The organism is Bacteroides sp. HF-4919, assembly GCF_018860125.1.
In genome coordinates, this window is the sequence record NZ_JAHKNF010000001.1 from 288,358 (window position 1) to 346,028 (window position 57,671).

The 57,671-nt window shown below is 43.8% G+C and carries 42 protein-coding genes and 1 pseudogene (1 of these 43 running past the window's edge); 22 read left to right on the top strand and 21 right to left on the bottom strand.

Going from position 1 to position 57,671, the window contains the following annotated elements; all coding sequences use genetic code 11:
• Window positions 1–108 precede the first annotated feature (108 nt).
• From KO473_RS01270 to KO473_RS01280, 3 genes are all read right to left on the bottom strand, one after another.
• On the bottom strand, window positions 109–978 hold the full coding sequence (locus tag KO473_RS01270) for an AraC family transcriptional regulator (RefSeq protein WP_005819801.1): 870 nt from the start codon (window positions 976–978) through the stop codon (window positions 109–111).
• Between the two features lie 299 nt (window positions 979–1,277).
• Entirely contained in the window at window positions 1,278–2,477 is a 1,200-nt protein-coding gene (locus tag KO473_RS01275) for an OmpA family protein (RefSeq protein WP_005819799.1), read from the bottom strand.
• Between the two features lie 12 nt (window positions 2,478–2,489).
• Window positions 2,490–4,772 (bottom strand): collagen-like protein, encoded by a 2,283-nt coding sequence (locus KO473_RS01280; protein WP_122130525.1) that lies wholly within the window; start codon window positions 4,770–4,772, stop codon window positions 2,490–2,492.
• A 630-nt stretch (window positions 4,773–5,402) separates the two neighbouring features.
• Between KO473_RS01280 and KO473_RS01285 the strand changes: the two genes are divergently transcribed.
• Genes KO473_RS01285 through hemG form a run of 4 tightly spaced genes read left to right on the top strand, consistent with a single transcriptional unit; the run spans window position 5,403 to window position 11,480 of the window.
• Window positions 5,403–7,472, top strand: a complete 2,070-nt coding sequence (locus tag KO473_RS01285; protein ID WP_122130526.1) for a TonB-dependent receptor — start codon at window positions 5,403–5,405, stop codon at window positions 7,470–7,472.
• Between the two features lie 17 nt (window positions 7,473–7,489).
• Window positions 7,490–8,719 (top strand): MFS transporter, encoded by a 1,230-nt coding sequence (locus KO473_RS01290; protein ID WP_122130527.1) that lies wholly within the window; start codon window positions 7,490–7,492, stop codon window positions 8,717–8,719.
• A gap of 5 nt (window positions 8,720–8,724) precedes the next feature.
• On the top strand, window positions 8,725–10,089 hold the full coding sequence (gene hemN, locus KO473_RS01295; RefSeq protein ID WP_032530252.1) for an oxygen-independent coproporphyrinogen III oxidase: 1,365 nt from the start codon (window positions 8,725–8,727) through the stop codon (window positions 10,087–10,089).
• 2 nt (window positions 10,090–10,091) lie between these two features.
• Window positions 10,092–11,480, top strand: a complete 1,389-nt coding sequence (gene hemG, locus KO473_RS01300) for a protoporphyrinogen oxidase (RefSeq protein ID WP_122130528.1) — start codon at window positions 10,092–10,094, stop codon at window positions 11,478–11,480.
• A 180-nt stretch (window positions 11,481–11,660) separates the two neighbouring features.
• Here hemG and KO473_RS01305 read toward each other — a convergent pair whose 3' ends face one another.
• Window positions 11,661–12,434, bottom strand: coding sequence for a class I SAM-dependent methyltransferase (locus KO473_RS01305; protein ID WP_005776720.1), 774 nt, complete (start codon window positions 12,432–12,434; stop codon window positions 11,661–11,663).
• 403 nt (window positions 12,435–12,837) lie between these two features.
• On the opposite strand from KO473_RS01305, the gene KO473_RS01310 reads away from it, so the two are divergent.
• A complete protein-coding gene (locus tag KO473_RS01310) occupies window positions 12,838–13,680 on the top strand; it encodes an aldo/keto reductase (protein ID WP_005776719.1) in 843 nt (280 codons plus the stop codon).
• 600 nt (window positions 13,681–14,280) lie between these two features.
• On the opposite strand, the gene KO473_RS01315 is transcribed toward KO473_RS01310, so the two are convergent.
• On the bottom strand, window positions 14,281–15,558 hold the full coding sequence (locus KO473_RS01315) for a S41 family peptidase (RefSeq protein ID WP_122130529.1): 1,278 nt from the start codon (window positions 15,556–15,558) through the stop codon (window positions 14,281–14,283).
• A 129-nt stretch (window positions 15,559–15,687) separates the two neighbouring features.
• Between KO473_RS01315 and KO473_RS01320 the strand changes: the two genes are divergently transcribed.
• The 5 genes from KO473_RS01320 to KO473_RS01340 all read left to right on the top strand — a co-directional run bounded on the left by KO473_RS01320 (window position 15,688) and on the right by KO473_RS01340 (window position 20,661).
• Complete coding sequence (locus KO473_RS01320; protein ID WP_122130530.1) at window positions 15,688–16,230, top strand: hypothetical protein; 543 nt, start codon at window positions 15,688–15,690, stop codon at window positions 16,228–16,230.
• Between the two features lie 139 nt (window positions 16,231–16,369).
• A complete protein-coding gene (locus tag KO473_RS01325; RefSeq protein ID WP_005776715.1) occupies window positions 16,370–17,632 on the top strand; it encodes a carboxypeptidase-like regulatory domain-containing protein in 1,263 nt (420 codons plus the stop codon).
• 49 nt (window positions 17,633–17,681) lie between these two features.
• Window positions 17,682–18,233: an RNA polymerase sigma-70 factor gene (locus KO473_RS01330; protein WP_005808756.1), complete on the top strand. Its 552-nt coding sequence runs from the start codon at window positions 17,682–17,684 to the stop codon at window positions 18,231–18,233.
• Window positions 18,230–19,075, top strand: a complete 846-nt coding sequence (locus KO473_RS01335) for a FecR family protein (protein ID WP_005819777.1) — start codon at window positions 18,230–18,232, stop codon at window positions 19,073–19,075. The genes KO473_RS01330 and KO473_RS01335 overlap by 4 nt, the downstream gene beginning before the upstream one ends.
• A gap of 26 nt (window positions 19,076–19,101) precedes the next feature.
• Window positions 19,102–20,661, top strand: a complete 1,560-nt coding sequence (locus tag KO473_RS01340) for a carboxypeptidase-like regulatory domain-containing protein (RefSeq protein WP_122130531.1) — start codon at window positions 19,102–19,104, stop codon at window positions 20,659–20,661.
• Window positions 20,662–20,674: 13 nt separating this feature from the next.
• On the opposite strand, the gene KO473_RS01345 is transcribed toward KO473_RS01340, so the two are convergent.
• Window positions 20,675–21,574 carry a DMT family transporter gene (locus KO473_RS01345; protein ID WP_005776710.1) on the bottom strand — a complete coding sequence of 300 codons (900 nt, stop codon included), beginning with the start codon at window positions 21,572–21,574 and terminating at the stop codon, window positions 20,675–20,677.
• A 98-nt stretch (window positions 21,575–21,672) separates the two neighbouring features.
• Here KO473_RS01345 and KO473_RS01350 point away from each other — a divergent pair, with 98 nt between their 5' ends.
• The 3 genes from KO473_RS01350 (at window position 21,673) to mtgA (ending at window position 24,720) form a co-directional block, all read left to right on the top strand.
• A complete protein-coding gene (locus KO473_RS01350) occupies window positions 21,673–23,016 on the top strand; it encodes an MATE family efflux transporter (RefSeq protein WP_005776709.1) in 1,344 nt (447 codons plus the stop codon).
• Between the two features lie 154 nt (window positions 23,017–23,170).
• Window positions 23,171–23,845, top strand: coding sequence for an OmpA family protein (locus KO473_RS01355; RefSeq protein ID WP_005776708.1), 675 nt, complete (start codon window positions 23,171–23,173; stop codon window positions 23,843–23,845).
• A gap of 128 nt (window positions 23,846–23,973) precedes the next feature.
• Window positions 23,974–24,720, top strand: a complete 747-nt coding sequence (gene mtgA, locus KO473_RS01360) for a monofunctional biosynthetic peptidoglycan transglycosylase (RefSeq protein ID WP_005776707.1) — start codon at window positions 23,974–23,976, stop codon at window positions 24,718–24,720.
• 176 nt (window positions 24,721–24,896) lie between these two features.
• Here the strand turns inward: mtgA and KO473_RS01365 are convergent, their stop codons facing one another.
• The 4 genes from KO473_RS01365 to KO473_RS01380 form a co-directional block, all read right to left on the bottom strand.
• The gene (locus KO473_RS01365) at window positions 24,897–26,786 is read right to left on the bottom strand and encodes a SusD/RagB family nutrient-binding outer membrane lipoprotein (protein ID WP_005776705.1); all 1,890 of its coding nucleotides are present in this window, start codon (window positions 26,784–26,786) and stop codon (window positions 24,897–24,899) included.
• Window positions 26,787–26,807: 21 nt separating this feature from the next.
• Complete coding sequence (locus KO473_RS01370; protein WP_005819770.1) at window positions 26,808–30,185, bottom strand: SusC/RagA family TonB-linked outer membrane protein; 3,378 nt, start codon at window positions 30,183–30,185, stop codon at window positions 26,808–26,810.
• 880 nt (window positions 30,186–31,065) lie between these two features.
• Entirely contained in the window at window positions 31,066–32,841 is a 1,776-nt protein-coding gene (locus KO473_RS01375; protein WP_122130532.1) for an oxaloacetate decarboxylase, read from the bottom strand.
• Window positions 32,842–33,091: 250 nt separating this feature from the next.
• Window positions 33,092–33,595, bottom strand: coding sequence for an RNA polymerase sigma factor (locus tag KO473_RS01380; protein WP_005776700.1), 504 nt, complete (start codon window positions 33,593–33,595; stop codon window positions 33,092–33,094).
• Window positions 33,596–33,885: 290 nt separating this feature from the next.
• Between KO473_RS01380 and KO473_RS01385 the strand changes: the two genes are divergently transcribed.
• The 3 genes from KO473_RS01385 (at window position 33,886) to KO473_RS01395 (ending at window position 36,192) form a co-directional block, all read left to right on the top strand.
• Complete coding sequence (locus KO473_RS01385; protein WP_005808774.1) at window positions 33,886–34,446, top strand: LemA family protein; 561 nt, start codon at window positions 33,886–33,888, stop codon at window positions 34,444–34,446.
• Between the two features lie 21 nt (window positions 34,447–34,467).
• A complete protein-coding gene (locus tag KO473_RS01390; protein WP_032531373.1) occupies window positions 34,468–35,436 on the top strand; it encodes a M48 family metallopeptidase in 969 nt (322 codons plus the stop codon).
• A 261-nt stretch (window positions 35,437–35,697) separates the two neighbouring features.
• Window positions 35,698–36,192, top strand: a complete 495-nt coding sequence (locus KO473_RS01395) for a DUF4251 domain-containing protein (RefSeq protein WP_122130533.1) — start codon at window positions 35,698–35,700, stop codon at window positions 36,190–36,192.
• A 13-nt stretch (window positions 36,193–36,205) separates the two neighbouring features.
• On the opposite strand, the gene KO473_RS01400 is transcribed toward KO473_RS01395, so the two are convergent.
• Window positions 36,206–36,832, bottom strand: a complete 627-nt coding sequence (locus KO473_RS01400; protein ID WP_005776695.1) for a trimeric intracellular cation channel family protein — start codon at window positions 36,830–36,832, stop codon at window positions 36,206–36,208.
• 84 nt (window positions 36,833–36,916) lie between these two features.
• Between KO473_RS01400 and wecB the strand changes: the two genes are divergently transcribed.
• The 5 genes from wecB to KO473_RS01425 all read left to right on the top strand — a co-directional run bounded on the left by wecB (window position 36,917) and on the right by KO473_RS01425 (window position 45,647).
• Window positions 36,917–38,002, top strand: coding sequence for a non-hydrolyzing UDP-N-acetylglucosamine 2-epimerase (wecB, locus tag KO473_RS01405; RefSeq protein ID WP_181996045.1), 1,086 nt, complete (start codon window positions 36,917–36,919; stop codon window positions 38,000–38,002).
• Between the two features lie 113 nt (window positions 38,003–38,115).
• Window positions 38,116–40,677 carry a DUF5686 and carboxypeptidase-like regulatory domain-containing protein gene (locus KO473_RS01410; protein WP_032541386.1) on the top strand — a complete coding sequence of 854 codons (2,562 nt, stop codon included), beginning with the start codon at window positions 38,116–38,118 and terminating at the stop codon, window positions 40,675–40,677.
• A gap of 39 nt (window positions 40,678–40,716) precedes the next feature.
• Window positions 40,717–43,311, top strand: a complete 2,595-nt coding sequence (locus KO473_RS01415; RefSeq protein WP_005819759.1) for a glycoside hydrolase family 2 TIM barrel-domain containing protein — start codon at window positions 40,717–40,719, stop codon at window positions 43,309–43,311.
• A 24-nt stretch (window positions 43,312–43,335) separates the two neighbouring features.
• Window positions 43,336–44,607 carry a replication-associated recombination protein A gene (locus tag KO473_RS01420; RefSeq protein ID WP_005808784.1) on the top strand — a complete coding sequence of 424 codons (1,272 nt, stop codon included), beginning with the start codon at window positions 43,336–43,338 and terminating at the stop codon, window positions 44,605–44,607.
• A gap of 83 nt (window positions 44,608–44,690) precedes the next feature.
• Complete coding sequence (locus KO473_RS01425) at window positions 44,691–45,647, top strand: D-2-hydroxyacid dehydrogenase (protein ID WP_005776688.1); 957 nt, start codon at window positions 44,691–44,693, stop codon at window positions 45,645–45,647.
• Between the two features lie 2 nt (window positions 45,648–45,649).
• On the opposite strand, the gene KO473_RS01430 is transcribed toward KO473_RS01425, so the two are convergent.
• The 10 genes and pseudogenes from KO473_RS01430 to KO473_RS01475 form a co-directional block, all read right to left on the bottom strand.
• A complete protein-coding gene (locus KO473_RS01430; RefSeq protein WP_032540568.1) occupies window positions 45,650–47,161 on the bottom strand; it encodes an STM4011 family radical SAM protein in 1,512 nt (503 codons plus the stop codon).
• 13 nt (window positions 47,162–47,174) lie between these two features.
• Window positions 47,175–48,455, bottom strand: a complete 1,281-nt coding sequence (locus tag KO473_RS01435; protein WP_065739682.1) for an STM4012 family radical SAM protein — start codon at window positions 48,453–48,455, stop codon at window positions 47,175–47,177.
• Window positions 48,452–49,303 carry an STM4013/SEN3800 family hydrolase gene (locus KO473_RS01440; RefSeq protein ID WP_122130535.1) on the bottom strand — a complete coding sequence of 284 codons (852 nt, stop codon included), beginning with the start codon at window positions 49,301–49,303 and terminating at the stop codon, window positions 48,452–48,454. Before KO473_RS01440 ends, KO473_RS01435 begins: the two co-directional genes overlap by 4 nt.
• Window positions 49,290–50,300 carry an STM4014 family protein gene (locus KO473_RS01445; protein ID WP_101603049.1) on the bottom strand — a complete coding sequence of 337 codons (1,011 nt, stop codon included), beginning with the start codon at window positions 50,298–50,300 and terminating at the stop codon, window positions 49,290–49,292. The genes KO473_RS01440 and KO473_RS01445 overlap by 14 nt, the downstream gene beginning before the upstream one ends.
• 4 nt (window positions 50,301–50,304) lie before the next feature.
• A complete protein-coding gene (locus tag KO473_RS01450; RefSeq protein WP_122130536.1) occupies window positions 50,305–51,369 on the bottom strand; it encodes an STM4015 family protein in 1,065 nt (354 codons plus the stop codon).
• A gap of 122 nt (window positions 51,370–51,491) precedes the next feature.
• Window positions 51,492–52,640 carry a cytochrome d ubiquinol oxidase subunit II gene (gene cydB, locus KO473_RS01455; RefSeq protein WP_005776682.1) on the bottom strand — a complete coding sequence of 383 codons (1,149 nt, stop codon included), beginning with the start codon at window positions 52,638–52,640 and terminating at the stop codon, window positions 51,492–51,494.
• Window positions 52,641–52,665: 25 nt separating this feature from the next.
• Entirely contained in the window at window positions 52,666–54,219 is a 1,554-nt protein-coding gene (locus tag KO473_RS01460) for a cytochrome ubiquinol oxidase subunit I (protein ID WP_065739678.1), read from the bottom strand.
• A 32-nt stretch (window positions 54,220–54,251) separates the two neighbouring features.
• Entirely contained in the window at window positions 54,252–54,467 is a 216-nt protein-coding gene (locus KO473_RS01465; RefSeq protein WP_005776680.1) for a DUF4492 domain-containing protein, read from the bottom strand.
• A gap of 162 nt (window positions 54,468–54,629) precedes the next feature.
• Window positions 54,630–54,809: pseudogene (locus KO473_RS23305) on the bottom strand (AAA family ATPase); the annotation flags it as partial.
• 257 nt (window positions 54,810–55,066) lie between these two features.
• Window positions 55,067–55,894, bottom strand: coding sequence for a DUF4373 domain-containing protein (locus tag KO473_RS01475; RefSeq protein WP_032543899.1), 828 nt, complete (start codon window positions 55,892–55,894; stop codon window positions 55,067–55,069).
• A 459-nt stretch (window positions 55,895–56,353) separates the two neighbouring features.
• Here KO473_RS01475 and KO473_RS01480 point away from each other — a divergent pair, with 459 nt between their 5' ends.
• On the top strand, window positions 56,354–57,671 hold the 5' portion of the coding sequence (locus KO473_RS01480) for a TolC family protein (protein ID WP_005808797.1). Its footprint extends 110 nt past the window's final position; only the first 1,318 of its 1,428 coding nucleotides appear in the window; it begins with the start codon at window positions 56,354–56,356; the stop codon falls past the right edge of the window.

The window sequence follows — 57,671 nt, forward strand, 5'->3', positions numbered from 1 at the left end:
TTAAATTTTCCAACCGACTGCATTATAGCGTATCATTAAAAACAAAAGGCCGGAATAGGAAAAACTCCAATCCAGCCCTTATATAATTTGCGGGTGCAGATATTTATATCAGCAACCTAAATCAGAAGTATTGAGCCGCTTACTTTCTATTCTCAATTTACTCGGAGTTATTCCAAATAACCTCTTACAGTAAGAAGTAAAATGAGCTTGTGAATTGAAATCAAAATCCATTGCAATCTCTTGAAAAGGAGTATCAGACTCAGTGATTTTTTCCCTAATCAACTCCGCTTTCTTTTTTTGCATCCATTGGTAAGGACTCTCTTTAAAACAATCCCGGAACTTACGATTAAAAGAGCGCTCAGAAGTACAGTACAAACCGGCAAATTCCTTCACACTCTTTACTTTCCTATAATTACCCATTACAAAATCTTCAAAATGTCCTGCGTGACCTAAAATAGAAGAAAAAAAAGTAAATAATTCTTTCTTCGTATAATACCCTCTCAAAACCAACAAAACCTCTTGCTGTTTGATAAGATGCATATGTTTACATTGCATTTTGGCATATAAGTATGCAACGATAGAATCCAAAACAGCCAGCAAAGGAGATCTTATAGGAAGTACACACATCTCTTCTTTCCTTTTCTCATAAGAAGAGAGAGAGTTTATATACACTTTATCACACACTCTAATATCTTTATTCCAAAACAACAAGAGACATTTTGCATCATATATGACTTCGATTTTATTATCCACATGCTGTGGGATAAGAAGCATTTCATCTTTCTCAACATGTACATTCTGATATTCACCACTATCGATAGACACCTCTCCATCAAGGAGGAAAAAAAGACAAGGAGAAGCACTATTATCTATTTGACTTACATTATTTTTCTCTAAATTATAATAAACGAAACCTGTATTAACATTTACTTGATAGTTCATGCATGACAGATGTTCTTTAAAATAAAGCAATTTCATAATATTATTTTATTAAACATATAAAATTAAACTATTAGCGGTTATTTATCACACAATAACCTTTTACATAAATCCGCCAATTATGTCTACATTTATTTACAAGATAATCTTCTTAAGCACTTCTTTTTCATAAAGTCAAAAGAGTTACCTACACTTAAGCCAGATGATGATTAATTCTTTATTATTCTATTATTTCTTCGAATCTTTTCATTCTACATTAAAACAACGAAACAAAAAAGGCAACAAAAACAATATTGTTCCTGCCGCCTTTATGTTTTATGAAAAATTAATACAGTTCATTATTCTTCATTTGTTAACCAACCCCAGTAATCCGAATTCGTCACTCTCTCAATAGACACTTTTCTATCACCCATTCTGACTTTATCCGGACTTGAAGCCGGCACCGAACTGGCATGATACCCAACTCCACGCCATTTCAGCATATGCTGAGGCACTTGTCGTTTCAACAATGCGCGATATACAGCTTTTGCACGGCGTTTTGACAAATCCATATTATAATTATCACTTCCTCTTGCGTCTGTATATCCGGTTATCAAGAAATTGTTATCCGGATAGCTTTTCAGCAGATTTGCAATTTTATCCAAAGTGACTTCAGATTCGGAAGTAACCACATCCTTATCAAACTCAAAATGAATGTTATCGAACAGATCGCAGATATGACTTTCTACCACAGTCGGTACTTCAACTCTCTTTTCAACAATCCGTTCTACAATCCTATCAACCGGACGATCTATGTACTGTACAACCGGTATGGGACGTTTTGTACTTCCACCCCAACGGAACATAACACGCATCGAAGCCTGAACAAAACGCGTTTGATTTTTATCGACAGGCATTATGTATTCTCCCTGTAATCCTATTCCCCAATGATCGTTAAACCAAGCTTGTACCCCGGCTCCAAAGGATAAGGGGAAATAGGATTGTTTAGATCCTATTGTCTCTTTATTCCAAGGATTTGATGACGTCCATTCTGCTTCTCCTATAGGATCATTCCCAAACTTACCCGCATTAATTGCATGAAAATCATGATGAAGGTAGTTAACACCTATACGTAAATAAGGTTCTACATATTTTGATTTAAACAATGGAGTAAATCGAAATTGAAGTCCCGGACCGGCCATATACATGAAATCGTATTTACGCCCGCCTGTTTCAACTTGATTTCTTGCTAAACCCAATGTTCCCTGCAAATCAATGTAAAACCAGGGGTTCAGTTCACGAGCAGCATACAGTTGGATACCACCAAAAAGATGATCGATATTCATCCGATACAAATAATCACCATCTATTTGGCGGAAATCGGAGAAGGTCACTCTATCCCAGTTGATAAGAGCCCCACCAGCCCCCACCTCCCAAGCTTTGGTTCTATATTCTGTTTGTCTCTCCACTTTATCGTTTTGAGCATAAGTATAGAAGGGAAAGACAGTAAAAGCCAATGCTCCTATAAAAAGTCTATTTATTATTACACTGAAATTCATCTTGTTTATATTTTATTTGTCTTTATAAGTTACATTAATTTCAGGCATATTTTTATATGTATTTTCAACATAATATGTACCATCATCTACTTTCTTCTTGAGAACTCCTAAAGATACACCACTGCTAGAGTTAGAGTAGATGAAAGCACTGTTCGCTCCCACTGAATAGATTGTAGCTCCCAAATATGGACTAAGGGCAGCATACTCAGGTTTCTTATAACTCGACTTATTATGTTCGCTTGTAGCTGTTTGCACTCCCAATGGAGAGGTATATGTAAACTTAACATAACAAAGTAAAAGTCCCTTCGCCTCTTCCGGAGTATAAAATACTGGTTCAATGTAATCTATTCCGTTCGGTTTCACTGTTTTTACCAATTCACGCTTAGATATGATATTGAAATCAATAGTCGAAAAGTCAAACTCCCCCTGAGCTCGATTTAAGAATACATTATCTCCACTTTCAGCAGATGCCTTAGTCAAAACTAATGTTTTAAGTGTAGGAGGTATCTGGTAAGGTGCCATTTTACAGACTCCATTCCAATAAAGCGTTTCTCCATAATAAGGGGTATCTTTTACTATTGAGAAATAGTTATCTTTTCCATCCCAAAAGTCAGTTATTCCATTTTTTATACCAGCAAGGTTCTCTTTAACATATCTATTAGGATTAATAGACATTGATGTACTGCTCATATTAGGTGTAGAACTTTCTATTTTTTTCGTTTTATCAAGAGATGTCGGATCTTCCGGATTTGTAACCTGGTATGCCGTAAACCCGGCATTTACATTAGGTAAATAGCTGGGAAGAGTTTTCCATTCCGCACCAGGATCTGTCTTTCTTTCTACTCTAAACTGCAGGTTATGTTCAAAATCAAGATATGGAGAGGTGGCAATATAAATCATTCTAATCTGCATTCTGTTAGGGACATAAGTGTTTTCTGCAGATTCCTTTGTCACATTATTAATAGTTACCTCCTTAACTTTTCCCCATCGAGCATCCACATCATCAATCTGAGGAAGATCTTCTTTCGGAATAATAAACTCCCCCTCCTCATTGGCTGTGTAGGTTTTAGTCGGATCCAAGCCGGGGATTCCCTTAACTACAGCCTTTGGGGCCTTATTACCAGATTCATCATACACACGATAAGCTACTCCTCCATCGGTTGTACGGACATACTCGCCAAATTCTTGCTGCGAATAAAGCGCAATTACGTTAGGTACTCCTTTAATAATAGTAACTTCAGCACCCGGTTTGCCTGGAATACCGGGTTTTCCATCCTTACCGTCCGCACCATCTTTGCCATCCGCACCTCTCAAAAACTCCCAAAAATCACTCAAAGAGGTTTTACCACAATCCCAATCCAAAGACGGATTATGAGGATCTTTCACTTTAGGCCCAGTATTATTACAACCGGCCTCAACACTCTCTACCCACAATTCATAAGCGCTCTTTCCGTTAGCACCATCCTTTCCATTGCTACCATCCTTTCCATCAGCACCATCTTTTCCATTAGTACCGTCCTTTCCATTAGTACCGTCTTTGCCGTCAACACCATCTTTACCATATGCACGAATACCGGTATCTTTCCCATTAATATACCAGTTTCCATTAGTACCGATCATTACCTCTGGAGATCTTCCATCTTTACCTATCGCAGCCTTTCCGGTATCTTTCCCATTGATTACCCAGTTTCCATTTTCTCCAATTGTAATAGTAGGTGTTGTTCCCGCAACTCCCTCTTCACCTCTGGAGGGTCTTCCTGTATCTACCCCATCAATCAGCCAGTTACCATTATCCCCAATGGTAACAATCGGTGGAACAGCATCTTCACCATTTCGTCCGTCCCTGCCCTGTGCGCGTATTCCAGTGTCCTTATTACCAATCCACCAATTCATATTATCTCCGATATGAGGTGTCTGGCCATTCTCACCACTCGCTCCTGTCAGATAATACCAAAAATCTCTAAGATTATTTTGAGATACGGGCCATTTACTTCCCGGACGGTGAGGATTATCTAAAGTACCTGTAGCTACATCCTCTCTCCAAAGTTCAAAAGCATTTTTTCCATCCAGACCGTCTTTACCTTTTAAGTACTTAAAAAAATCAGTTATCTCAGTCTCTTGTTTAGGCCAGGATATCACTCCATTCTCTACATTCTCTTTCCAGAATTCGTAAGCCGACATTCCTCTATCACCTTTAGGACCTTTGGGCATCGTAATATCCACTTCTGTGCAAGCCCACCCTAAAATAATGGTTAAGATATAAACCATTAAATGTAATAATTTAGCATTGTTCATTTTGTTTATCAATAAAATATATAAAATAATTACATAAACGACAGTTGACAATACAGATATGGGGATAAAAAGTCATATTATCAGAACCGCGTTTAATAAGTACGTACTTTCTGATGCAAAAGTAATATCTTATAAACTCTTATATTTATATAAAAAAGAACACTATTTATATGTATCAGACAATTTCAGAATACCGGCACTATAATTGGCTAACTATTAAATAGCCGCAATGCACCCCGAGGAAAACAGAAGTAACATAAATCTCTATACAACAAACAAATACAATCTACAAGCAAACTATTACTTCCTATAAACCGACGAAAACAACATATGATTTCCATCCCCGGAAGTTATATCATAAAGCCCTTTTAGGGAAAATATAAAGGAGCTGTCGTCGCTAACAGAAATCAGTCAAATGAAGCAATACCCCCTATTTATACTATTCTGATAGAATTGGGTGGTTTGTTATATACCAGAAGAAAACATGAAAAAGGCACACGACCAATAATGTCAGAATAAAAGATAAAAACGATTAATGCAAGGCAAACTGAAACTGGTAGATAAAATCCTAAGAAATGAGGATTGCCCGCTCTGGAAACATGGTCTACCTTTGCCGCAAATTCTAAAAATATGATAAGAAAACTATTTTTCCTCCTACCCTTTTCCACAATGGTTTCAGCTAATGAACCCGATACGGTATTGGTTAAGCCTATCAATCTGGATGAAGTAACGATAGTAGGTTTTAAACAGAACAGTCCCAATCGTGAACCACTTTCTATTTCTACCTTAGATAATCGCTTCCTTAAAGAAAATGAAATATCGGGAGCTAAAGACTTAAGCTCCTTACTGCCTAATTTCTATATGCCCGATTATGGATCTAAACAAAACTCTCCGGTTTATATCCGAGGCATAGGAGCAAAAAAAGATGCTCCATCGGTGGGGTTTTATGTCGATGGAATTCCCCATTTTGAAACCTCAGCTTTCGATGTTGACTTGTCGGACATAAGTAGTATAGAGGTGTTTCGCGGGCCACAAGGCACCCTCTACGGACGTAACTCCATCGGTGGAATTATCAATATATACACCCATTCACCCCTTGATTATCAAGGTACACGTTTTCGGTTGGGATATGGCAGTTACAATGATATTCGATTGATGGCTTCAAACCATACAAAGGTAAACGAACAACTGGGCTTATCCATTAGCGGCAATTACCACCACAATGATGGCTTTTTTACAAACCTGTATACCCATAAGAAAGCGGACAAGCTTGATAATGGAGCAGGACGAATCGGACTGATATGGAAACCTGCAGCCCATTGGACCACCCGTTTCATAACTTCCTACGAGTATTCGAATCAGGGAGGATATCCATACGGATTGTACAATGCCGATAACGGAACAACAGAAGCCGTAAACTACAATGATGAAGGACTGTATCGACGAAATCTGTTGACTTCCGGGGTTAATGTACGCTACGATGGTTCCCGCATTAGTTTCAACAGCCAAACCTCCTATCAGTATATACAAGATAAAATGGGGATTGATCAAGATTTCTCGCCCCGCAATATATTCTACGGGCAAAACCGGATACGACAGCATATGTATTGCCAGGAATTTACAGCAAAATCTGTCAATAACAGTCGTTATCACTGGATAACGGGGCTTTTTGCTTTCCGGCAAACGGTAGATAGGAAAGTTGACCTCAGTCGTTTTACAGATACCACCCGGCATCTTACTAATAGTGAGATCCCCACTCAAGGGATTGCTTTTTATCATCAATCCACACTCGATCTGTTCCAAGGTTTGTCCTGCTCTGTGGGTTTACGTTACGATTATGAACAGGCCCGATGCGATTTTTCCAAAGTGCAACAGCCGTTGGATGGTAAAGGAGAAACAAAATCTCTCGGACAATTCGACAGATCCCTTCACTTCAGCCAGTTTACTCCCAAGTTCAGCTTGCAATATCTCTCATCCCACAATCAATTGCTTTACGCTTCCGTATCCAGAGGATATAAAACCGGAGGATTTAATGTTTCTTTCCTCAACGATGACGAGTATATCTATTCACCCGAATATAACTGGAACTACGAAATAGGCGCCAAGCTATCTTTCCTGAATGGTCGACTGACAACCGACTTAGGATTGTTCTATATAGATTGGCGCAACCAGCAGATAACCAATACTATTCCGGCTGTAGGTAATATAATCCGAAACGCCGGTCGCTCTCGCAATAAAGGCGTCGAAATAAGTTTGCAGGCTCGTCCGGTAAATTCATTGGTCGTACATATGAATTATGGATATACAGATGCCCGATTTGTTCACTATAAGAAAGAAGAACGTGGCACCCTAAAAGATTATGGGGGTAATTACCTGCCTATGGTCCCCTGTCACACCTTCTCTTTAACAGCCGGATATACATTCTACAACATCTGCTCCTGGATCGACCGCCTTACACTCAATGGTGGCGTATCGGCAACAGGCCCAATCTATTGGTACGAAGACAACCAAGCCAAACAAAACCTGTATGCACTGGTCAATCTGAAAATTGGTGCGAGTAAAGGAAACTTTACGTGGGAAGTCTGGAGCAAAAACCTCACCAATACCGACTATCTGAGCTACTACTTCGTGACAAGCAAAGCCTATGCGCAAAAAGGAAAACCCATCACCCTGGGGACATCTGTCAGCGTCCGTCTTTAATCAAGCAACATCAAAAAATGGAAATAAACAGATTTTTCCCACTATCCCGGAAGACACTGAACCTTGGTACGTTTTTCTGTCTATATATCGCACAGGCCATCCCGATGAGTTTCTTCTCTACTGCCATACAAGTATTGATGAGACAGGCTGATTACTCTCTTTCGTCCATCGCCTTATTACAGCTTATCAAACTTCCATGGATATTGAAGTTTCTTTGGGCACCACTCATCGACCGGCATTGCATCACCATGAAAGACTATAAACGCTGTATCATTTCATCCGAAATAGTATATGCTTTACTGATCCTTTTAGTAGGGCTACTCGACATCCAGACAGACCTTTACCTCATTATCGGATTGGTGTTTCTATCACTTGTAGCTTCAGCTACACAAGATATAGCCACAGACACACTTGCTGTACTTTCTTTTGACAAGCGGGATAAAAGTTTGGTCAACAGTATGCAATCAATGGGTAGCTTCGGAGGTACATTAATAGGAACGGGCGTGCTGCTTCTTGTTCTCCAACACTATGGCTGGCATGCAGTGATACCGTGCTTATGCATTTTCGTACTATTGGCAGTGATACCGTTACTGAAGAATAAGCGCATGAAAATGACTGTCAAGGAATCTGCAAAGCGAGCACGACTTACCGATTTTATATGGTTCTTTGCCCGCCGCAGTATCTGGAAACAAATAGGATTCCTACTACTTTACTACGCCAGCATTATCGGCATTTTATCGGTACTGCGTTCTTACTTGGTTGATCTGGACTATTCGATGAAAGAGATAGGCATTATGATAGGCATCGTAGGTACCGGAGCCGCTTTCGCATCATCTTTTCTGGCCGGATTACTGGTTCGCAAAATCGGACGATATTATTCCAGAATACTATTCGCGATATTCATTCTGTTTACCACACTCTATTTTATGTGTATTTCGTGGACGCCTCCCTCACTCCCAATGCTCTGTTTGGGCATCGTACTATTGTGGAGTGCCTACGGTATGGCAACCATTGTGGTATATACCACTGCCATGGATTGTGTACGCAAAGGATGCGAAGGAACTGATTTTACCATTCAAACTGTACTCACACACCTAAGTGGTCTGCTTATGGCCTTTCTTAGCGGAGTGGTGGCCGACAGGGTTGGTTATCACGGTCTATTTATCTTCGAAGTCGTATTGGCTTCCATATCGCTGATCTATATCTTTTGTTTCTTCAGAAAAGAATCTCAAACTATTCATTCTTAACACATATGTATACTGAAATAATCAATAAATACAATGTACCGGTACCCCGATACACCAGTTATCCACCGGCCAATTATTTTGAACCGTTTACCAACAGCCGCTACCTGGAGGCTGTGCAGCAATCGAACAAGGTTTCAGAACGTGCGTTATCGTTTTATCTGCATATCCCGTTCTGTCGACACTTGTGTCACTATTGCGGATGCAACTCATATCCTATGGCACGTCCCGAAGTCATTGAATCCTATGTAAAGGCCTTGCACCAGGAGATGGATCAAATTCTTCCTTTGTTGGACAAAAGCCGCCCGATCGCACAAATACATTATGGAGGCGGAAGCCCCACAGCCATTCCTATAGCCTTGATCAAAGAGCTGAATGCTCACCTATTATCATCATTCCGGATGATCGATCGTCCGGAAATAGCCATTGAATGCCATCCCGGATATCTTTCTGAGAAAGATTGGCTACAGTTAACCGAATGTGGTTTCAACCGTGTCAGTATTGGCGTGCAAGACTTTAACATCGAAGTCCTGAAAACAGTGAATCGCCGCCCTTCCTTAGTAGCGATGGAAGATATCTTTGCTCTGCTACGTGAAAGGGGGGTAAGCATCAACCTTGACTTTCTTTATGGCTTACCCAAGCAAACAGTAGAGAGCTTTGCCCGTAGTATAGAGCAAGCCATTTCCTTATCACCCGACAGACTGGTCACATTCAGTTACGCCCACGTGCCTTGGATCAATAAACGACAGTTGATTCTGGAGAAATCAGGTCTACCCGATAATCGTGAAAAACGGAATATGTTTGACACTGCTGCCAAGCTATTGCTTGAATCCGGTTATCAATCTATCGGAATGGATCACTTTGTACGCCCAAACGATGAACTGAGTATCGCCATGCAAACCAAAAAATTACACCGCAACTTTCAGGGTTATTGTACCCGACGCACTACTGCACAGGTATATGGCTTGGGCGTAACTGCTATCAGCCAACTCGAATCGGCCTATGCTCAAAACACGAAAGATATTCTCCACTACATCGAGACTATCGGCAAAGGCGAACTATGTATTACCAAAGGCTACGCCCTTTCTCCAACCGAGCAATTAACCAGAGAAGTGATTGAAACCTTAATGTGCAATGGATGCATCGATTGGAAAGCTCTGTCAAACCGTTTGCACGTATCAGTACCGACTCTAAAAGCCGCTACAGCCTATGATGAACAGAAACTGTCGGTCTTTGCCAATGACGGGCTGATTTACTATACTGATGACTATCTTGAGATGACAACCGAAGGTTCGGCATTTGTACGCAACGTAGCCGCTTCACTTGACAAGCTTATGCTCCATACCCCACATTCATATTCAAAACCTTTGTAAAAATGAACCAAGCAGAAACAAAAAATTATCGTTTGCGAGACACGATTATCATTGGTGCAGGTCTCACCGGACTGACTATCGCCTATTACCTCACTCGCAAGGGATGTGATGTCGAAGTAATCGAACAACAATCCCGCACGGGCGGTCAGATATGTACCTACCACGAAAGTGGCTTCACCTTCGAAAGCGGACCGAATACCGGTATAATCGCTCACCCTGAAGTAGCCGAGCTTCTCGAGGCACTCTCTCCAATCTGCCGTTTAGAAACAGCCCGCGAAGCTTCCAAACAACGTCTTATATGGAAAGGTAATCGTTTTCACCCTCTCCCCTCGGGACTGTTCAATGCAATTACCACGCCGTTGTTCAGTACAAAAGATAAATTAAATATCCTATGCGAACCTTTCCGCTCAAGAGGAAACAATCCTGACGAAACCATTGGCGAACTGGTACAACGTCGCTTGGGCACGTCTTATCTGCATTATGCGGTAGACCCGTTCATTTCGGGTGTCTATGCCGGTGACCCCATGCGGTTGGTCACCCGTCACGCCCTCCCTAAGCTTTATCAGCTTGAACAGACCTATGGCAGCTTCATTCGCGGTGGCATTGCAAAATCGTTTTCACCCCGAAACCAACGCGATCGACTGGCCACACGAAAAGTTTTCTCTACCCATGGAGGCCTCAGTAATCTGACAGGAGCATTGGAACAGGCCATTGGAAATAAACGATTCTCATTGGGAGCTACCTCAACATCCCTGATACCTTGTGAGCGTGGTTGGTTGGTTTGCTTTACAGATGCCAACGGAAAGGTCGATCAAATTCGTTGCCGGAAGGTGATAACCACCATACCTGCCTATGCCCTGCCTCCACTTCTTCCTTTTATCCCCACCGAACAAATGAACCGGATTAGCAATCTTACCTATGCTCCCGTTATGCAAGTCTGTGTGGGTCTGCGTAATACTTATGGAAAAGAGTTCCCTGCCTTTGGGGGATTGGTTCCTTCCTGTGAACAAAAATCTGTTTTAGGTATTCTGTTTCCATCGGCTTGCTTCAGCAACCGTTCTCCAAAGGATGGCGCCTTGTATTCATATTTCCTGGGCGGAACAAGGCATCCCGAACTCCTGACAAAAAGCAATGACGAAATTACCACGTTAATTGGCACTACCATGCACGAGATGCTGAATTATCCTGTTGGAATAGTACCCGATCTGATACGCATCTTCCGGCATGAAAAAGCCATTCCCCAATACGAAAGCAGCAGCGCCGACAGGTTTACCACAATTAACGAACTACAAAAGCAATATCCCGGATTGGTATTGGCAGGAAATCTCAAAGGAGGAATCGGTATGGCCGACCGCATCAAACAAGCTGTCGAGATTGCCCGCGAAAAATAAGCCTTTCTTATCGCCTATCTATATTTACAAACAGTCTGAGAAAATACCTATCAATCCTTACGACACTACTTAAAAGAAAGGATTGGGAAAGATGAAATTCATTTTCCCAATCCTTTTAAAGGTATTTATCAATACCATAATAATAACCTTTAGAGCCTCTTTAACTTTTTGACAGGAACATCAGATTTTCTTTCCTATGTAGAACACATACCCATAATATTCCTTATACTTATAGTAAAGTTGGGTCTCATGACGCTGGTTGGCAATAAAATCCACAGCAGCTTTATTACCGGCATATTTTTTCAGAAAATTCTCCTGGGCTTCTACTTGTGGAGTATAAAAATGTTCTATCCAACAGTTTTCAGGTAAAATAAAACAGGCAACAGGGATATACCCGGCCCTTTGCATTTGGGCAACCTTATTGGGAATAGTATCTATCTCAGGATAAGCATCCATCCAGAAATCATTAATCTCGGCAGGCCGTTTATCAGTAAACCAGGAAACTTCTGAGACAGCGATATAGCCCCCTATTTTCAAATATTGCCACCACTCTTTCAGCCCATGCTGAAAACCTATATTATAAATTGCTCCTTCGGACCAGATCAAGTCCAACTCTTCTCTACTGAATGGAAGATTGTCCATTGAACCTACAATTCCCTTTACCCGATCTTGTAAGCTCAACTGACTGGCATGGTAGTTGAAAATGTCTATAAAAGCAGGAAACAAATCTAAACCTATGATTTGTCCGGATGTATGCCCGGCTAATGTCATTGTCTGAGTGCCTGTACCACAACCAAGATCAGCTATACGAGAATTTTCGTTCAGATCCTCAATAAAACTAAGAGCTTTAATGGTCACTTCAGGACTGCCAGGCCCCTGTCGTTTTATACTTGAGAAATATTCGCAGATTAAATCGAAATCGAATTCGTGAATTGATTTATTATCGTTATTCATGATGCTTTAATTTATTAATGTATATATATGAAAATATCTCAGACAAAAAATATGCCTGAGCCAGAATTGCAGCATAACCTCAAACTTACGTTTAAAAGGTTATTTACTTCACGGAATCCTTCTTAAGTTTAAACATCCAAACTTTTTTTAGTAGAACGCAAAGATAACCACAATTTTTATTATGACAACAGTTGGAACAAGTTTATCTTATAAGTGTTTTCAAACCATCTGGTAAACATAATGCAATAATACTTTTTAATCCGTAATAAAGGTAATAAAAGCTGTAATCCATATCCTATATCAACGAACAAAACCGACTATTTTTGCATTTGAATCAAAAAGGCAAAAACAACTGAATGATCAGTCTAATGCCGGTAAATGTGTAATCTAATAATATATGATTATGGAATATGTAAAACTGAACAATGGCATTGAAATGCCGATTTTAGGGTACGGAGTATATCAAGTAACTCCCGAAGAGTGTGAAAGATGCGTATCAGATGCTATCAGTGTAGGGTATCGGCTGATCGATACAGCCCAAGCCTATGGAAACGAAGAAGGCGTGGGAAATGCCATCCGAAAATCAAACATTCCCCGCAAAGATCTATTTATCACTACGAAAGTTTGGATATCGAATGCAGGCTACGAAAAAGCAAAGGCATCTATTGAGGAATCTCTGCAAAAATTGCAAACCGACTATATCGATTTGCTTTTGATTCACCAACCTTTCAATGATTATTATGGCACTTATCGCGCCATGGAGGAAGCAAACAAAACAGGTAAAGTGCGAGCTATCGGAGTCAGCAATTTCTATCCCGACCGCTTTGTCGATCTGGCAGAATTCTGCGAGATAAAGCCAGCGGTGAATCAAATGGAAACCCATGTATTCAATCAACAAAGAAAACTACAGGAAGTCATGCAGGAATACGGCACAGAACTAATGGCTTGGGGACCGTTTGCCGAAGGTCGAAATGATTTTTTCACCAACGGGACTTTGGCCGCCATTGGTGTCAAATATGGAAAGTCGGTTGCACAAGTTGCTCTACGTTTCTTAATCCAGCGTGGCATAGTAGTAATACCCAAGTCTACACATAAAGAACGTATGATTGAGAATTTCAATGTCTTTGACTTCAGTTTGACAGAAAGAGAAATGACGGTTATAGCCGCACTTGACAATGAAAAAAGTCTATTCTTCTCACATTATGATCCGGAAATGGTAAAATGGCTGATTAACTATGTGAAATAGCTGCAAAGTATATATCTGTATCTACACTTGACGATTGACATTATACAAGCAATATCCTCAGATCCTGATCAGAAAATCGTAGAAAGTCCATTTTGACTAACTATTCATTTTTCAAAAAACAGCGAAACAGGAATGAATCGGCAAGTAAGATGCAAATATTCCGCATATTTATAGGATGAAAGCCGGAAGTCGTTAACAAGAAGTTAACATCGTAAAAATAAAGAACGAACTTCTTATCAAGAGAAAATTAATATCCTGAAAACAGAAAGTTAACTTTCTGTTTTCAGGATATTAATTTCAGAAAGCAAAACAAGGTCAAGTCGTGAGAAAAATGATAAACCGAACCAAAAAAAGGCAATTTTCTTCCAGAATTCAACTATAGATGAACATCTGGAGAATAGCATTTTGGAACCATTCCGCTATTTCAGCATTCAATTTTATTACAACATTCGTCAATTGCCCTTCATCGTGGGCACAATATTTCCCAAATGCAAAACGCATGAATTATGCTATTGCAAAATCCACGCGTTTTTATTCTATTTGTCATCGTCAGTCCGTAAAGAAACGTCTCTCCGCATTTCTAAAATACAAAATGACAGATTACTTTTCCGTTACACCACTCATTGTTTTCAATGCTACACTCAGCAATGTCTCATTCGTATTACCAAAAGGCAGATAAGTGCTTAAATAAGAATCCTCGTTATATTCATATGCAGGTTTGAAACCGTTGACATAATCCGATTTTTCTTGTACGTTGAATACATTACATACAGCTAAATTCAGGATGAACCGATCCGTAGGATGAACAAAAGGCTCTGTAGCAACATATTCTCCCGCAGTTTGAGTTCCTATCAATATCACCTTCATATAAGGGTTAAGGCAATTGATAACCATCTCCGCAGCTCCTCTCGTAGCATTGGTAGTCAATACATAAACAGTAGATAAGTTGAGATTTGCACCCGACTGGATAAGTTCCGGATTGAACGTCAGATCCTGATTCGATTCTACACGTTTATCATTATACCTCAATAAAGCAAGCAATTGATTCATTTTATCAGCCGGTGCAAGCATAGTGCAGAGCAGCTGTACACAATCTAAACTGCCACCGGTGTTATATCGGAGATCTAACACAAACTCATTTACACCATCTGTCTGGAATTTCCGGAAAACTTTCCGTAAATCGTCATTATAGGCCTGGCTATCCGCTGTTGATCCCGCTTTAAACTCATTGTACATCAGGTACCCAACCGTTTTTCCATCCCAAGGGATAACATCGAAATAATGGACAGGCTTATCGGTCAAAGAACGTGAAGCAGATATCGTTGTGTCCCCTATCGATACGACACTACCTGTTGTTTTGCCATCTTCCCCAACTACCTCTTTATATGCACCTATTTGAAGTGTCCGGACACCTCCTTGTTGCAATTCCGGCTCTACCTTTTTGGTGATATAATCTCCATCCAGCATCATAATCCAATGTCCACGCTTCAATCCGGCCTCTTCGGCCGGTGACCCTGGAACAACATAAGAAATCAGAGCATTATAAGCCGTATCGTTATCAAGCACTTTATATAAGCTATAATCGAAGCCATAGCTTGGGATAGGCTCGTCAAGCAGAGAGTCGATATTACTGAAGCCCTTATCCATGGAAGCAACAGCCTTTTTTAGAAATTCTGCCGGCTCCTGAAAATAATCCGGAGCGGCAGGTGAAGGCATGTCTTTATACCATAAATACTCCTGACGCATCACACTATCTATCCAAATGTCACGTCCCGTCTCCGGATAATATTCCGGCCAGCGGTCTACACCACAGGAAAAAAGACTTGTCAGTATAAGGGTTCCCAATAAGGGAAGTATCAATAGTTTTCCTCTTTTCATAATCTATCGGCAATCATAATCTGCGCAAATGTAGTGAATACTTAGCTTTCATACCACTATTACGATATAAAAAAACTATCTTTGCTTTCATTCAATAACCGGATATAAAATACAAAACACCTTATTACTATGATTGTACAAAATTTAAATTTTGATAAAACGGTTACATTGGCAAAAGCCAAAGCTGAAAAAATGATAGAAAACGGACTTTATTCACGTTTTAGGTTATCCGATAAAGAAAGATTGGATAAAGCTCTGTTAGGCTGCATCGGAGAGTTAGCATTCCAACAACATTTAAGTAATCTGGGAATTCCATTCGAATTGGATCATACAGACTTCCAATCCCATCATACCGATGAATTTGACGTAAAAGTAAACGGTGCCAAAATAGATATCAAAGTGGCAAAGAAAACAACCGCCAATCCTCCATCCGACAACTGGACCTATGGTTATCCACAGGAACAGCACCCCGAAACAAAAGATTACGTCGTTGTAGGGTGGGTAGACTTCAACAGAAAAGAAGTTGGCTTTTATGGTTGGATCAGAGGGGAGCAAATAGTAAGATTTAAAGTTGTCACCCGCAATTCTTATGCCAAGTACCCTTATCTGACACCTAACCATGAATTCAAATGGGGATGTCTCACTAAAGATTTGAACGAGATTTTGAAGTAAAACTATTAGATTATCCCTGAAAAACACTCTTCATTGAAGTTTTTTTCATTTTTCTCCAGAAACTCGTAGGGTATTCTCTGTTTGAACGATCTTATATATAGGAAGCAAACTATTATTCACCCTTCAAACTCTGAAAAAGATGAAAACGCAATGGATAAAATCAATCGGATGTGTACTGGCAGTTTTGATTCTGTCAGGTGTTATTCCACTGACAGCACAGGACAATGTGGAAAAATATACGATAGTCAGTGGTGTAATCAAGGATAAATCGAATAAAAAGAAGCTGGAGCATGTCAATGTCTCGATATCGGAAAGTAATATCGGTACCATCACCAATACTGACGGAGAATTCTCTTTAAAAATTCCCGAATCGATTCAAGCTAAAGACATAGAAGTTTCGCATATCGGTTATCTCAATACCCGAATCCCCCTGAAAGGAGAAAGCCTCACGGAACAGACCATTTGGCTCTCTCCTTATGCCAACTTACTCAGCGAGATTCTGGTACGGGCCAGAGATCCACGAAGCATTGTGGAAGAAGCACTTCGCAAGATTCCAACCAACTACAGTCCGAAAAGCAATATGCTCAAGGGATTCTACAGGGAAATTGCCCAAAAAGGACGACGGTATATCAATATATCGGAAGCCGTAATAGACATTTATAAAACACCTTACAATGAAACAGCCGAACGAGACCGGGTTCAGATTTCCAAAGGACGCAGACTGCTAAGCCAAAAGCAAAGCGATACACTGGCTGTAAAATTACTTGGAGGTCCCAATATGGCCATTTATATTGATGTAGTAAAGAACCCTGATTGCCTGTTGGCTAAAGAAGATTTATTGTTTTACGAATTTCGTATGGAAGACCCGACCAGCATCGGTGACCGGTCACAGTATGTCATCAGTTTCCGCCCTAAAGTAAAGTTGTCTTATCCTCTGTGCTATGGTACACTCTATATTGACAAGGAACGCCTTTCGTTCACGCGGGCAGAGTTCAATCTCAGTATGGATGACAAAAACAAGGCGACTCAAGCTATTCTGAGGAAAAAACCTTTCGGACTGCATTTCAAGCCGGTAGAAGTATCCTACCTGGTATCGTACAAGAATCAGGGAGACGTTACTTATCTGAGTTATATCCGGAACAACATTCGTTTCAAATGTGACTGGAAACGCAAACTCTTTTCTACCAATTACACGATCTTATCGGAAATGGTAGTGACAGACAGGGAAGAAAACAACATAACAGCCATTCCCTATAAAGTCGCTTTCAAACAAAACCATGTATTTTCCGACAAAGTGGATAACTTTACCAATGACAACTTCTGGGGAACTTATAACATCATAGAACCCACCGAATCATTGGAACATGCGGTAAACAAACTGAAAAAGCAACAGAAACAGTAACCACTTTTTTAGTATCTTTGACGAATTCTAACTCCCAACACACCCCGATATGCTGAACGACGTATTCGTACTCACTCAAATAAAAGAAGGAAATATAAAGGCGTTTGAAACATTATTCCGCCAATATTATACTCCGCTTTGCCTGTACGCCGCCAGCATAACGGGAGAAACAGACGTAGCAGAAGAAATTGTTGAAGAATTGTTCTATGTACTCTGGAAAGACCGTGAGAAACTTGAAATCTTTCATTCTATCAAGAGTTATCTCTATCGGTCTGTACGCAACCGTTCCATCCAGTACTGCGAACACCAAGACGTAAGAAAACGCTATCAGGATGCGGTTCTATCTATTCCGGAAAATGTGGCTTCAGCCGATCCACAGGAACAGATTGAATACAAAGAACTGCAACAGCTGATAGACAAAACCCTTAAAAAATTACCGGAGCGCCGTTTCCAGATCTTTCGCCTGCACCATACAGAAGGAAAGAAGTACTCTGAGATAGCTTCCCTCCTCTCACTATCGGTGAAGACTGTGGAGAAAGAAATGACCCGGGCACTCCAAACATTACGAAAAGAAATTGAGAACTATATTCAGACATCATGAATCGAATAGAAAAAAACAAGATCAAAACAGACCGAGCGTGGAACAAGTTATATAATCGCCTGGAGACAGATGGGCTGCTACCTGCCGAGGGGCACAGCTCCGCCATACGTCCGGTTGTATGGATCAGCACAATATCGATTGCAGCAATCATATTCCTATGTATCTATCTGCCCATAACATTACGAACCGACAGCCAATCATCTACCGGTGAGTTACTGGTCAAGGCCAATAAAGAAGAGAACATACTGGTCACCACTCTTGAAGATGGTTCTGTAGTCTATCTTTCCGGACAAACCTCATTGCAATATCCTAAACACTTTTCTGAAAAAAGAAGAGAGGTAAGCCTAAAAGGGAATGCCCTTTTTGATGTAGCGGGCAATCGTGCACGTCCTTTCTTCATTGAAACCGGAAAAGTACAGATTGAGGTGATAGGTACAGCCTTCCATGTAAAAAACAGTGGTAATTCTCCATTTGAGTTATCCGTCCAGCGAGGCGAAGTAAAAGTCACTCAAAAACAGAACGGACAAGAAATACACGTCAAAGCAGGAGAAACTGCCACTTTATTACAGAATAAATGGCACCTGACTGCAACCAAAGATTCCAAACAGTTTGCCCGTTATATGCAAAAGATGTGCTTTAAAGACGAACGGCTGGACAATATCCTGCATGCCATTAATCTACGCCAGTCAGAAATCCATTTAGAGAGTTCCCCGGAATTGGACGAACATTTGCTGACAGTTTCTTTTTCGGATGACTCCCCTGAAAAAATGGCCGAATTAATTAGCATGGCACTGAACCTGAAGTGTACACGTAAGCATAATGTAATCACTCTTACTAAGTAGCTCCGGAACTTAAAGAAGAAAAAGAAATGAAAACTTTGAAAAGTCTCTCCCTGCAATATTTATTCACTTGTCTGCTATTGTTTATGGCAGTTCGGGTGAAAGCAGACGGCTCCGGTATCTTCGACCGCATCATCCGGCTTCCAAGAACTGAAGCAACAGTCTATCAATCTTTGGCCAAAATAACAGAAGAGACAGGATATCTGTTTATCTATGACAGCAAACTGATTGACAATGAACGTAAGATAAAATTAAAAGGCGGAAAACGAACCGTACGTCAGGCCATTTATGACATCATCGGCAGCGACAGTCTTCAACTCCGCTCTGTGGATAAGCACATTATTATCAACCAACCGGAAACCATAGCAACAACTGAACGGGAAGCAAGCTCGCACAAAGACAACACATTCTTTTTCACCCTTGAGGGAATATTAATAGACCAACTTTCCAGAGAACCGATTCCCTATGCTACCGTAAGTGTGCAGGGAACCTCTATCGGCAGCGTTAGCAATCAAAATGGAAGTTTCAGACTTAATCTGCCCGACTCTCTCCAAAACAGGCGGATTCACTTTTCACATCTGGGCTATGTGCCACAAACGACGGACGCTTCCCTCCTTGCCGGACGAAGCGGTACTTTTGCATTAGAACCCAAAGTAATTCCTTTGCAGGAGGTTATCGTACGTATTGTCAACCCGGTACGCCTGTTGAGAGAAATGCTCAAATTGCGAAAAAAGAATTACTCACAAAATCCTGTCTACCTGACTTCTTTTTACAGAGAAGGAATCGAACAAAAGAATCGGTTTGTCAGTCTGACAGAAGGAATCTTCAAGATATACAAAGCTCCTTCGGACGATCCGGAGAAGGCTGATCAGGTGAAGTTACTGAAAATGCGACGCATCACCAACCAAGCCGTAAAAGACACTTTAATTGCTAAAATGAAATCGGGTATCCACGCCTGTATCGAATTGGATCTAATCAAGAGTCTGCCCAATTTCCTACTTCCGGACTCCAAAGAGTGTGTATACGTTTATACTTCCAGCGATCTTGCCGTAATCGATAACCGGCTTGCCAACGTGATCTACTTCAAACAACATCCGGGCATCAAGACCCCATACTATTGTGGAGAACTCTATATCGATACTGAAGATGGTGCCTTGCTACGCGCACAATTCGAATTGATTCCCCGGTATATACACAAAGCCGCCAACATGCTGGTAGAAAAAAGAAGCCGCAATATCCGGATTATTCCACAAAAGGTAGTCTATACGGTATCTTATAAGCCCTGGAATCAAACGTATTACATCCACCATGTCCGTGGAGACTTACACTTCAAGATAAAACAAAGGAACAAATGGCTCAGCAATACAAACCTGCATACTTGGTTTGAAATGGTCACTTGTAAGATAGAAACGGGCAATGTCAGCCGTTTCGCTTACAGTGACCGACTGGCTACACATACCATTTTTGCAGAAACTCCATTTGTATACGACAAAGATTTTTGGGAGGATTTCAATATAATTCCTCCCGAAAAAAAGTTAAGTGAAGCCATCGAGAAAATTTCTTCAAAAATAGAAGAGACCGAAAACTGAAGACCATACAGATCTACTTTTTCTTGCCTACTCCTCGTTCGGCAATATAGACTCCACTTAAAATCAATGCCGATCCCAATAGAGCAACTATCGTGATTGTCTCGTCAATCACGATAGCAGAAGTCAGTAAGGTAATAAGCGGAACAACGTAAATATAACTGGTAGTGCAAACCACTCCCAATTGTTTCACTGCCGTATTCCACATAATGTAGCACAGCATCGAAGCAATCACTCCCAGAAAAAGCAGGTTTAAAACAACGACCGGTTGGAAAAGAATATGTGTATCCATCTGCAAAGGAGAGACAAAAAAGAGAGGTAAAAGGGTCAGCAGACCATAAAAGAAAACCTTCCGTGTTATGAACAACGTTGGATAATGAGTATTCATCCGCCTGAGAAGTAAACAATAGAAAGCCCACATCAATGCTGCCGCCAGAGTCAGAATATCGCCAACCGGACTAAGCTGCAGAATGAAACTGCCATTGAACACAACCAGTCCCACTCCAATGAGTGCTATCAAAGAGCCACCTACCAAACGGGCCTTCAATTTGTCACCTTTATAAAAGAAAGGAGCCAGCAGCGCTGTTAAGACAGGAGTTGTACAGATAATGAGTGATACATTTGAAGCAAGCGTCATCCCCAACGCAGTGTTTTCGGCAACAAAATAGAGTGAGCCTCCACACAATCCAAGCCCCACAAACCGCAGTTCGTCCTGCCAACTTTTGGCCCGTAACACACGGGGAGAGAAAAACCAGATACAGATATATGCCAATAAAAAACGGTAGAACAGAATATCGACAGGCGACAGACCATATTTTATCAGGACCTTGGTAGAAACAAACGTAGTTCCCCATATCATTACCGTCACCGCCGCCATCACGTGATACCATCCGGCCGTTTTTAAAGTTGTTTTCATATTTGCCCGATTTGCTATAAAATTTTCTCCGCAAAGATAAGGATTGCAGACGGAAGAAAATCGTATCTTTGCCATTCATTTTCCACAAAAATACCATTATGCAAGGAATCAAGAATCTGACTCAAGGTCCTATCAACAGACAACTGTTCAACCTGGCCATGCCCATTATGGCAACCTCCTTTATCCAGATGGCATATAGCCTGACAGATATGGCCTGGGTAGGACGCCTCGGAAGTGAAGCCGTCGCTGCCGTAGGCTCAGTAGGCATTCTTACATGGATGTCCGGTTCCATTTCTCTATTGAATAAAGTAGGTTCTGAGGTTAGTGTCGGACAATCCATAGGTGCACAAAATTACGAAGATGCCCGTTGTTTTGCTTCGCACAACATTACCATTGCACTTGTTATTTCACTCTGCTGGGGCGGACTGCTCTTTCTATTCGCCCGTCCCATCATCGGCATTTACGAGCTGGAAGCACACATCACCGAAAATGCAATTGCTTATCTGCGCATCATTTCTACCGGACTGCCTTTCATATTTCTTTCGGCGGCCTTCACCGGTATTTATAATGCGGCTGGAAGAAGCAAAATCCCATTCTATATCAGTGGCACCGGATTATTACTTAATATTATCCTCGACCCACTTTTCATTTTCGGTTTCGGATTGGGTACCAACGGAGCGGCCTATGCTACCTGGATTTCACAGGCAGCAGTATTCGGCATTTTCATCTACCAATTACGTTGCAGAGATGCTTTGTTGGAACGGTTCCCGTTTTTCACGCGGCTAAAAAAGAAATACACCCATCGCATCCTGAAACTGGGGCTACCGGTAGCTACTCTCAATACTCTGTTTGCTTTCGTCAACATGTTCCTTTGCCGTACTGCATCCGAACAAGGAGGGCACATCGGACTGATGACTTTTACGACCGGAGGACAAATAGAAGCCATTACCTGGAATACATCGCAGGGATTCTCCACAGCCCTAAGTGCTTTTATCGCCCAAAATTATGCAGCCGGACGAACGGACCGCGTAATAAAGTCATGGCATACGACTTTGTTGATGACTTCGGTTTTCGGTACCCTTTGTACCTTACTATTCGTCTTTTTCGGGAACGAAGTATTTGCACTTTTTGTCCCCGAGCAGGCTGCCTATGAGGCCGGTGGTATTTTTCTCCGTATCGATGGCTATTCACAGCTCTTCATGATGCTTGAAATCACGACACAAGGAGTATTCTATGGCATCGGACGAACAATTCCGCCTGCCATCATCAGTATTACATGTAACTATATGCGTATTCCACTCGCTATTCTGTTTGTCCGTATGGGCATGGGTGTAGAAGGCATTTGGTGGGCCGTGTGCGTCACTACAGTTGCTAAAGGACTGATATTGGCAGGGTGGTTTGCTCTGATTAAACGAAAAGTACTGTCACGCCCCGTAGTCTGAAAAGAAATTGTTCAACTCAGGCAACAAAAGTATATACCTTCTTGTTTTTCTTACAAGGCAAATGACAGGCTAACCAAATAATCTGTATATTTGCCATGTTTTTATAAAATGGAGGTATCCATTTAATTATTAACTATATAAAAAGAGCTTAATTATGAAGAAGATTAAATTTATGGCTTTGTTTCTGAGCATGGCCCTCGTTTTCGGAAGTTGTGGAAGCATGAACAATACAGCTAAAGGCGGTGTCATCGGAGGTGGTTCGGGAGCTGCTTTGGGAGCTATCATCGGTGGTATTGCCGGTAAAGGAAAAGGTGCAGCCATAGGTGCGGCAGTAGGTACTGCCGTAGGTGCCGGAGCAGGTGTGTTGATTGGTCGTAAAATGGACAAAAAAGCTGCCGAAGCTGCAAAAATTAAAGATGCGCAAGTGGAACAGGTTACTGATAACAACGGACTGGCTGCTGTAAAAGTAACTTTCCCGTCAGGAATACTTTTTGCATTCAATTCTTCCGCACTGAGCGCAGCATCCAAACAATCTTTAGCTGAATTTGCCAATATTCTGAAAGAAGATCCAACAGTCGACGTAGCCATTATCGGTCATACAGACAAAGTAGGTACTTATGAAGCGAATCAAAAAGTATCTTCCAACCGTGCATATGCAGTAGAAAATTACCTTCAGTCTTGTGGTGTTAAACCTTATCAATTCAAAAAGGTAGAAGGTGTAGGCTATTCGCAGTACAACGAAGCTGAAACACCTGAACAAAACCGTCGTGTAGAAATATTCATGTACGCCAGTGAGCAAATGATTAAAAACGCTGAGGCTGGTAAATAATAATTTCATAACGCACCCATAGGTGTTTTATGCCATGTGCCAATATACTGATTAATCCTGAATGATGGAGGATATATAAAATCGGTACATTGGCACATTCGTATACCGAACCAACAATACCACACACAATGAAACTCCGGAAACCCTTTCGCATTCTGCGTAACCTGATCCTCTTCTTTTTTATCTCCTCGATCGGCGCAGTCATTTTCTATCGATTCGTACCGGTATATGTCACTCCGTTAATGATTATCCGTTCTGTTCAGCAACTCACTTCCGGAGAAAAAGTGATATGCAAACATACATGGGTACCATTTAATAAAATCTCTCCCAGCCTGCCAATGGCTGTGATTGCTTCCGAAGACAATCGCTTCGCTTCACACAACGGATTCGATATGATAGAAATCAAGAAAGCGATGAAAGAAAACGAAACCCGGAAAAAGAAACGGGGCGCCAGTACCATCAGCCAGCAAACTGCAAAAAACGTTTTTCTTTGGCCTCAATCTTCATGGATAAGAAAAGGATTCGAAGTATATTTTACGTTCCTGATCGAAAGATGCTGGTCGAAAGAACGGATTATGGAAGTCTACCTAAACTCCATCGAAATGGGTAAAGGCATTTATGGCGCACAGGCAACAGCTAAATATAAGTTCAAAACTACAGCAGCCAAACTCACCAGGGGACAATGTGCCCTAATTGCAGCTACTTTACCCAACCCAATACGATTTGATTCGGCACGCCCTTCACCTTATATCAAACGACGTCAGGGGCAAATTCTGCGTCTGATGAATCTGGTTCCGAAATTCCCTTCTGCCGATAAGAAAAAAGAGCAAGGAAAAGATACGAAAAGCCCTCAAAATAAGAAAAAGAAAAAATAACAACTTTAAAATAAAAAGACGATTAATTTGATCACAGAAACATTGTTCAATAATAGCTCAAAAGTCTCAGATCATGTATACGGAGAAAAAACTCCTTAAAATAAAATAATATAAGAATAATAAAGAAGGCTGCCTCTGTGAATAGAAGCAGCCTCAGATTTATGTGAAACAGGAAATTACTGTTGAGGTCCCGTACCAAAAGCCGGTGCCTCTTTATCATACCAAACACGTTCTTTGCTCAACGTTACAGGCGAATTACTCATTTCGCCCTCATACGTATATCCCTGTGCTTGATAAGCTGCAATCGTAATGTCACGGAGCAAATCAGAATCAAGAGGTTTACTTACCGGGAAGCGTCGTGGAATTACGTACTGGTCGCCCAATAACGGATCGAAGTCCTGATATGGTAACAAGGTACTATTCTTCATCGGTACTCCCGAACGGCGAGCAGTAACAAACATATCCATCGGAAGCATCAGATAGTGAATATATTGCTGAATATAAACTTTCTCAAGGTCTTTACTCAAATCACCTGTCAGATGGTATGCATCATGTGACAGCATTTCATCAATCATGCCTTCTTTCAGGCTGATTGTCTTATCGTGTACATCGCCTGTGTAGGTTTTATCATAATAAGGAATATGATTCTTGGAGGAAACAAAATCATAACCACGAACAGACATCTCGACACCTGCACTCAAATACTGTTGTGCGGTCATCGGCAGATTGGCACCCAGCAATTTGAATTCCGCCAGCAGGAGGTTGGTTTCACCTGCAGAGAAGTACAGTCCGTACCAGCCGTATTCTTCCTTATCTTGTACGGGAGCTACATCGGGAACATCGGGGAATGTGTAAATCAACAGACCTTTAATATTTTCGGTATTCCGGTAGGCAATCGGAGTATAGGTCTTTTTCGCACCGTCTTTGCTCAGCAAATAGAACAACTCGTTGTTGGGGTCGAAATAGTCTTTGTACTCTTCCTTTTTATTGATATCTACCTGACAAGGAACTCCATAATAGCGTACCCAAGGCTCTCCGGGAGCTTTCCAACTCTCAAAGTGTTTCTTTCCGTCCGCATCGACCGTATAGTTCACATTGGCTTCTACATAAGACGGTAAAGCTCTTTTTTGATCAAAGAAACCTTGAACTACATTAGAGTTGTAATCGTTCTTCTGGAAAAAGTAAAACAAACGAGGGTCACGATTGCTCACCATAAAATCGATTAACTGCTTAGTTCCCGCACCAACGGAAATATCATTGTTCCAGTTATTGTCTCTTTTACCTTTATTGAAAACAAAATCATCATCGAGAGTTAAAATAAGACCGGCCGGATTCTGGGCAGCCTCATTCACGATGGCAATCGCACGAGCCTTGTCTTTATTAACCAGGCGTGCAGCAATTCTGAGTTTCAATGAGTTTGCCAATTTAGCCCATTTATCAAGTTTTCCTCTATAAATAAAATCCTGCGCGCCAAGCACGTCTTGCGGATTATTCTCCTTCAGATAGTTAATTGTCTCGTCAAGCTGTTTCAGCCAGAGTTCGAACAACTCTTCCTGTGTATCGTATTTCGGAGTCAGAGTCCCACCATAACGGGCCATTTCTGCCTCTGAATATTGACGGGATCCATACATATCCGAGTCTTCAAGTCCCAAGTACACCAGCATCGGATTACATAAATAAGCAATATATTCGTATTTTGCTTTTTCATCATCCGACATCAGACTGATCTGATGCTTTATTTCATTCGTATAACGAAGCACCTCGTTGACCTGATAGCCACAGCCGGTCTGAGTTACCATATTCAATTTGCTGGAGTTTCCACCTCCTGAGGCAGTTGCCTGCACCCAGGTAGACATTGCATCGAAACCGGCAAACCACTGAAGATAATCGGCCGGCTGAAAACTCATGGCGCATTGAGTAAATAAATAGCGTACGTTCGGTTTTGAGACTGTGGAGGGATTGGTATTCTGTCCGGCAAATTCGTCTTTACAAGACGACATCAGGAATCCTGTACCTACAACAGCCACAGCTGCCATATATAGATATTTTTTCATCATTTGTTTCATACTAAATATCACATTAAAGGTTTAGAAATCGACATTAATAGTCATCATATAATTAGCCGTGTAAGGTTCATAGCCACGGATACGGAACTCAGAAGCCGTATTACCACGAACACTTTCAGGATTCAGATGGTTAGGCAACGAGTTGTACAGGTATCCCAGATTACGCGCAGAGAAGCTCAATCCCAATCCCTGGGCACCAAACTTACTTGCCACTGATTTCGGGAAGCGATACGATAAGGTGATCTCGCGCAAAGCAATATAGTTCAACTCGTGTACCCAAGTGTCGAATATCGTATTCTGTCCCCAGGCCGCACGGTTTACATGATAAGTTCCGGCATGTGTGGGTTCCAATTTCCCTTCTGCCACCAACTGTTTGTAGGACATACCGCTTACATCCATTTTCGTTCCGTCTACAAGTGTTGCGAACGTACCATTCTTAAATACTCCGTCGGGGATAACACCATCACTATAAGAGATTCCTTTACTGTCACCATACTGGCTGGTCCAAGACAAACCACCATGTTCAGGATCACGCCATTTTAAAGAACTCTTGATCCATCCGGCCTGTGTACCATACAAGTTAGAGTAAGAAGCTACCAATCCTCCAAAACGCATGTCAGTAGCAATATGCAGACTCAAATTTTTCCAGGACAGAGTAGTAGATAAAGAGCCCAAAAAGTCGGGAGTCATTTTACCCACTTCCTGTACTTTTCCGCTACGTGCTTCGTAAGCTCCCCGCCAACTGTCATCCCACTCCAACAATGTTTCTCCTTTTTCATTTTTAGCCGGAAGAATGTCGGACATCAATAATCCGTAGTCGCCGCCTACTTTGGCAACCGAACCGATATGGTAATCGTAATCATTAGCATAGCCGCTCAATGCAATGTAGTCTGCCACATTTTCATGTAATGAGATAATAGTATTTTTATTCTTTGTATATGTCATTGCGACATCCCACTGCCAGTCTTTATTTTTGTACGGAGTGGCGTTTACAGCAATTTCAATACCTTTATTCTGAATATTACCAGCATTTATCAACTGAGTGTTCACACCCGAAATAGCAGGAACTTCAATCGACATGATCTGGTCTCTCGTATTTTCTTTATAATAAGTAAAGTCAAAGTTCAAACGGCTGTCAAACAAACGTAAATCCAAACCAACTTCCCAGGCATTCTTACGCTCCGGTTTCAGCTTCAAACTCTTCATTGTCTTATCGAGAGTGTTCACATAGATATTGCCATCATACATTTCTTTAGTTTCAAAGCCATATACCGAGTTCACATAATAGGGATCGGTATCGTTACCGACCTGTGCCCACGATCCGCGTACTTTGGCAAATGTAATCCAATGCGGCAAATCGAATGTTTCATTGAGCAGCCATGAACCGGATACTGACGGGTAGAAGTAAGAATATGTACCCATCCCGTTTTGATATACCAGAGAAGACGACCAGTCATTACGTCCTGTTACATCTAAATAAACCTGATTTTTCCATCCCAGATTCAAAGCAAAGACAGCAGACATCATTCTCTTTGTATTTGAAATGCTCGCTTCCGACTTTTTAGGGTTCTTTGAGTTGTCGACAAACCATTGTCCCGGTACTACCATACCGCCATCTGTATATACTTTATATGCTTCCGAACGACTTGTATAGTATTCATATCGTGCGAAACCACCTACGCTAAAATCTTGTATCTGCTTATTGACAGTAAATGTTCCGCCAAAGGTAGCCTGCTCTTTTGTGGTTTGCCCCATAGTATACTTACCGCCTTCATTTGCATATCCACTACCCAGTTGTTTTTCTTCAAACTTAGTGTAATAGTAATTCATATTGGCATCGGCTTTAAATCTCAGCCAATCCAGAATCTGCACATTCACTTCCATTTGGGGACGAACCACAGTCTCTTTCTGGGAATAATCGTATTTGTCAATCATGAAAAACAGATCACGTCCAGGAACAGAACCATATTTATCACCATAGCTTGTAGATGCCAGTCCACCATGCTCACCCAGATATTTATCACGGAAATAATTCACATCCAGCATCGGAGTCATAATGGTGCCGTTCGGATTGACGAAACGTTCTCCTACTGTTCGCGGAGAATTCTTCGGATTTGAGTTGGTGAAACTCATAGCAGCCGAAACTTCCACCCGATCACTGATTTTATGCGAACCTTTCAATAAAAACGAATAACGCTCGAATGTATTCTTTTCGCTGGTAGATCTTGCTTTCTTATAAGAAAGAGAAGTGTAATACGATGTTTTATCATTGCCACCGCGAATAGCCACATTCGTATTGGAGTTCAGCCCCAATTGATACAAATCCAGCATGTTGTTTTTATGGGGCGAATAATTGGTCCAGGTACCATCATAGTTGCGGATCGGCTGACCATCGTATTTAGGTCCCCATCCATAACTGCCTGCGCCTATTAGTGTCCGGTCTCCTTTATCATCGAGTTTGAACTGAAAAGGATCCCATACAGAACCATTGTTGTCCGTGTCTTTCCAGCCAGGCATCAACCCCACCCCATATTCAGTCTGGATATCCGGTGTCCGGTAAGCATGATCAATACCAAATGTTTGTGATACAGAAACTCCGAAGCCTTTGAAGCCTTTTCCCGATTTGGTGGTAATCACCACAGCTCCGTTTAGGCCACGTGAACCGTAAAGGGCAGTCGCAGCAGCACCTTTCAGGACCGAAACTGTCTCAAAGTCATCCGGATTAAGGTTCTTCAGTTCATTACCATAGTCATTGGCATTATTGTTTCCGGCATCCCAGTCCATTGTGGTATTTCCTGAAGTCGAGTTATCAAGAATAACTCCATCAATCACATAAATCGGCTGATTGTTTCCTTTCAAAGTAGAAGCACCGCGAATCTGAATCTTCGTTGCTCCGAACATACCTCCGTCTGACTGACGAATCTCGACACCTGCAACTTTTCCTTGTAAGGCGGCTACCGGAGAAATCGTATTGGCAGCTTTCAGGTCATCGCCTTTGACCTCGGTCACTGCATACCCTAAAGCTTTCTGTTCACGCTTCAACCCTAAAGCCGTCACCACAACTTCATCCAGTATCTGGGTATCTTCTTGAAGCACAACATTAATAACAGTTTTACCGCTTACTTTTACATCCTGTTTCTTCATGCCGATGTAAGAAAACTCCAGGACTCCGTCTGCAGGAACATTAGATAAAGTGTAATTGCCATCAATGTCAGTCACTGTACCGATCGATGAGCCTTTGACAAGTACACTCCCTCCGATAATAGGTTCACCGGTTCCATCTTTTACAATTCCTTTTACTGTTATATTCTGCGCAAAAGCAGTAACAGACAAAAAAGATAGAACAAGTACTAACACCTTTTTCATCAATTTTACATTGATAATTTTCGAGTTATTCATTCATTTTTCTTTTTTAGTTAAACAATATGTGTTAATTTAGGTTATAATAATAGTTATAGTTCTCTTAGAACTCAGTCTTAAAAAACGCTACAGTAACTTTTAAAGGGATTCTGAAAGGTGGTGAATGGCGAAGAAAAAAAAGTAGAAATTAGCATTTAAAAATATTATAGTATATTTATTGTATTTTGATACTTTATATCTATCTTTACTCCGCAAAATAAGATTGGCAACTCCTTATTTTAAAATATACAACTAAATCTGATTGACAAATGTAAAATTACAGCGTAATAAAGTATTTAATATTGTATATAATTTACATTTTTCAAGAATAACCAAGTTCTAAGAGAACTTAGTTGATCCGTTTATATATCCATTCCAAAGGGATTTGAAAGATATGTGTCATTTCTCAAATTAACTATATATACGAAGTTTGATCACTATTTACAAGTAAAAGTTCCATCCAGATTTAGAAAATCGAAAACTAATTCTTATCTTTTTCTGAATATAAACCCAATATTTATTTACTATCTACGAAAAAGAGCCGGTAGATTTCTACCGAAACAAGATATTACAAATGTCATATACAACCCAAGCCTTATATAATAACTACGGTAGTAGTCGAAATAAAAAGAAAAGCAAATAAGACGGGAAACGAATCACCTAAAGATCGGACGGCCGGGACCGACCTTCCGGACAGCCGGGATTCAGCTAACGGAGTGCCGGGCTCCGGACATCGAAGCGTCGGGATAAGAACACCGGACAGCCGGGCTTCAGGAAGAAGAGAGGCTGGGTTTCGGAATGGCACTAAAAAACAAAGACCGCTCCGGTTTACACCGGAAACGGCCTTTATCCACTCTATAACAATACAACTTTTAAAACGTTATGCCGGTTCTTCACATCTTTCTACATAAGCCAAAGCATCACCTTTATTGACCAAAGCACCTTGCTTGGCACATACCTCGATGATACGTCCACTAAAATTAGCCAATACTCTATCATAAGTGTTCCATGGAGTAGCAATATAGCAAAATACATCATCCGGTTCATATTTATGCCCCACTTCAGGAGGCATGGAAGGCGATTCAACATCTATTTCCCAGATAATCCTACCCTTTTCCATCGCAGTGATTGGCTCTGCCTTGGCACGCTTCATCCTTTTCACATCTTCTTCGGAGAAACCTTGTTTGGCCAATGCCGCATCCTTGGCACGTTGCAGGTCTTCCTCAAACCTCTTCTTGGCTACTCCCGATTTATAATCACGATACTGCCTGTCATGCATGGCCAGTTCAAACAGTTCTTCATCATCGGGCCCGAACTCCCAACCATTCTCCTGCATCTCTTTACGATATTCATCAAGCTGGTCGGGATAGTTCTTCTGCGGATCTTCATCTGTAAATTCGTACCCCTTCTCTTTGGCCAATGCTACAATTTCCGGATCCAACGGGCCGGGTAAACGGCCGCTTTTACCCAAAATCATCCCCCAGGTATTATTGTCTATCATGCTCCAGCGTTCCTCACCTTTCACACGTGCCATTACATTCATTAATGCCACATTTTTCACATACTGGCTGAATGGAGTTACCAGTGGAGGATAGCCTAACTTAGGCCATACGTATTCCACTTCGTCGAACAACATCACAAGCAGATCGTCAATGCTGAGCTCAGGCTGATTATTACTCTTTAATATCATATTGATACCGGCATGCACACCCTTCAAATCGGCCATCATAGACCCCATCATTCCTCCTGGCAAGCCACATTTCAACAATAGGGAAGACATATGTTTGTTGGTCGGATCCATAAAGTAACCAAGGAAATCATCAATGAACTCCTGTGTCATGGCACGCGCCTTCATATAGGCTTTCATATTAATTTCAGGTACACGAAAACCGGCATCTTTCAGCATGGCCTGTACAGAAATCACATCCGGATGAACTTTTCCCCAAGACATGGGTTCCATAGCTACATCAATGATGTCGGCGCCATTCTCACAAACTTCAAGAATGGAGGCCATCGACAGCCCTGGTCCGCTATGACCGTGATATTGAATCAGCACTTCGGGATGGCGTTCCTTAATGGCTTTAGTCAATTGTCCTAACATGGCCGGACGCCCGACGCCCGCCATATCCTTCAGACAGATTTCGGGAGCACCGGCCTCAATCAGCTTATCAGCAATAGCCGTATAATATTCCACCGTATGAACCGGTGAAAAGGTGATACATAAAGTTGCTTGCGGAATCATCCCTCCCTCAAGCGCATAGTGTATGGAAGGAATAATATTCCTCACTTCATTTAATCCACAAAAAATACGGGTTATATCTACCCCTTGAGCATGCTTGACTTTATACATCAACCGACGAACATCGGCAGGAACAGGATACATTCGTAAACCATTCAGCCCTCGATCAAGCATATGGGTCTGTATTCCGGCATCATTGAAGGGTTTGGTGAAAGCCCGTACTGCTTTGTTCGGATTTTCACCATAGAGCAGATTGACCTGTTCGAAAGCTCCGCCATTGGTTTCCACACGAGCAAAACATCCCATCTCAATAATCAAAGGGGCAATTCGCACTAACTGGTCTACACGGGGTTGGTATTTACCGGACGACTGCCACATGTCCCGATATACGAGACTGAATTTAATTTCCTTTTTCATTGCCGTAAGTTATAAGTGATTTCACATTCATTAGGTTAACTTGTTATATTACAAATATACTGAGATATTTGACATAAAGACAAATTACACTCCCAAAAAGTTCTTATAAAAGACATGTTATATATCATATTGTCACAAAAATAAAGGAGCAAGGAGGGGGTCCCTCACTTACTCCTTCTTTTAAACAACTAAAAATCTACACTAAATCACTACCTAAAATCAATCTTTTTATTTCATAAATAATACCTAATTAAACAAAGTCCTTCAATTCCTGTTGCAGTCTCTGCCGGGTAAAAAAGATCCGGCTCTTAACCGTACCGAGTGGCAATTCTAATTTTTCAGCTATTTCACGATATTTAAATCCGGAAACATGCATTGAAAACGGTACTTTATATTCTTTAGGCAACGCATTTACTACACGGTGCATTTCTTTCAAGTCATAGGCTCCTTCGGTACTTTCAAATCCGGAGTCTTGCGGGAGATTCAGATGGAAGAGGTTGTCGGTTTGGTCTACATAAGTTTGGTCACGCACAACTTTGCGGTAATTATTAATAAAGATGTTGCGCATGATTGTATACATCCAGCCTTTAAAATTAGTATCCGGCATAAATTTATCTTCATTATCTAATGCTTTCAATGAAGTTTCTTGTAACAGGTCATTGGCTTCTTCGCGATTGGCTGTGAGTTTATAAGCAAAACGGAGTAACTCTTCTTGTACTCCTATCAGGTCTTTTCTAAAACTTAAACTTTTCATACGTTGCGGTTTTTAAGCGGTTAATATTTCGTTTCTTTCTCGATGATGCAAGTTTAAGGCTTATTTTAGATTTCAGTAGGGTAAATTTCACCAATCTTTGGGGTAAAAACTATCAAATGATAGTTTTTGGGTGCTATTTGACAGTTTTTGGGTGTTATTTTAGGAAGGATTCAATACACTTCGAGAGGTTTGTTTGATAATTAATGTTTTTTATTATGCGCTTTTTGTAAATAGAGACTGAATCACATACCTTTGGATCAAGTTTAACAACGCTAAGAATCAAAAGAATTATGAACTTACTTATCATTTTGGGGATTGTAGTCATCCTCGCCATTATCATTGCTTCCATGTACAACTCGCTGGTAAAACTGAGAAACAACCGTGAAAATGCATTTGCCGACATCGATGTACAGTTAAAGCAACGTCACGACCTTATCCCACAATTGGTAGATACAGTAAAAGGATATGCATCTCACGAAAAGGATACACTTGAACGCGTCATTCAGGCTCGCAACGGAGCTGTCAGTGCCCGAACAATCGATGAAAAGATTACAGCAGAGAATCAACTTAGTTCCGCCCTCGCGGGATTGAAAATCACCTTGGAAGCTTACCCCGATTTAAAGGCCAACCAAAACTTCCTCCAGTTGCAGGAAGAGATTTCGGACGTAGAAAATAAACTGGCTGCCGTACGCCGCTACTTTAACTCAGCTACCAAAGAACTGAACAATGCAGTACAGACATTCCCTTCTAACTTGATAGCCAACATGTTCGGCTTTCATAAAGAAATGATGTTCGATTTGGGTACTGAACAACGTGCCAATCTGGAAGAAGCCCCGAAAATCAAATTCTAATCCCCAGGAAAGTATATACACATGCAATACGTCGGAATACAGACACAACAGAGCCGGAATAACCTACGTTCCGGCATCTTACTGTTCCTTTTCCCTTGCCTGGTGGCAGTACTGACTTATTTGTTCAGCTACCTGCTCATCACTTTTACCGTGACAGATGATTACGGGCAATACGACACATTGGCAATGACCAATCAAATGTTTATTAACCTGATTCCTTATATTATAGGAGGCGTTCTGGTCTGGTTTATTATTGCCTACTTTGCCAATTCCAGTATTATCAAAGCAGCTACAGGGGCACGACCATTGGAACGTAAAGAGAATAAACGCATCTACAATTTAGTGGAGAATCTCTGTATGTCGCAAGGGATGAAAATGCCTAAAATCAACATAATCGATGACAATTCACTCAATGCGTATGCCAGCGGAATTAACGAACGTACTTATACGGTCACCTTATCAAAAGGAATCATCGAGAAACTCAATGACGAAGAACTTGAAGGGGTCATTGCACACGAGCTGACACATATCCGTAATCACGATGTCCGACTGCTGATTATCTCCATTGTATTCGTAGGCATCTTTTCGATGTTGGCACAAATAGCACTGCGCTCCGTTTATTACTCTTCGTGGACACGCAGCCGGAATGATAAAAACAATGGTGCCATCCTCATCTTGGTTTTAGCCATGATTGTAGCTGCCATCGGCTATTTCTTTGCCACGCTGATGCGCTTTGCCATCTCCCGCAAACGTGAATACATGGCCGATGCAGGAGCAGCAGAAATGACAAAGAACCCATTGGCTCTGGCCAGTGCTTTAAGAAAGATATCTGCAGATCCCGATATAGAAGCTGTGGAGCGCGAAGATGTAGCGCAGTTATTCATACAACATCCTGGCAAACAGGCTAAAAGCGCATTGAGCGGGCTAAGCGGGCTCTTCGCCACCCATCCGCCAATCGAAAAACGAATTGCCATTCTGGAACAGTTCTAACAGAAATATCCTCCCCATATAGACTCAAAAGTCTTCTTCGCCACAGGTTACACAGATTAAGCATTATGTAAACGACGATTTAAAATTCATTCTGTGTTAATCCGTGCAATCTGTGGTAAGTTTTGACATGCCCTCCTTTTTTATTCTTTGTGAAATCCCATCCGGTAAACACGAAATAATATTAAATCATTTGTCTGCTTTATACATTTTATCTTTTCCGACCGTTATCTTTATGTAAACATCCGAAAAACAACCATTGATATGAAAACAAGCAAATGTATCATCCTTCTGATGTTGCTCATCATCGGAACAGGAGTTTGCCCGCTTCAGGCCCAAAGCCGGAAAGAAAAGAAAGAGCAAAAAGAACAAACAGTAAAAGAGCTAATCGAATCGGAAAACTACCGGATTGACGTATCTACAGCATACCCACGCCGAGGGCATATGATTCCATTGACCTCAGTTTATTCCGTTATAGTTCGAAACGATTCGGTCTTTTCACAACTACCCTATTTCGGGCGTGCTTATTCTATTCCCTATGGAGGAGGGCAAGGACTGATGTTCAAGGCTCCGATTGACAAATATAATATGGTCATGGGCAAACGCGGAGCAGCAAAGATAAACTTCACCGCCAGAAACTCCGAAGATCAGTTCAAGTTTAGAATCACTATCTATTCCAATGGTTCGTCCAGCATAGATGTCGATATGCAGAATCGTGAATCGATCAGCTTCTCCGGTGATCTGATACTGCCGGAATAAAATTAGTATAAGTCTACTCCCCTTTCAGGATAGGCAAACAGATCTGATATTTCACAGCCAATGCGCGTACCACAAAAATGCAACAGCCACTGATGACCTGTGTTAAAGCAGCATCAACACCCAGACGGTCGAGTCCCCAATAAATGACTCCGCCAATAACGCATGCCATGGCATAAATCTCTTTACGGAAAATCAACGGAATCTCGTTGATAAACACATCGCGGATTACGCCACCGGCCGCTCCGGTCATTGTTCCCATAATGATGGCCACCCAAAAGGCATAGCCCAAATCGATCGTTTTGCTGATACCAACTACCGTAAATAATGCAAGCCCAATGCTATCGAAGATAAAAAACGTGTTGTGCATATGAATCAGATGCTTCCGGAAAAAGATAACCCACAGAAGGGCCAGCGCCGAACAGATAAGATAAATGGGATTCGTCATCCAGAACGGAGTAACGTCCAGCAATACGTCACGTATAGTACCACCGCCAATGGCAACAGCCACACCGGCTACATAAGCACCAAACCAGTCAAACTGTTTGGCAGATGCAAGACGAATGCCACTAATGGCAAAAGCAAATGTCCCGATAAACTCCAGAATCTGGATAAAGGTCGGAATCTGAAAGATTGTTGGCATATATCAAGTTTTTTGTGTGCAAAGAAACAAATAATTCCGCAAGAAAGTGTACATTTGTTCCTTGAAAATTGTAAGAATACGAAGATGAAGATAACGATTGTTGCCGGGGCTCGCCCTAACTTTATGAAAATCGCCCCTATCACCCGGGCTATCGATGCCGCTAAGGCACAAGGTAAACGCATTTCTTATCGCCTGGTTTACACAGGGATAGAGAATGACACCAGTCTGGATGCATCCTTATTTGCAGATCTGCATATGAAAGCTCCCGATGCCTATCTGGGCGTAAACGGCAATAACCCTACAGAACTTACTGCGGGAATAATGATCGCCTTTGAACGTGAACTGACGGAAAACCCTACGCACGTAGTTCTGGTAGTCGATGACCTCACTGCAACTATGAGTTGTGCGATCGTAGCCAAAAAACAAAATATAAAAGTGGCACATCTCGTAGCCGGCACCCGTTCGTTCGATATGTCCATGCCCAAAGAAGTCAATCGTATGATAACAGACGGACTTTCCGACTATCTGTTCACAGCCGGCATGGTGGCCAATCGCAACCTGAATCAGACAGGAACAGAAAATGAAACAGTCTACTATGTAGGCAACATCCTGATCGATACAATACGGTATAACCGCAACCGCCTGATAAAGCCAATATGGTTCTCTGTCCTGGGACTGAAAGAGCATGAGTACATCCTGCTGACCCTCAACCGCCATGTGCTGCTGAACAACAAAGAAAATCTGCGGAAATTGATAGAGACCTTACTTGAAAAGGCAAACGGCATGCCGATTGTGGCACCACTGCACACTTATGTACGCAATGCGATCAAAACTCTCGACATCACAGCTCCTAACCTGCACATCATGCCCACACAAAGCTATCTCTCTTTCGGGTATCTGATGAACCAGGCAAAAGCCATTATAACAGATTCAGGCAATGTGGCGGAAGAAGCGACCTTCCTGGGAATTCCCTGCATCACCCTCAACACCTATGCCGAGCATCCGGAAACCTGGCGCACAGGCACCAACGAACTGGTTGGTGAAGATCCGGCAGCATTGGTTGCCAGTATGGATAAACTGATGAACGGAGAATGGAAACAAGGCACCCTGCCCGAACGCTGGGACGGACGGACCGCAGAACGAATTGTACAAATATTATTGGGGGAATAATGCCGGATTCCCCCTCCTTACAGGACTCAAAAGATACACAAAAAAGGTTATATAGTCCGTTCAATCAAAAGGAATTTATTACCTTTGCAGTCTCACGATGAGATGAAGTGTGTATGAAACAACAATATTCTAAACTATTAATAGTAGTCTTCCTTATCCTCTCTGCACCACAGGCTTTTGCACAGTTGAAGGGAGTAATCACTGATTCTATTTCACATGAGCCGCTAATGTACATTTCCGTTTTCTATGAAGGAAAAGGCGTAGGCGGTATATCCAATGCTAACGGAGAATATCAGGTAGAAACCCGCAAAGGTTGGAACGAACTGACCTTCTCTGCAGTGGGGTATATCACCAAGAAAGTGAAAATTCCGGCAGGTGCCAAAGAACTGAATGTGGTGCTCTCACCAGATGATGTCACGCTGGACGAGGTGGTGATAAAACCTAAAAAAGAAAAGTATTCCCGGAAAAACAATCCCGCTGTGGAGTTCATGCGAAAGGTCATCGACCACAAGAAAGCTCAGAAGCTGGAAACCAACGACTATTATCAGTACAACAAGTATCAGAAGATGAAGATGTCACTCAATGACGTGACACCCGAAAGCCTTGAAAAAGGAATCTATAAAAAGTTTTCTTTCCTCAAAGACCAGGTTGAGGTTTCGCCTGAAACCAACAAACTGATTCTGCCTATTTCGGTGCAGGAAACGTCTTCCAAAACCATTTACCGGAAGGACCCGGAAAGCAAAAAGACCATAATCGAAGGTATGAACTCCAATGGCGTGGAAGAATTCTTCTCAACAGGTGATATGCTGGGTACTATCCTCAATGATGTATTTGCCGATATCAATATCTATGATGATGATATCCGCCTGTTGCAACGCCGTTTCGTAAGCCCAATCGGAAGCGGAGCCATCTCTTTCTATAAATTCTACCTGATGGACACTGTGATGGTGGATAAAGATAAATGCGTGCATCTCACCTTCGTCCCACAGAACTCTCAGGACTTCGGATTCACCGGACACCTGTATGTACTGGACGACTCTACCTATGCAGTGAAAAAGTGCACCATGAATCTGCCTAAAAAGACAGGAGTAAACTTTGTAGAAAATCTGGACGTCGTACAACAATATGAACAGCTTCCCAATGGCAACTGGGTGCTGACAGACGACGATATGACTGTGGATCTTTTAGTCATGAAAGCTATTCAGGGCATCCAGGTAAAACGAACAACCAAATATAGCAATTATGTCTTCGACCCCATCGAGCCACGACTTTTCCGTTTGAAAGGAAGTGTGATCAAAGAGGCGGACATGCTGACCAAAAGTGACGAGTATTGGGCCGGAGTACGCCAGGTGCCTCTAACAAAGACCGAGAGCAGCATGGATCTTTTCATGAACCGGCTGGAACAAATACCCGGATTCAAATATGTGATATTCGGAGCAAAAGCGTTGATAGAAAACTATGTGGAAACCGGGACCAAAGAACATCCGAGTAAGTTTGACTTCGGACCGATCAACACCATGATATCGAGCAATTATGTGGATGGTACCCGTTTCCGTCTCAGCGGCATGACTACCGCCAAGCTGAATCCCCACTGGTTCTTCAATGGATACGGAGCGTACGGACTCAAAGATAAAAAATGGAAATATGAAGGTAATGTGACCTACTCTTTCCGCAAATGTGAATTCTTCCCCTGGGAATTCCCGAAGCATTACATCTCGGCCTCCTACCGCTACGACGTCATGTCGCCAATGGATAAGTTCCTCGACACGGATAAGGATAACGTATTCGTAGCGTGGAAAACCACGACCGTCGACCAGATGTCATACGTACGGGACGCCACACTGAGATATGAAATGGAGACTTTATCGGGTTTCTCGGTTGCGGCCATGGCGCGACACCGGGAAGATACTCCGGCAGGCAAGTTGCAATACATCCGCAATGATGCTGCCAAAACCATCGTACCCGATATAACTACCGCCGAATTGGGGCTGACCTTACGTTATGCGCCGGGCGAGACCTTCGTCAATACAAAGCAACGCCGTCGTCCGGTATCGCTGGATGCTCCCATCTTCACCCTCTCCCACACTACCGGATTTAAAGGTGTTTTAGGAGGAGAATATAATTTCAACCTGACGGAGGCAAGTATCTGGAAGCGCTTCTGGCTCTCGTCCTGGGGTAAAGTAGATGTTACCTTAAAAGGAGGTGCACAATGGAATACCGTTCCGTTCCCATTACTTATTTTGCCAGCCGCCAACCTATCGTATATCACACAGAAAGAAACGTTCAACCTGATCAATAATATGGAGTTCCTCAACGACCGTTATGCATCGCTGGCACTCACATATGACATGAATGGTAAACTTTTCAACCGCATCCCGCTGATTAAGAAACTGAAGTGGAGAGAAGTATTCCGTTTCCGCGCTCTATACGGCAACCTGACAGATAAAAATAACCCGTTTAAGAGCAATAATCCGGAACTGTTTGATTTCCCGCAACGGGACGGCAGCTACACCAGCTATGTGATGGATCCGAAAGTACCTTACCTGGAAGCCAGTGTGGGCATTTACAACATCTTTAAATTGTTGCATATCGAATACGTACGCCGTCTGACTTACCTGAACCACCCGGGAATCAACAAACAAGGTATCCGGTTTATGATTCAGGTAGTATTCTGATCCGCCTATCTATCATTCACACTATAAAACCTCAATACGATGAATTTCACAGTACACACCTGCAATGGCATGAAGCTATGGTTGGTTTTTCTTATGTTAAGCAGTGCAATCCATGTTTGCCGGGCGGATTCCCCACGACAAACCATCAACTTCAACCGGGAATGGAAATATTGCCGGGGAGACTTCAAGAGTGCTTCCCGACCGGATTTTGACGACTCCGACTGGGAAAGGACGGGACTTCCCCACTCTTTCAGTACTCCATACTTCATGTCGAAAGATTTTTATGTAGGTTACGGATGGTACCGCAAAGCCTTTCCGATAAAGAAAGAAGTGCTTGGCAAAAGGAGCTTTCTTGAATTCGACGGTGTATTTCAGGAAGCAGAAGTTTTTGTGAACGGACATCGGGCAGGAACCCACCAAGGAGGATATACCGGATTTTCCATTGATATATCGAACTATCTGAAAGAAGGAAAAAACCAGATAGCGGTTCGGGTTAACAACTGCTGGCGACCTGACCTCGCTCCACGTGCAGGCGAACATGTATTCAGCGGAGGCATTTACAGGAACGTACGTTTAGTGATCAAAGAACCGACCTATATCGATTGGTATGGCACATTGGTCACCACACCGGACTTAGGAGAAAAAAAGGGAAAGTCAGGGAGCGTCCACATACGGACAGATGTATGCAATCGTTCCGGAAAAACAGAAACTTACCGACTTCTGACCACTGTTATCGATCCCCGAGGCAAAGAAGCGGCTTCTGTTTCTACATCACAATCATTGCCGGACAACGCAACCTACACATTTGAGCAGCAAACCCGCGAGATTCAGGCACCGGAGCTGTGGCATCCCGATCATCCTGCACTTTACAAGGTGGTCAGCTCGCTTTACCACGGAGAAAAATTGATAGACCGCTATGAAACGTCTTTCGGATTCCGCTGGTTTGAATGGACACCGGACCGGGGATTCTTCCTGAACGGGGAACATTATTATTTTAAGGGAGCCAATGTTCATCAGGATCATGCCGGATGGGGAGATGCCGTGACCGAAACCGGTATGCGAAGAGATATCCGTCTGGTAAAAGAAGCCGGCTTCAACCTGATACGAGGTTCGCATTACCCCCATTCACCGGCTTTCTCACAAGCATGCGATGAAATAGGTATGCTATTCTGGGCAGAGAATGCATTTTGGGGAATCGGAGGTCACAAAGGAGATGGCTACTGGAACGCAAGTGCATATCCCGTAAATGAAGCAGACAGGGCAGGATTTGAGAGCAGTGTAAAAGCCCAACTGAAAGAATTGATCCGCATCCACCGCAACCATCCTTCTATTGTTGTATGGAGTATGAGTAACGAACCGTTCTTTACCGCACCCGAAACGATCGACCCGATGCGCAAGTTACTGTCAGAAACCGTCAAACTCTCCAAGCAACTCGATCCAACCCGTCCGGCGGCCATTGGCGGTGCTCAACGTCCGTTGGGAGAGAAACGAATTGACAAGTTGGGTGATATAGCCGGATATAACGGTGACGGTAGCTACATCCCCGAGTTTCAGCAACCGGGCATACCGACGGTAGTTTCAGAGTATGGCAGCACGACAGCCGACCGTCCGGGAGAGTACGATCCGGGCTGGGGAGACTTGGCAAAGAATAATGCGCAAAATGGCTTTGCCTGGCGTAGCGGACAAGCCATCTGGTGCGCATTCGACCACGGGAGTATAGCCGGAAGTGCTCTTGGGAAAATGGGAATTATCGATTATTTCCGGATTCCCAAACGTGCCTGGTATTGGTACCGCAATGCCTACAAAGGGATTGCTCCGCCGAAGTGGCCAGAGGCAGGAACACCTGCACGCATTGCCCTGACAGCCGATCAAACGAACCAGATAAAGACAGACGGGACAGATGACGTTATGTTGTCGGTAACCATTCTGGATGCAGACGGTAAACCGGTCAACAATTCTCCGGCAGTCAGCCTCAACATCATATCCGGTCCGGGAGAGTTTCCTACCGGTACCTCGATCCTATTTGAAAAAGAGAGTGATATCCGTATTCTCGATGGAAAAGCCGCGATTGAATTCCGGTCATACTATGCCGGAGAAACCGTGATACGGGCTACCTCGCCGGGGCTCGAGCCTGCCGAGATCACACTCCGGTTCATCGGAAGCACTCCCTATACCGAAGCCTGTAAAGTGAAAGACCGACCTTATACACGTTTTGAGGTTCAGGATAAAACAGATAACCTGCAAACCTTCGGGCCCAATAATCCGACCTTCTGCAGTTCATCGGCCGACGGACACTCGTCCGCATTTGCTGCCGATGGAGATGGAGCCACCTATTGGCAAGCTGCCGGCAACGACCCGGAACGCTCCTGGACATTGGACACAGAGAAAGGTTTGTCCATACGCCACATCCGAATCGCATTTCCGGATACGGACCATTACCAATACAAAGTGGAGGCATCGATGGATAGAGAACACTGGACACTTATTCCGGATCAGACCAACTATAAACAAAACGAGAACATTCGGATGATCCAGGTTGTTCCGGGTATACAGGGACGTTTCATACGTATCAGTTTCATCGGAGAAAAAGCCGCTATCACAGATGTACAGGTGATGGGGACGGTGATCGACTAATAAACAGATTCATTACAAATAGATATGCAACCATTAGCGGAAAGGCTACGGCCAAAGACATTAGATGATTATATCGGTCAGAAACACCTTGTGGGACCGGGTGCTATCTTGCGCAAGATGATTGATGCAGGGCGTATCTCTTCATTTATCCTGTGGGGGCCTCCGGGAGTCGGTAAAACAACACTGGCCCAGATAATAGCCAATAAACTGGAAACCCCTTTTTATACACTGAGTGCCGTAACATCGGGCGTAAAAGACGTACGCGAAGTGATAGATCGCGCCAAAAGCAACAAATTCTTCACTCAGTCCAGCCCCATCTTGTTTATCGACGAAATACACCGATTCAGCAAATCTCAGCAGGACTCGTTGCTGGGAGCTGTCGAGCACGGAACAGTTACTCTGATAGGTGCCACCACGGAAAACCCGTCTTTTGAGGTAATCCGCCCACTCCTCTCCCGTTGCCAGCTCTATACACTGAAGTCTCTAGAAAAAGAGGACCTGCTGGAATTGCTTCAACGTGCCATCACTACCGATACCGTACTGAAAGAACGTAAAATAGAACTGAAAGAAACCAGTGCCATGCTTCGTTTTTCGGGAGGCGATGCCCGCAAGCTGCTGAATATACTGGAACTCGTAGTAGAGTCGGAAACGGAAGAGACCGTAGTTATCACTGACGATCTGGTAACCGAACGCTTACAGCAGAATCCGCTGGCTTATGATAAAGACGGCGAAATGCATTACGATATTATTTCGGCATTTATTAAATCGATCCGGGGCAGCGATCCCGACGGTGCCATTTACTGGCTGGCACGTATGGTAGAAGGAGGAGAAGACCCGGCATTCATTGCCAGGCGTCTGGTCATCTCGGCTTCGGAAGACATTGGCCTGGCCAATCCGAATGCACTGCTATTGGCTAATGCCTGTTTTGACACGTTGATGAAAATAGGCTGGCCGGAAGGAAGAATCCCATTGGCGGAAACCACCATTTATCTGGCAACCAGCCCTAAAAGCAACTCAGCCTACAATGCTATCAACGATGCACTGGCATTGGTGCGCGAAACCGGCAACCTACCGGTACCTCTGCACCTGCGCAATGCTCCCACCAAACTGATGAAGCAGTTAGGATATGGCCAGGAATATAAATATGCCCATAATTATGAAGGTAATTTCGTAAAACAGCAATTCCTGCCGGACGAAATCAAGAATAAGCAAATATGGCAGCCCCAACACAACCCGGCTGAACAGAAACATGCCGAACGAATGAAACAACTCTGGGGAAATGAAAAGAACTATTAAACACCTGTAATTGTTTTATTAGATAAAGAGTTATTAATTCAGTATTCAAGTACACAAACTTAATACTTAACACCTAATAATTTATGAAAATAGTAGTTTTAGACGGTTATGCCGCCAACCCCGGAGATCTGAACTGGGATGAATTGAGAACTTTAGGTGAGTGTGAAATCTATGATCGCACAGCCCCCGAAGAGGTGCTTACACATGCGAAGGACGCCGAGGCCATCCTTACCAACAAAGCCGTGATCACCGCAGAGCACATGGCCTCTTTGCCTAACCTGAAGTATATCGGCGTAATAGCCACCGGATATAACATTATTGATATTGCGGCAGCCAAAGAACGCGGTATTGTGGTTACCAACATCCCGGCTTACAGCACTCCATCCGTCGGACAGATGGTTTTTGCCCATATCCTGAATATCACTCAGCGAGTGCAACACTATGCAGACGAAGTGCGTGGAGGGCAGTGGACCCGGAATCAGGATTTTTGTTACTGGGATACCCCGCTTATAGAGCTGTTAGGAAAGAAAATCGGTCTTATCGGACTGGGACAGACCGGATATAATACAGCCCGTATCGCAATCGGGTTCGGAATGAAAGTGTGGGCCTATACCTCCAAGTCACGGCTTCAGTTGCCTCCCGAAATCAGAAAAGCGGAACTCGACCAGATTTTCCGTGAATGCGACATCGTCAGTCTGCATTGTCCGTTAACGGAATCAACCCGTGATCTGGTTAATGCCCGCCGCCTTGAACTGATGAAACCAAACGCCATCTTAATCAACACCAGTCGCGGCCCTTTGATCAATGAACAAGACCTGGCAGACGCCCTGAATAATTATAAGATTTATGCTGCCGGATTGGATGTACTCTCCACCGAGCCTCCACGTGCGGACAACCCATTGCTGACTGCCAGAAATTGCTATATCACCCCGCATATAGCCTGGGCTACTTCCGCCGCCCGTGAACGTCTGATGACCATTCTGGTTGACAACCTGAAAGCATACATCGGTGGAAAACCCATAAACAACGTAGCCAAATAAAGTCAGATATCAAAAAAGACAGGAATACTATCGGGATTCAAAATATATCCCGATAGTTTCTTCAACTCTTCTTCCGCATCCATCACTGCACAAGAATAACCGGCAACTGACATCATCGGCCAATCGTGCATCGTATTACCTACCACCAGAATCTCCCGCAAAGAGATTCCCAACCTCGAACATAGAGTCATCAGTCCATTCTTTTTTCCCGCCCTGCTGTCCACCACTGTCAGCAACCGGCCTTCCTGATACAGTTGATATGCCTCCCCCTCCAATCCGGCCGACAACCGAGTAGCTTCCCGGACAGTAGACGCAAGCACGGCATACTTAAAGATTTCCCCTTTCCAAGTATAACGAGTGATCCGGCAACCGGGGAAATCAAGAGCCACAGGATGTTCAACCGGAACACATTCAACGGTATCTTCATAACACAGAAAGCCCCCATCGGCAAAAACCCCTCCCGAAAACAAGTCGAACACATCACCAAGCCGCTTCTTGGCGTGTGCCATCGGCAAGGCAGTACTCAGGTACAGAGGTAAGCGACCGGACATATATTTTAGTGCAGAAACGGTACGCCCGGGAATCCTCCCCTGCACATCTGTCAATGTACCGTCAATATCAAAGAATACAGCCCTGACCTTTTTCCTCTCCGGTATACGCCACAATGCCCCTTCTCCCATCATTCTTCTCAGAGGCGTATCCCGCAGATTGCTGAAAGCAATATAGCAATCGCATACTTTACGGAGACAAGAAGGCTGAAGGAGCGAAGCAGAATCATCGTAGAAATTCCCTGTCCGCACCCCACTTCTCGGGCAGGCATACATCCCCCCTTCCCGGTCAACAAACAGACTCTCTCTGCCTCCGGAACAATTATTCAAACATGCTTTTGCGTTCCGCCGATCATAATCGAACAGATTATCCATCTCGTTAAAAAAACGGACATCTTCCTCCGAAAGCGGCTTCCGTAAACCTTGCATTGCGTTCACAAACAAGTAAACCGACGGATCCAGCAGCAGCCTCAACCTCCGGATCTGTTCCTTTGCCGAAGGATCACCAACCACTCCCGCACAGACCTCAATACCAGCCGCATGCAGTTTTTCTATTTTAGACGCAAAATCTGTGACATCCGCCATCTCAGGATGGTAGCTCCCCCAGAATTTGATTTTGGTGACATCTGCCCGAGCCTCTTCAACTTCATCCAGAAAACGGGAAACTGAAAAGGACAGGTTGGTCTGACAAGAAACCCCGGCCACATGGGGCATGGCAGCCAGACGAATGATACCTTCTCTGTAATACCGATGTATCATCGCTTCTCCATAAGGGATAATCAGAATACGCAACGCCCCATGCTTCCACTGACCGATACGTGAAATAAAACGGTGCAGCGCTTCCCGGTCACCGTCCGTATCGGCAGATGCGGATTTCCTGCCAAACGGACAATACGAACATGTATAGTTGCAATATTCCAGACTGCCCCTATAATAGATATTCCGGATAGTACTCAAAGCCCCCATCGTGCAAAGTTGATCAAGGATATATATACTCGGACATCAGTCTCCTTACGGCAGGTGAAACAAAAGACTGGCCGATGTAATCGGAGTAGGCCATTCCTTCCTCCGTAAGAAGCAGAACCCGGTTTTTCTCTTCAATCCACCCCCGGTCTGTAAATTCCCGGAAGAGCGTTCTGTCCGGCTCCTTACCAAAACGTTGTTCATACTCCGCCGTGTCCAGCCCCCGATAATACATCAGGTTCTTTATAATAAACCTTATTTGTACCTCTTCCGCGGAAAGCAAATAACCATTGGTTACCGTCAAAAAATCAGCAGTCCGGATATAACGGTCTATCTCTCCGGCTATGGCTTCCTGCCGCACAGCGTATGGAGTGGCATAATGTAAATTTCCCAGATAGCTCCGTCCCCCGGAACCACAGGACAGCATGGTTTCATCGCCACAGGAGAACTCCAGTTCCACTGTTTTCCGTTTAACAAAGCGACGCATGGAAGTCTGCACAAATCCCTGCTCCACCAACAGTTCACGAGCTGACCTGTAAATAGCATAACACATGTCATCCGTTGAGCGTACATCGATACGTGTACCCGGCCGGACATAAAGAGGATAAATAAATAATTCGTCGGGGCGATAAGTAAGCGCAGTGGTAAGCGAGTGAATAAAGCTATCCACCGTCTGTCCCTCAATGCCATAAATCAGGTCGAGGTTCAACTGCGGGAAGTCCGCTTCCCGAATATTTTGAAGTGCATCGATCACGGTAGCAAGCACAGGCCTCCTTTTCAGTTTTTTCAACTCCGCATCATTGAAACTCTGTACACCCATGCTCAACCGTTCCACCCCCCTCGTCCGCAATTGCCGCAAAACTTTCTTGTCGGCATACTCCGGTGAAGTTTCGATGGAAGTGAATACCTCCGAAGGACGTACGCCGAACAGCTCGGCTATGCAAAACAGTTCATCCAACTGTTTTTCGTTCAGAATAAGCGGAGTACCTCCCCCAACTGCAAACGAAGTAAATTTCAGATCTTGTGCCGCCACGGACAACTGTTCTGCCTGACGGCGCATCGTACGGAGATATGCCGAGATACGCCCTCCATCACAGCTCTGCTGTGAAAACAGATTGCAATAACCGCACTTATGGGCACAGAAAGGGATATGAAAATATAGACTTGCCTGCCCCCCTGCCAACCGTTCAAAATAAGGGGCAAGAGAGACCGGAGGATTAAAAGTACGGTAAGCCGTCTTATGCGGATAACTGTACATATAGCTGATATATCGTGAAATCTGCTGCTGATCGTTCATTTTCTGAGAATAAAATGTTTATAAGGCACCGTATATACCTTCTCGTGGGAAATGCAGTGATACTCGTAACCGTCCTCACCATAACAGGTGCCATGATCGGACAAAGCAATGACCAATGTATCCGAACGTCTTCTGAAAGCCTCGAACAAGCGGGGCAACTGACTGTCAACGTATCGTAAAGCCGCAGCATGCGACTCTTTGTCGTCTTTCTTCTTACCCTCTACATAATGGCAGTTGGGATAATGGATGGCCGAGAAATTGATATACATGAATACTCTCCGGTCCGCCGGATACTTTTCCAGTTTACTGACAGCAAAGTCCACCTGATTGGCGGCACTGTTCTTATCCGTGCAGCCAAAAGCAGGCAGCCAGTAACTTTTATTGAAATAACCGGGAAATACCCTTCCGATGTCATTCCGTTTACTGAAAAAGCTGACTCCGCCGATACAGATGGTTTCATAACCGATATTGGACAGGCTCTGTACGAATGTAGCTTCTTTAAAAGCATAACTGCCCTCCGGAGGTATGCGCCCCGTGCCGGCCTGAAAAGGGAAAAAAAGCCACTTCCGGCTGCGCAACACATGGGGTTCGGCAGGTGAAGGCAAGAATCCGGCAAAAATGGCGAAATGCGAGGGATAGGTAAAATTGCCGGGAGCATGCCTCTTCTCCCAGCCACTGCCATAGCTATTCAGTACGGGAGTTCCCCCGGAAGCCTCTTCGACCACACTGACGTCATAGCGCAAGGTGTCGAAACAGAGCATCAGTATGTCATGCGTGCCCACAATTCCATTCATATCTATATCCGGTTTCCGGTCTTGCTTACCGGATGGCAGTTCATCTATTTCCATTGAAAAGTGATTCTATCGTTCTTATCTGATTGGTGTATATCTTATTCTCCGTAAACATATCCTGATAGATATGATCTCCCTGTCCGTTCACCTCTATAATATAAGGTGTATCCGTGTTCCGTGCAATCAGCACATCTATGCCTGCATACCGCAGTCCCAGAGCCCGCGTGGCGGCAATGCTCCGGCAAAAAAGCTCCTCACGGACGGAAGGTGCAAGCGAAAGCTCTCCGAACAGCCTTGCTTTGTTGTTCAGATGAAGATTGGTTATGGCACCTTTGCTACAACGTACCACGACATAGTCGACTTCATCTTCCCTACAGACAACACGCAAGTCATAATTCTCCCCTTCCAGTTTTTCTTTTACCATCCACTCTTCAAGGACAGCTCCGCATCGCATGACTTCTTCTGCCAGCACAGCAATCTCTTTCCGGTTTGTCAACCGGCAGATACGTTTTTCATTACAAGCATGATCTCCCGCCCAACGCATAGTCGTATAAGCCACCCATTCGTCCCGGCGATGATTGTATCTGACAGCCATTACCCCTCCGGCTCCGGAGCCATAGCGAGGTTTAAGAAACCCTCCCCTCTTCTGCCGGTAAAGCAGTTCGGCCAGTTCATCAAAAGTGCGTAGTGCCGCCGAGAGCAACGGGGTTGTTTTCAAGCTTGCCCCGGCCAGTTTCTGCTGAGTGCGGACCTTATCCAAAGCACAGAGAATTGCACTCGGCTCGTTCAGAATATGCACGCCCTCCGGTCTATCCACAGCGGCTAAGCGCCTCAACATTTCCCTGTAATCCCGGCAAAGCGAATTGTATTTCCGGAAGTCCGTTTCCTGAAACACCGGAGGTTCCAGCTTCACAACCGTATCACGATACTCCGGAAGAGTAGCCATCAACTCATCGTATGTGACAAAGCAGGTATCCGCCCCGAGGCTTCTACCCGCTTTGATAAAGTAGTCCGTACGTTTTGAAGTCGAATTACTGACAACACATATCTTCATTCATTTACTCCGTAATCATTGGGAAACTGTAATCATCATCATACTCTTGTGAGTCGGAAACGTCGATCTTCACCGGCAGTGCCTTCTGCAACTCCTTTTTCATCTCGTCACTCAGGTAATTGTATTTCATATTGATAAACTTCAAGTGGCTGATCTTGTCCACATGATCCAGCAACAGTTGTGCTCCCTTGTCTGTCAATACTCCGGCAGAGATATCCATCGTCTCCAGTTGCGGAAGAATATCCGATTCGAGGAACATCTCCACAACAGCATCTTGTTCTTCCGCATCGACAATGCCCAGCCATTTCAGTTTAGGAAAACGGTCTTTGGAGAAGAGAGGCTTGAATACAGCCAGATCACCCTCAAATCCGTAGTCTTCCACTCCTACATAAAGGACCAGCTTTTCAAGGTTAGAGAGGTCGGATCCCAGAATGTCCTCCACCACCGAATCGGGCAGGCCACCACTGATAATCTCAAGTGACTTCAGGTTAGGACGAGGTTTCTTGCCAATGCTCAGATTATTGGTGCCTTTAATCTTGAGATTGTTCAGCAAGGGCATCACGTCCAACACCGGACCTAAATCCACCTGCTCAATCCAGGAAATCTCCTGTTCTTCAGAATCCATGTCTCCCCAGAACAAGCCCTCAAGATGGGCAAACTTTTCCTTGTTCGCCACAATGCCGTCGGCAATAGCCGAGCAGTCCTCTCCGTCATACCCCCAACAGCCGATCGTGATCTGCCTGAGCGACGGCAGCTTTTTATCCTTCAATATCCTATCCATCAAGTTCACACCTTCTTCTGCCTCGTCATAGCTCAGCGCATACTTTTTAGCTTCCACCTTCATTTCCTTGGTAACCTCTTCCCGGGTTTCCACATATCCTTTCTTCGTCTTCTCCGCCACTAATTTGGCAGCGGCCTTTTCGGCCTCTTCGACCGACGAGAAATTCTTTACTTGTGTTTGTCCGTCTGTTCCCAACTTGCCATAGTTCACAACAACATCGGTTCCCCGAACATCGATGCTCCAGAACTTCTGAGACTTAAAGTCTTGAAATACAAATACTCGTTTCATAGTATGTCTGTTTAATTACTGATAAAAACAATGCTTATCCGCCTTCGTTTGTCAAGAGCAGATAAGCATCGCTACAAAAGTAATAAAATTCCGATATCCTGTACTTCTATCTGATAAAAATCTTAGTAGGCATGTCCGCCTTCGTCCATTTCCTTTGCATCGATCTTACGATTGTCGATGCTGCGCCAGGCGTAGAAGATGTAGGCGATGACAAACGGAACCAAGATAGAAACGTAAGCCATGGTTTTCAGCGTAAACTGGCTGGAACAACTGTTGGCAAGGGTGAGAGAGCTTTGTATATCCGTGTAAGACGGATAATAAGCTGTATTGTTATATCCGGCAGTAAGCAACAGTGCCAGGACGGTGAGTACCGTACCAATGCCGGCAAACCAGATCCCTTTATCGAATGTCTTCTTCAACATTGTTTTGCCAATGCCGAACAGCACCAGCACAACCCCTGCAAGGAATATAATCAGCACTACCGGCATTTCGATAAAGTTATTGAAATACTTATAAGGTTCCATATAGATCTCCTTTGTTTCCGGATTGACAGCATATCCGTCGGCCAACAAAGTGCGGATCACAAAAGTTAGGAAGAACACCAGAAACAGAGCTGTATTCGCAATCAACGAACGACGGCACTTGCCGACGAGTTCCTTATCGGCTATGTTATTGATGAAATAGAGAGCTCCCAGGATGCGTGCCAGAAAAAACACGGCCAGTCCCAGAATCACATTCCAGATATTGGTCAGCGCATCGAGCCCATGCCAGCCGTTGCCCCAATGGCTGATGACAGGCATAATCTCGTTCACCATATTGCCCTTATTGATATAAAAATCGGACCCTGTGAAGAAGGTAGCTACCGCACCTCCCAAGAGCAGAGGGCCGACCACACCGTTGATCACCAGAAAAGTCCGGTAAGTCTTCTTCCCGAGCAGGTTGCCCGCTTTGCTCTGAAATTCGTAGCTGACAGCCTGCAATACGAAGCTGAAAAGAATGATCATCCAAAGCCAATAGGCGCCGCCGAAACTGGTACTGTAGAACAGAGGAAATGAAGCAAAAAACGCGCCACCGAAAGTGACCAGTGTGGTAAACGTAAATTCCCACTTACGTCCGGTGGAATTTACCATCATCTTGCGATGCTCCTCCGTTTTACCCAAACAAAACAGCAGAGAGTTGCCACCCTGCACAAACAGCAAGAATACGAGTATAGCCCCGAGCAGTGAGACTACCAGCCACCAATATTGTTGTAGAAAAATGTATGTACCCATAGTTTAAATGATTAATGGTTCGTGATTAATGATTAGCCGCCGGTCCCTTCTTGATCTCCCGGACCATGATGCCGATTTCCGCAATCAGCATTACCGTAAACAGAATAAGGAATATGAAGAATGTGGCCTGTACAGAGCCTACATCCAACTTTGAGATGGCTGCCGACGTGGGCAGCATGTCCCGTATCGCCCAAGGCTGGCGACCACATTCGGCCACTACCCATCCTGCCTGTCCGGCAATGTAAGCAAACGGAATGGTCCATAGTCCGATGTATTGCATCCATCGCATTTGCGACAGGTCTTTCTTATAGACAAAGAAGAGAATCGCAATGAAGAACAGGATAAAGTATCCACCCAAGATCACCATCACGCGGAAAGCATAAAAGTTGAGCGGCACATTGGGAACCAATTGGTTCACATCCTTAATATACCCATAACCAAAATAGGCAACATTCTCTTTCAACGTGGCGGATGCCTGCTGCATAGCAGCCTCGTCACCGTCTTTTTTAGCCTCACGATAAGTGCCCAATGCAGTAATCGCTTTTTTACCCCGTTCTATTTTCTCGGCAGCCGAAAGCGCTTTCGTGCCGTCTTTCAGTTCGTATCCCCCCTCAATGATGTTTTTGATGCCCGGCACAAAAGCATCTGCTTTACGCTCGGCCAGGAAGGAGAGCATCTTTGGAATCTCTATACGGAACAAAAACGGATTCTGACCGTCGTCATAAGTCTTCTTATCAGGATTCAGCACCCCGACAGCTACCAGCCCGGCTCCGTTCTGTCCTTCGTAATATCCTTCTACCGCTGCCAGTTTCATCGGCTGTGTTTGCGCAACGGCATAACCGGAACCGTCGCCGGTCCACACCGTCAGCACCGAAGCTACCAACCCGAAGATGGCACCAATCTTAATGCTGGCTATGGCAAACTCCTTGTCTCTCTTCTTCAGCAAGAACCAGCAACTGATGCCTATCACGAAAACAGCTCCCAGCACCCAACTCGAGAGCACCGTGTGGCAAAATTTATTAACGGCGACAGGCGAAAAGGCAACTGCCATGAAATCGACCATCTCGTTGCGCACTGTATCGGGATTGAACTCCATACCTACCGGATGCTGCATCCAGGCATTGGCTACCAGAATCCACCAGGCGGAGATCGTAGCTCCCAGTCCTGTGAGCCAGGTAGAAGTCAGGTGGAAACCTTTGCTGACCTTATCCCACCCGAAAAACATGACGGCAATAAACGTGGCCTCCATAAAGAAAGCCAAAATGCCCTCGATGGCAAGCGGCGCGCCAAAAATATCACCTACAAACCAGGAATAGTTACTCCAGTTGGTTCCGAACTCAAACTCAAGGATCAGTCCCGTGGCTACACCTACGGCAAAGTTGATACCGAAAATCTTCATCCAAAACTTGGCTGTCCGTTTCCAGAACTCATTGCCTGTTTTATAATAAAGGGTTTCCATGATACCCATAACGACTGCCAAGCCGAGAGTGAGCGGCACAAAAATCCAATGGTACATGGCTGTCAGAGCAAATTGGGCTCTCGACCAGTCAATAAGTGAAGTGTCAATACTTTCAATCATATCATTAGTAGTTAGAGTTAAACTTCAGCCGTTTATTGCCCGCGTTGTATCAGTTCGCCTGCAACGTATTCTTCCTTGTCCTTATCGGTAGGCTGGCTGCTCAGAAAGTTAGGAAAGAAAAAGAGGCGGAGAATGAAGAACATGATGAAGAGTTTCACCAGTATAATCAGCCACAGGGTGCGGCCCAGAGTCATGCTTCGAAAACCTTCGACATAGAAGTTCCAGATATGGAGCAGTGTATTCTTCATAATACAGGGTAATTTTATAACATATCAAAATTAGTGTCTATACAAATAATAACAAAGATAATCTTAAAAATGTTGATGAAACAAGCAAAATAAACGGTTCTTACTCACCACAGAGGACACAGAACGACACAGAATCGAATCTAAGTTTCTGATTATTACAAAGATAGTCAGGCAGCCACTCTGATAAATCATAGGAATGGGATTGCCCACATTGGCACGGTCATCGTTCAGCGAAGTGGAGGGCACTTCGATTCCTTCCATCTCCCGTAAACCGAAATTGGTCTTCTGCAGCATTTCCACCAGGAAAGCAGGGGTTCCGCCGGTGAACCAATAGTCGCCAAACGAGTTTATCGTACTCGTCGATAAGCAGTTTTTCGAAACTTTGTATCCCTATCGGGAGTTTCCGCAACGGAATGGTTACGGGTGTATTCATGACTCTATTGTGTTTTTAGATACGTGCAAAGATAACATTTTACGACGGATACCCATCCGGGCACCCCCTCACCGACAGCCGGGCTACACCCCACCGACAGCCGGGCTACACCCCACCGACAGCCGGGCTACACCTCACCGACAGCCGGGCTACACCTCACCGACAGTCAGGGACCAGATCTCTGACAGCCGGAGGCCCTTATTTTCCGATCGCCACTTCTTCCGGACACTCCAAGCAAGTGAGGTAGACAAGAGATAGATCTGCAATCCTCCCGCCAATGCCTCGTACCGATAGGGATATGCCCGATACAGCATTGCCTGTCGATCCGCGTTTCGTCCATCCTTATCCGCCGGTCTGTCCGGAAGCCAAACAAAGATTGTATGTTCTCCCCAACAACGGCAGTGGTGGCAGCAATGGCGGCGGCAACAGGAACAAGCACGGAGGTTTCGCTTTTACTCTTTTCTGTTGTTTCTGTTGTTGTATTGTATTGTTCTGTATTGTTCTGTATTGTATTGTAGGTTTTTCTGGGTTTTTCTTCCTCAGCCACAGCAAGTTGCAAAGGTTCTTCCGCAACAGGTTCCGTAACCTCTTCCATCACTTCCGGAATCACATTATGCACAGTACGAGCCACCTTTGGCGGACGTCCTCCTTTCGCTCCATTACGACGGCTGCTTGCACATCTCCGGTCCATAGGTTCCATCACTCGGTCCAGATAAAAAGAATGAAACTCCGGCTCCTCTCCTTCACCAAAATCAAAAAGCCCGAAGTTGAGCAGCACATCTCTGAACAACTCAACAGTACCGTTATTGCAACGCGCCAACTGGCTCAATAAGGAAGGTCTGTAACACGTCGTATAGGCAGGCTGATGACGCAAGTAGATCAGAATTGCCATATAGGCTCCCACTCCTCCCGGTCCGAGAGCTTCTATCAAGTCTCCCACTTCCCGTGTGTTCAGGAAATCTTTCTCAAGAATAAAAAATTGTTTTCTTTCCATTTGTTTTTGAGTTTAATTCACCACGGAGGACACAGAGAACACAGAGAGTATCTTTCTCTTAAACATCTTAATAAACAAGAGATTAAAACTCTGTGTCCTCCGTGTACTCTGTGGTGAATCGTATTCATTTCTATACAGTTCATCGTTCTAAACGTTCCGGCTTACAAAAGTAAATATTTACCTTTTAAGAAGTGTGACCTGACAGGTCACACTTCTATCAAAGTTCCTGAAACACACCTCCTTTTTACCTGTGAGGGCAGTTACCGGTCACCGGGACATTTCCCACTCAGGAAATCTTAAAAAAGATTCTCTGTGGAACTCTGTGTCACTCCGTGGTAAACTTCATTCATCGATTATAGTTCATCTTTTATCGTTAAAACCTCCGCTCCCGTCTATCGCTTTTGCGCCTCTTTCTTATACGCTGTACCTTTGTTTCAGTAAAATCAAAGAACCAAGCGTATGACAAACGTAAAAAGAATCACCCTGATAGCCCTCTGCCTGGCAGCCACCCTGCCCGAAGGCGGATTGTGGGCGCAACAAACCGGAACCTCCGGGCAAATGCAGGCCAGCGACTCGGTGGCAATACCTGCCCGGTGGGACCTGCAAAGCTGCATCGATTATGCTTTGCAGCAAAACATCAGCATCCGTCGCAACAGAATCAACGCACAAAGCACACAGGTGGACGTGAAGACAGCCAAAGCGGCCCTCTTCCCCAGCCTTTCATTCTCCAGCAGCCAGAATCTGGTGAACCGCCCCTATCAAGAGTCGAGCAGCATCATCAGCGGATCGGAAGTGCTGAAGAGCAGCAACAAGACAACCTACAACGGAAACTACGGGCTGAATGCACAATGGACCGTATACAACGGCAGCAAACGCCTGAAGACCATCGAGCAGGAAAAACTCAACAACCGGGTGGCGGACCTCGACGTGGCTACTTCGGAGAATGACATCCGGCAGTCCATCGCCCAGACCTACATACAAATACTGTATGCGGCCGAGTCGGTGAAGGTGAACGAAAACACCCTGCAAGTATCCGAAGCCCAGCGGGACCGCGGCAAGCAACTGCTGGATGCGGGAAGCATCGCCCGGAGCGACTATGCCCAACTGGAAGCACAAGTCAGCACCGACCGCTATCAACTGGTCACGGCACAGGCCACGCTTCAGGATTATAAACTGCAACTGAAACAACTGCTCGAACTGGACGGCGAACAGGAGATGCAGATATATCTGCCTGTGCTGGGTGACGAAAATGTACTGTCGCCCCTGCCCACCAAAGCAGACGTGTTTCAGGCTGCCGTGGCCCTACGGCCGGAGATCGAGGCAAGCAAACTCAGTGTGGAGGCTTCGGAACTGGGCATCGGAATAGCCCGGTCGGGATATCTGCCCAGCGTCAGCCTGACAGCCGGAATAGGGACAAACCATACGAGCGGAAGCGACTTCACCTTCGGGGAACAGGTGAAAAACGGATGGAATAACTCCATCGGACTCAGCATCAGCGTACCTATCTTCAACAACCGGCAGACGAAAAGCGCCGTAGAAAAGGCCAAACTTCAGTATCAGACCAGCCAACTGACGCTGCTCGATGAACAGAAAACTCTGTATAAGACCATCGAAGGGTTGTGGCTCGATGCCAACAGCGCACAACAACGCTATGCGGCAGCTGTAGAAAAGTTGCGCAGCACGCAGACCAGCTATGAACTGATCAGCGAACAGTTTAATGCCGGCATGAAGAATACGGTAGAACTGCTTACGGAGAAGAACAATCTGCTGCAAGCAC

Excerpts from the sequence above, each read along its gene's own strand:
- KO473_RS01270 (WP_005819801.1), bottom strand. The coding sequence starts at position 978 with ATGAAATTGCTTTATTTTAAAGAACATCTGTCATGCATGAACTATCAA.
- KO473_RS01395 (WP_122130533.1), top strand. The coding sequence starts at position 35,698 with ATGAAAACAAGCAAATGTATCATCCTTCTGATGTTGCTCATCATCGGA.
- KO473_RS01440 (WP_122130535.1), bottom strand. The coding sequence starts at position 49,303 with ATGGAAATAGATGAACTGCCATCCGGTAAGCAAGACCGGAAACCGGAT.
- KO473_RS01335 (WP_005819777.1), top strand. The coding sequence starts at position 18,230 with ATGAATCGAATAGAAAAAAACAAGATCAAAACAGACCGAGCGTGGAAC.
- KO473_RS01320 (WP_122130530.1), top strand. The coding sequence starts at position 15,688 with ATGATTGTACAAAATTTAAATTTTGATAAAACGGTTACATTGGCAAAA.
- KO473_RS01290 (WP_122130527.1), top strand. The coding sequence starts at position 7,490 with ATGGAAATAAACAGATTTTTCCCACTATCCCGGAAGACACTGAACCTT.
- mtgA (WP_005776707.1), top strand. The coding sequence starts at position 23,974 with ATGAAACTCCGGAAACCCTTTCGCATTCTGCGTAACCTGATCCTCTTC.
- hemN (WP_032530252.1), top strand. The coding sequence starts at position 8,725 with ATGTATACTGAAATAATCAATAAATACAATGTACCGGTACCCCGATAC.
- KO473_RS01450 (WP_122130536.1), bottom strand. The coding sequence starts at position 51,369 with ATGAAACGAGTATTTGTATTTCAAGACTTTAAGTCTCAGAAGTTCTGG.
- KO473_RS01350 (WP_005776709.1), top strand. The coding sequence starts at position 21,673 with ATGCAAGGAATCAAGAATCTGACTCAAGGTCCTATCAACAGACAACTG.
- KO473_RS01355 (WP_005776708.1), top strand. The coding sequence starts at position 23,171 with ATGAAGAAGATTAAATTTATGGCTTTGTTTCTGAGCATGGCCCTCGTT.
- KO473_RS01310 (WP_005776719.1), top strand. The coding sequence starts at position 12,838 with ATGGAATATGTAAAACTGAACAATGGCATTGAAATGCCGATTTTAGGG.
- KO473_RS01385 (WP_005808774.1), top strand. The coding sequence starts at position 33,886 with ATGAACTTACTTATCATTTTGGGGATTGTAGTCATCCTCGCCATTATC.
- KO473_RS01365 (WP_005776705.1), bottom strand. The coding sequence starts at position 26,786 with ATGAAACAAATGATGAAAAAATATCTATATATGGCAGCTGTGGCTGTT.
- KO473_RS01285 (WP_122130526.1), top strand. The coding sequence starts at position 5,403 with ATGATAAGAAAACTATTTTTCCTCCTACCCTTTTCCACAATGGTTTCA.
- KO473_RS01435 (WP_065739682.1), bottom strand. The coding sequence starts at position 48,455 with ATGAACGATCAGCAGCAGATTTCACGATATATCAGCTATATGTACAGT.
- KO473_RS01420 (WP_005808784.1), top strand. The coding sequence starts at position 43,336 with ATGCAACCATTAGCGGAAAGGCTACGGCCAAAGACATTAGATGATTAT.
- KO473_RS01380 (WP_005776700.1), bottom strand. The coding sequence starts at position 33,595 with ATGAAAAGTTTAAGTTTTAGAAAAGACCTGATAGGAGTACAAGAAGAG.
- KO473_RS01400 (WP_005776695.1), bottom strand. The coding sequence starts at position 36,832 with ATGCCAACAATCTTTCAGATTCCGACCTTTATCCAGATTCTGGAGTTT.
- KO473_RS01430 (WP_032540568.1), bottom strand. The coding sequence starts at position 47,161 with ATGGGGGCTTTGAGTACTATCCGGAATATCTATTATAGGGGCAGTCTG.
- KO473_RS01370 (WP_005819770.1), bottom strand. The coding sequence starts at position 30,185 with ATGAATAACTCGAAAATTATCAATGTAAAATTGATGAAAAAGGTGTTA.
- KO473_RS01425 (WP_005776688.1), top strand. The coding sequence starts at position 44,691 with ATGAAAATAGTAGTTTTAGACGGTTATGCCGCCAACCCCGGAGATCTG.
- KO473_RS01410 (WP_032541386.1), top strand. The coding sequence starts at position 38,116 with ATGAAACAACAATATTCTAAACTATTAATAGTAGTCTTCCTTATCCTC.
- KO473_RS01345 (WP_005776710.1), bottom strand. The coding sequence starts at position 21,574 with ATGAAAACAACTTTAAAAACGGCCGGATGGTATCACGTGATGGCGGCG.
- KO473_RS01280 (WP_122130525.1), bottom strand. The coding sequence starts at position 4,772 with ATGAACAATGCTAAATTATTACATTTAATGGTTTATATCTTAACCATT.
- KO473_RS01415 (WP_005819759.1), top strand. The coding sequence starts at position 40,717 with ATGAATTTCACAGTACACACCTGCAATGGCATGAAGCTATGGTTGGTT.
- KO473_RS01375 (WP_122130532.1), bottom strand. The coding sequence starts at position 32,841 with ATGAAAAAGGAAATTAAATTCAGTCTCGTATATCGGGACATGTGGCAG.
- KO473_RS01465 (WP_005776680.1), bottom strand. The coding sequence starts at position 54,467 with ATGAAGAATACACTGCTCCATATCTGGAACTTCTATGTCGAAGGTTTT.
- hemG (WP_122130528.1), top strand. The coding sequence starts at position 10,092 with ATGAACCAAGCAGAAACAAAAAATTATCGTTTGCGAGACACGATTATC.
- KO473_RS01445 (WP_101603049.1), bottom strand. The coding sequence starts at position 50,300 with ATGAAGATATGTGTTGTCAGTAATTCGACTTCAAAACGTACGGACTAC.
- KO473_RS01340 (WP_122130531.1), top strand. The coding sequence starts at position 19,102 with ATGAAAACTTTGAAAAGTCTCTCCCTGCAATATTTATTCACTTGTCTG.
- KO473_RS01315 (WP_122130529.1), bottom strand. The coding sequence starts at position 15,558 with ATGAAAAGAGGAAAACTATTGATACTTCCCTTATTGGGAACCCTTATA.
- KO473_RS01325 (WP_005776715.1), top strand. The coding sequence starts at position 16,370 with ATGAAAACGCAATGGATAAAATCAATCGGATGTGTACTGGCAGTTTTG.
- KO473_RS01475 (WP_032543899.1), bottom strand. The coding sequence starts at position 55,894 with ATGGAAAGAAAACAATTTTTTATTCTTGAGAAAGATTTCCTGAACACA.
- KO473_RS01390 (WP_032531373.1), top strand. The coding sequence starts at position 34,468 with ATGCAATACGTCGGAATACAGACACAACAGAGCCGGAATAACCTACGT.
- KO473_RS01275 (WP_005819799.1), bottom strand. The coding sequence starts at position 2,477 with ATGAATTTCAGTGTAATAATAAATAGACTTTTTATAGGAGCATTGGCT.
- KO473_RS01460 (WP_065739678.1), bottom strand. The coding sequence starts at position 54,219 with ATGATTGAAAGTATTGACACTTCACTTATTGACTGGTCGAGAGCCCAA.
- KO473_RS01330 (WP_005808756.1), top strand. The coding sequence starts at position 17,682 with ATGCTGAACGACGTATTCGTACTCACTCAAATAAAAGAAGGAAATATA.
- KO473_RS01305 (WP_005776720.1), bottom strand. The coding sequence starts at position 12,434 with ATGAATAACGATAATAAATCAATTCACGAATTCGATTTCGATTTAATC.
- cydB (WP_005776682.1), bottom strand. The coding sequence starts at position 52,640 with ATGGGTACATACATTTTTCTACAACAATATTGGTGGCTGGTAGTCTCA.
- wecB (WP_181996045.1), top strand. The coding sequence starts at position 36,917 with ATGAAGATAACGATTGTTGCCGGGGCTCGCCCTAACTTTATGAAAATC.